Annotated in this window: 43 protein-coding genes (1 of these 43 running past the window's edge); 18 read left to right on the top strand and 25 right to left on the bottom strand. The window is 38.3% G+C overall.

Going from position 1 to position 57,671, the window contains the following annotated elements:
* Positions 1-59: the final stretch of a phosphopentomutase gene (locus H5087_RS16275; RefSeq protein WP_149592761.1), read on the top strand. The gene continues 1,174 nt to the left of window position 1, outside the view; the window shows 59 of its 1,233 coding nt (coding positions 1,175-1,233); its start codon lies off the left edge, out of view; its stop codon occupies positions 57-59.
* Positions 59-763, top strand: a complete 705-nt coding sequence (deoD, locus tag H5087_RS16270; protein WP_024596283.1) for a purine-nucleoside phosphorylase — start codon at positions 59-61, stop codon at positions 761-763. Before H5087_RS16275 ends, deoD begins: the two co-directional genes overlap by 1 nt.
* Positions 764-1,217: 454 nt before the next feature.
* On the opposite strand, the gene H5087_RS16265 is transcribed toward deoD, so the two are convergent.
* Entirely contained in the window at positions 1,218-2,108 is an 891-nt protein-coding gene (locus H5087_RS16265) for a TPR end-of-group domain-containing protein (RefSeq protein ID WP_002959108.1), read from the bottom strand.
* A gap of 901 nt (positions 2,109-3,009) precedes the next feature.
* Here H5087_RS16265 and katG point away from each other — a divergent pair.
* Positions 3,010-5,190, top strand: coding sequence for a catalase/peroxidase HPI (gene katG, locus H5087_RS16260; protein WP_182672721.1), 2,181 nt, complete (start codon positions 3,010-3,012; stop codon positions 5,188-5,190).
* A 103-nt stretch (positions 5,191-5,293) separates the two neighbouring features.
* Here the strand turns inward: katG and H5087_RS16255 are convergent, their stop codons facing one another.
* Positions 5,294-5,866, bottom strand: a complete 573-nt coding sequence (locus H5087_RS16255; protein WP_182672720.1) for a short-chain dehydrogenase — start codon at positions 5,864-5,866, stop codon at positions 5,294-5,296.
* A 191-nt stretch (positions 5,867-6,057) separates the two neighbouring features.
* Here H5087_RS16255 and arfB point away from each other — a divergent pair, with 191 nt between their 5' ends.
* Complete coding sequence (arfB, locus tag H5087_RS16250; RefSeq protein WP_002959105.1) at positions 6,058-6,471, top strand: alternative ribosome rescue aminoacyl-tRNA hydrolase ArfB; 414 nt, start codon at positions 6,058-6,060, stop codon at positions 6,469-6,471.
* A gap of 125 nt (positions 6,472-6,596) precedes the next feature.
* Here arfB and eat read toward each other — a convergent pair whose 3' ends face one another.
* The 3 genes from eat to H5087_RS16235 are packed head-to-tail and all read right to left on the bottom strand — an operon-like array spanning position 6,597 to position 10,350.
* On the bottom strand, positions 6,597-8,000 hold the full coding sequence (gene eat, locus H5087_RS16245) for an ethanolamine permease (protein WP_182672719.1): 1,404 nt from the start codon (positions 7,998-8,000) through the stop codon (positions 6,597-6,599).
* 59 nt (positions 8,001-8,059) lie between these two features.
* The gene (eutC, locus tag H5087_RS16240) at positions 8,060-8,947 is read right to left on the bottom strand and encodes an ethanolamine ammonia-lyase subunit EutC (protein ID WP_182672718.1); all 888 of its coding nucleotides are present in this window, start codon (positions 8,945-8,947) and stop codon (positions 8,060-8,062) included.
* Entirely contained in the window at positions 8,944-10,350 is a 1,407-nt protein-coding gene (locus tag H5087_RS16235; RefSeq protein WP_182672717.1) for an ethanolamine ammonia-lyase subunit EutB, read from the bottom strand. The genes eutC and H5087_RS16235 overlap by 4 nt, the downstream gene beginning before the upstream one ends.
* 220 nt (positions 10,351-10,570) lie before the next feature.
* Here H5087_RS16235 and H5087_RS16230 point away from each other — a divergent pair, with 220 nt between their 5' ends.
* Positions 10,571-11,527: a helix-turn-helix domain-containing protein gene (locus H5087_RS16230; protein WP_024605588.1), complete on the top strand. Its 957-nt coding sequence runs from the start codon at positions 10,571-10,573 to the stop codon at positions 11,525-11,527.
* Between the two features lie 419 nt (positions 11,528-11,946).
* Here the strand turns inward: H5087_RS16230 and arfA are convergent, their stop codons facing one another.
* From arfA to H5087_RS16215, 3 genes are all read right to left on the bottom strand, one after another.
* Entirely contained in the window at positions 11,947-12,147 is a 201-nt protein-coding gene (gene arfA / locus H5087_RS16225; RefSeq protein WP_007583517.1) for a ribosome alternative rescue factor ArfA, read from the bottom strand.
* A 204-nt stretch (positions 12,148-12,351) separates the two neighbouring features.
* Entirely contained in the window at positions 12,352-14,892 is a 2,541-nt protein-coding gene (locus H5087_RS16220) for a TonB-dependent siderophore receptor (protein WP_182672716.1), read from the bottom strand.
* 255 nt (positions 14,893-15,147) lie between these two features.
* Positions 15,148-16,101 (bottom strand): sensor histidine kinase, encoded by a 954-nt coding sequence (locus H5087_RS16215; protein WP_182672715.1) that lies wholly within the window; start codon positions 16,099-16,101, stop codon positions 15,148-15,150.
* 224 nt (positions 16,102-16,325) lie between these two features.
* Here H5087_RS16215 and H5087_RS16210 point away from each other — a divergent pair, with 224 nt between their 5' ends.
* Both H5087_RS16210 and hemH read left to right on the top strand, forming a co-directional pair.
* A complete protein-coding gene (locus H5087_RS16210) occupies positions 16,326-17,654 on the top strand; it encodes an HD domain-containing phosphohydrolase (protein ID WP_024597460.1) in 1,329 nt (442 codons plus the stop codon).
* Positions 17,655-17,728: 74 nt separating this feature from the next.
* A complete protein-coding gene (hemH, locus tag H5087_RS16205) occupies positions 17,729-18,748 on the top strand; it encodes a ferrochelatase (protein ID WP_182672714.1) in 1,020 nt (339 codons plus the stop codon).
* Between the two features lie 536 nt (positions 18,749-19,284).
* On the opposite strand, the gene H5087_RS16200 is transcribed toward hemH, so the two are convergent.
* The 6 genes from H5087_RS16200 to H5087_RS16175 all read right to left on the bottom strand — a co-directional run bounded on the left by H5087_RS16200 (position 19,285) and on the right by H5087_RS16175 (position 25,229).
* On the bottom strand, positions 19,285-19,605 hold the full coding sequence (locus tag H5087_RS16200) for a hypothetical protein (RefSeq protein WP_002962108.1): 321 nt from the start codon (positions 19,603-19,605) through the stop codon (positions 19,285-19,287).
* A 9-nt stretch (positions 19,606-19,614) separates the two neighbouring features.
* The gene (locus tag H5087_RS16195) at positions 19,615-20,343 is read right to left on the bottom strand and encodes a nuclear transport factor 2 family protein (protein WP_182672713.1); all 729 of its coding nucleotides are present in this window, start codon (positions 20,341-20,343) and stop codon (positions 19,615-19,617) included.
* Between the two features lie 250 nt (positions 20,344-20,593).
* A complete protein-coding gene (locus tag H5087_RS16190) occupies positions 20,594-21,337 on the bottom strand; it encodes a ferredoxin--NADP reductase (protein WP_182672712.1) in 744 nt (247 codons plus the stop codon).
* Between the two features lie 513 nt (positions 21,338-21,850).
* Positions 21,851-23,449 carry an ABC-F family ATPase gene (locus H5087_RS16185; RefSeq protein WP_149592749.1) on the bottom strand — a complete coding sequence of 533 codons (1,599 nt, stop codon included), beginning with the start codon at positions 23,447-23,449 and terminating at the stop codon, positions 21,851-21,853.
* A 291-nt stretch (positions 23,450-23,740) separates the two neighbouring features.
* Entirely contained in the window at positions 23,741-24,481 is a 741-nt protein-coding gene (locus tag H5087_RS16180) for an ABC transporter substrate-binding protein (RefSeq protein WP_182672711.1), read from the bottom strand.
* A 10-nt stretch (positions 24,482-24,491) separates the two neighbouring features.
* A complete protein-coding gene (locus tag H5087_RS16175) occupies positions 24,492-25,229 on the bottom strand; it encodes an ABC transporter substrate-binding protein (RefSeq protein ID WP_182672710.1) in 738 nt (245 codons plus the stop codon).
* Between the two features lie 443 nt (positions 25,230-25,672).
* Here H5087_RS16175 and dptF point away from each other — a divergent pair, with 443 nt between their 5' ends.
* From dptF to H5087_RS16145, 6 genes are read left to right on the top strand one after another with little or no spacing between them, the layout of a single operon-like run.
* A complete protein-coding gene (gene dptF / locus H5087_RS16170; protein WP_182672709.1) occupies positions 25,673-27,262 on the top strand; it encodes a DNA phosphorothioation-dependent restriction protein DptF in 1,590 nt (529 codons plus the stop codon).
* Position 27,263: 1 nt separating this feature from the next.
* Positions 27,264-28,574: a DNA phosphorothioation-dependent restriction protein DptG gene (gene dptG / locus H5087_RS16165; RefSeq protein WP_182672708.1), complete on the top strand. Its 1,311-nt coding sequence runs from the start codon at positions 27,264-27,266 to the stop codon at positions 28,572-28,574.
* Positions 28,546-33,618: a DNA phosphorothioation-dependent restriction protein DptH gene (dptH, locus tag H5087_RS16160; RefSeq protein ID WP_182672707.1), complete on the top strand. Its 5,073-nt coding sequence runs from the start codon at positions 28,546-28,548 to the stop codon at positions 33,616-33,618. The genes dptG and dptH overlap by 29 nt, the downstream gene beginning before the upstream one ends.
* Before the next feature lie 11 nt (positions 33,619-33,629).
* Complete coding sequence (locus tag H5087_RS20315) at positions 33,630-34,448, top strand: restriction endonuclease (RefSeq protein ID WP_182672706.1); 819 nt, start codon at positions 33,630-33,632, stop codon at positions 34,446-34,448.
* 8 nt (positions 34,449-34,456) lie between these two features.
* The gene (locus H5087_RS16150) at positions 34,457-36,403 is read left to right on the top strand and encodes a DNA sulfur modification protein DndB (protein WP_182672705.1); all 1,947 of its coding nucleotides are present in this window, start codon (positions 34,457-34,459) and stop codon (positions 36,401-36,403) included.
* The gene (locus H5087_RS16145; RefSeq protein ID WP_182672704.1) at positions 36,393-37,427 is read left to right on the top strand and encodes a hypothetical protein; all 1,035 of its coding nucleotides are present in this window, start codon (positions 36,393-36,395) and stop codon (positions 37,425-37,427) included. The genes H5087_RS16150 and H5087_RS16145 overlap by 11 nt, the downstream gene beginning before the upstream one ends.
* On the opposite strand, the gene dndE is transcribed toward H5087_RS16145, so the two are convergent.
* The 4 genes from dndE to dndB are packed head-to-tail and all read right to left on the bottom strand — an operon-like array spanning position 37,417 to position 42,463.
* Positions 37,417-37,767, bottom strand: coding sequence for a DNA sulfur modification protein DndE (gene dndE, locus H5087_RS16140; protein WP_182672703.1), 351 nt, complete (start codon positions 37,765-37,767; stop codon positions 37,417-37,419). The genes H5087_RS16145 and dndE overlap by 11 nt on opposite strands.
* Complete coding sequence (gene dndD / locus H5087_RS16135; protein WP_182672702.1) at positions 37,767-39,725, bottom strand: DNA sulfur modification protein DndD; 1,959 nt, start codon at positions 39,723-39,725, stop codon at positions 37,767-37,769. The genes dndE and dndD overlap by 1 nt, the downstream gene beginning before the upstream one ends.
* Entirely contained in the window at positions 39,715-41,382 is a 1,668-nt protein-coding gene (gene dndC, locus H5087_RS16130) for a DNA phosphorothioation system sulfurtransferase DndC (RefSeq protein ID WP_182672701.1), read from the bottom strand. Before dndC ends, dndD begins: the two co-directional genes overlap by 11 nt.
* Complete coding sequence (gene dndB / locus H5087_RS16125; RefSeq protein ID WP_182672700.1) at positions 41,372-42,463, bottom strand: DNA sulfur modification protein DndB; 1,092 nt, start codon at positions 42,461-42,463, stop codon at positions 41,372-41,374. The genes dndC and dndB overlap by 11 nt, the downstream gene beginning before the upstream one ends.
* A 135-nt stretch (positions 42,464-42,598) precedes the next feature.
* On the opposite strand from dndB, the gene dndA reads away from it, so the two are divergent.
* On the top strand, positions 42,599-43,726 hold the full coding sequence (gene dndA, locus H5087_RS16120) for a cysteine desulfurase DndA (protein WP_182672699.1): 1,128 nt from the start codon (positions 42,599-42,601) through the stop codon (positions 43,724-43,726).
* Between the two features lie 504 nt (positions 43,727-44,230).
* Positions 44,231-44,926 carry a hypothetical protein gene (locus tag H5087_RS16115; RefSeq protein WP_182672698.1) on the top strand — a complete coding sequence of 232 codons (696 nt, stop codon included), beginning with the start codon at positions 44,231-44,233 and terminating at the stop codon, positions 44,924-44,926.
* A 184-nt stretch (positions 44,927-45,110) separates the two neighbouring features.
* On the opposite strand, the gene H5087_RS16110 is transcribed toward H5087_RS16115, so the two are convergent.
* Positions 45,111-46,115 carry a nuclease-related domain-containing protein gene (locus tag H5087_RS16110; RefSeq protein ID WP_182672697.1) on the bottom strand — a complete coding sequence of 335 codons (1,005 nt, stop codon included), beginning with the start codon at positions 46,113-46,115 and terminating at the stop codon, positions 45,111-45,113.
* Positions 46,116-46,477: 362 nt separating this feature from the next.
* Between H5087_RS16110 and H5087_RS16105 the strand changes: the two genes are divergently transcribed.
* From H5087_RS16105 to H5087_RS16095, 3 genes are all read left to right on the top strand, one after another.
* Complete coding sequence (locus H5087_RS16105) at positions 46,478-46,804, top strand: helix-turn-helix domain-containing protein (protein ID WP_029753647.1); 327 nt, start codon at positions 46,478-46,480, stop codon at positions 46,802-46,804.
* Positions 46,788-48,176: a HipA domain-containing protein gene (locus tag H5087_RS16100; RefSeq protein ID WP_182672696.1), complete on the top strand. Its 1,389-nt coding sequence runs from the start codon at positions 46,788-46,790 to the stop codon at positions 48,174-48,176. The genes H5087_RS16105 and H5087_RS16100 overlap by 17 nt, the downstream gene beginning before the upstream one ends.
* Before the next feature lie 416 nt (positions 48,177-48,592).
* Positions 48,593-49,687 carry a Fic family protein gene (locus H5087_RS16095; protein ID WP_182672695.1) on the top strand — a complete coding sequence of 365 codons (1,095 nt, stop codon included), beginning with the start codon at positions 48,593-48,595 and terminating at the stop codon, positions 49,685-49,687.
* Between the two features lie 173 nt (positions 49,688-49,860).
* Here the strand turns inward: H5087_RS16095 and H5087_RS16090 are convergent, their stop codons facing one another.
* The 6 genes from H5087_RS16090 to H5087_RS16065 form a co-directional block, all read right to left on the bottom strand.
* Positions 49,861-50,286, bottom strand: coding sequence for a type VII toxin-antitoxin system HepT family RNase toxin (locus H5087_RS16090; protein WP_002962076.1), 426 nt, complete (start codon positions 50,284-50,286; stop codon positions 49,861-49,863).
* Entirely contained in the window at positions 50,279-50,668 is a 390-nt protein-coding gene (locus tag H5087_RS16085; RefSeq protein WP_002962075.1) for a type VII toxin-antitoxin system MntA family adenylyltransferase antitoxin, read from the bottom strand. The genes H5087_RS16090 and H5087_RS16085 overlap by 8 nt, the downstream gene beginning before the upstream one ends.
* 330 nt (positions 50,669-50,998) lie before the next feature.
* On the bottom strand, positions 50,999-52,498 hold the full coding sequence (locus H5087_RS16080; protein WP_182672694.1) for a DUF2235 domain-containing protein: 1,500 nt from the start codon (positions 52,496-52,498) through the stop codon (positions 50,999-51,001).
* Between the two features lie 117 nt (positions 52,499-52,615).
* Entirely contained in the window at positions 52,616-54,706 is a 2,091-nt protein-coding gene (locus H5087_RS16075) for a cupric reductase (protein WP_182672693.1), read from the bottom strand.
* A gap of 136 nt (positions 54,707-54,842) precedes the next feature.
* Complete coding sequence (locus tag H5087_RS16070; protein ID WP_002962796.1) at positions 54,843-56,147, bottom strand: NAD(P)/FAD-dependent oxidoreductase; 1,305 nt, start codon at positions 56,145-56,147, stop codon at positions 54,843-54,845.
* A gap of 331 nt (positions 56,148-56,478) precedes the next feature.
* Positions 56,479-57,671 (bottom strand): IS4 family transposase (locus H5087_RS16065; protein WP_220491588.1); only part of this gene is annotated, 1,193 nt, incomplete at its 5' end.

Genomic DNA, 57,671 nt, shown 5'->3' with positions numbered 1-57,671 from the left:
ATTACGGCGACAGCTTTTTAAATGAGCTAACAACGCCAAATAAAAAGGAAAACAATTAATGAGTACTCCGCATATCAGTGCAAACGTTGGTGATTTCGCCGAAACAGTATTAATGCCAGGCGATCCGCTACGTGCGCAATATATTGCTGAAAACTTTTTAGATGATGCAGTACAAGTTACAGGTGTTCGTAACATGTACGGTTTCACTGGTACTTACAAAGGTAAGCCAGTAAGCATCATGGGTTCAGGCATGGGCATTCCATCAATGTCTATTTATGCACGTGAGCTAATTGTAAGCTTTGGCGTTAAAAATATTATACGTATTGGTACGTGTGGCGGTATTGGCACAGATATCAAAATCCGTGACGTAATTTTTGCACAAGGTGCAAGCACAGATTCAAACGTAAACCGTGCACGTGTTCGTGGCTACGATTTTGCTGCTATTGCTAACTTTGACTTACTTTTAAACGGTGTAAACGCCGCTAAAGAGCTAGGAATAGAAGCAAAAGTAGGTAACGTATTTACAACCGACACTTTCTACCAAGCAGACGACTCGTTCTATAAAGACTTAGACAAGTTAGGCATGCTAGCAGTAGATATGGAAACAGCCGGTTTATATGGCGTTGCAGCTGAATACGGCGCAAACGCAATGGCATTATTTACAGTAAGTGACCACGTAATCACCGGTGAAGCAACACCTGCTGATGAGCGTCAAAGCACGTTTAACGAAATGGTTAAAATTGCATTAGAGTCAATAGCTTAAATAATATATAACAGTTCCTTGGTAACGTATTCACTAAGTTTTGGAGACACGCCCAAAGTGAAGTGAGACTAACCTCCAAAGCCGCATTTTATGCGGCTTTTTTTATGCCTGAAGAAATGGGTAGCATTTAATTCAACCATTTAAAAACTTCGTTTTTAAATGCCTGCAAGCAGCGCGTCTACAGGTAAATTAAACTGCTGAGTGTAAGTTTCTCAGGTAGGCACTAAGCTTGCTCGCGCGAGAAGCACTTAAGCTAACTACTCTAAAAGCGCAGCGTCTCTAAACCTCTTTGTGAAGTAATCACTTTTGATCTTAGCTCTACGCTAGAGCTGAGTTTGTAGAGCGCAGTTAAGCTTCTGATTACACAACAAACTTTACCTTTAAAAACATAAAAAAGGGCCAAAGCCCTTTTTTATGGTGTTGCGCCTAATCATACAGGCGAAATTCTGAGTGCTTAAACAACTTCACCAGCCACTATCGTATTAAAGCTGTCGTTGTCATGCAGGCTTGCAAATGCGCTCTCGTGTAATAATTCATTACGTAAGTTTGGAGAGTATTCAAGTGCCATTTTAATATCGGCTAATGCATCGGCATGCTTATGTGTTAGTGCATAAGCACAGGCTCGTTGCCAATAGGCATAACCATAGTCACTATCTATATCAATAGCTTGGTTACACAGCTCAATGGCTTGTGCTGTTTCATTAATTTCTAGTAGTGCATCGGCTTTATAAGCAATGGCTTCCACATCTTCTGGTTTGCGATTGAGTATTTCATCAAAAATTTCAATTTTATTTGCAAAATCACTTTCTAGGTTTGCGCGCATCCACAACGAATGAACTTCGTTAGTCACCGATATGCGTTCTTGGTTGCTGAGTATTTCTTCTGAGCGGACGCGTAGTTTTTCTTCAAGAATTTTTAATCGGTCTTCATACTCGTCTGTAATTACACTCACACGCGTATTTACAATATCTTCTACTTTGTTTTTAACATCGCGCAACGAGTTCCAACCCACTAAAACTAAAATCGACGCCGTAGCGGTAATTATAAAAAACACATTATTAATGGTATCTGTAGTGTACGTTAATGCGCGATCGGCAGTATCAAGCTGCGCATGAGTAACCTGCTTAGTTACATCTTCACGAAGCTTTTGCTGATCTTGCCTAACTGCTTTTAGCTCATCTAATATGTAACGTTCCATTAGCGGCTTATACATAGGCTCTTTGAGTTGTTGAAGAGCTTGTTGCTCTTGTTGTGCTGTAGGTGAAGCTGGTTGCTTTTCAGCAGAGTTCACTATGCCCGAAAACAAAGTTAAACAAACAAAAAGTACAGATAGGTAATAACGCATTGGTACGCCTAATTAAATTAATTACTGTAATAACTTTAACATGCAGGGCTTAATGGCACTAGGGCGTGTTGTTCTTTGTGGATTAAAATTGACCTAATTTAGATAGGAGCAATAGTTGTGAGAATTTTTTAGCCTAGTGAGCTTAGCAATAATAGGGTAAAACGTGAGCATATTACCCATGCTCAGGTAATTTGAGTAAAAATAGGCAAAAAAAACCAGCTCAAGGTGAGCTGGCAAAAACTGCTTAAAACAACAATATGTCGTAGGGATTCACAGGAGAACAACTTCATACTAACTGAATATTTATGAACAAATACTTAATTCAATTCAACTAGTTAAAAATATAAGAATACTCAAAGTATTCGGTTTATAAAGTAAAGGTGCATTGGGCTTAAGTAATGCACCTTTATCATTATAACTATCTAACTACAATTTCATGGTGAAGGGGGGTATTCCAATGTGCGCTTTAGTAAACTAAAGCCACTTTCAAACCCTTCACATACTATTACGCCGAAATTTTTCAATTCGATCACAGGTCTAGTAAAAAGATTAAGGTTAATTCACCGATTTTATATTTTATTTTGCGTAATGCTTTATATGAGCGCCATCTGACTTTTCACTATTATTTTAAACGCCACTTTAAGCTTATTGTTAAATACATCATTAACGTAAGGGCAATCAAAAATATAAATTGGAGCAATCGTTTTAAATAGTATGTTGAGGCTGGCGTAGCATAATTTATACGCCTATATTAAGGATACTTAAGCACTTAGGTAGGCACGCTGAGTAAAAAGTAAGCCTATTAAATAAATATAACCGTTACTTTTTAAAAAGTTATAAACACATAAGCAATAATACTGATTGATTAAGTATTTTACCTTTCTATTATAAGGATTTCACAATGAGCAAGCCAACAGCGGGTAAATGCCCTGTTATGCACGGTAGTAATTCAGTTGTTTCTAAAGTAAACACCGATTGGTGGCCTAACACACTCAACTTAGACATTCTTCATCAACACGATACTAAATCAAATCCATACGGCACTAATTTTAACTACGCAGAAGCATTTAAATCTCTAGATTTAGACGAAGTAAAAGCCGACTTAAAAACCTTTATGACCGACAGCCAAGATTGGTGGCCTGCCGATTGGGGCCATTACGGTGGTTTAATGATTCGTATGGCATGGCACTCAGCGGGTACGTACCGTTTATCTGATGGTCGTGGTGGCGCAAGTACCGGTAACCAACGTTTCTCGCCTTTAAATTCATGGCCAGATAACGCAAGCTTAGATAAAGCACGCAGACTTTTATGGCCACTTAAGAAAAAATACGGTAACAAACTCTCATGGGCCGATTTATTTATTCTTGCTGGTAATATGGCATACGAATCAATGGGTCTTAAAATTTATGGTTTTGCGGGCGGCCGTGAAGACATTTGGCATCCAGAAAAAGATATTTACTGGGGTGCAGAAAAAGAATGGTTAGCACCAAGTGATGAACGCTACGACAATGTAGAAAAACCAGACACCATGGAAAACCCATTAGCCGCAGTACAAATGGGCCTAATTTACGTTAACCCTGAAGGTGTTAATGGTATACCCGATCCACAAAAAACGGCAGATCACGTACGTGAAACATTTGCTCGCATGGCAATGGATGACGAAGAAACCGCAGCGCTAACAGTGGGCGGCCATACAGTAGGTAAAACTCACGGTAATGGTAAAGCAGAGCACTTAGGTCCAGAGCCAGAAGCAGCAGACGTACACGAGCAAGGTTTAGGTTGGAACAGCACCAAAGAAGGCGGCTTTGGTCGTCATACTGTAACTTCTGGCCTTGAAGGTGCATGGACCACACACCCAACTACATGGGATAACGGATACTGCCACTTACTTTTAAATTACGAATGGGAACTTACTAAAAGCCCAGCTGGCGCTCATCAGTGGGAGCCTGTAAATATTAAAGAAGAAGACAAACCAGTAGACGTAGAAGATTCATCAATTCATTTAAACCCAATGATGACCGATGCCGATATGGCCATGAAAGTGGACCCTGCGTACCGTAAAATTATTGAGCGTTTTTATAACGACTTTGAATACTTCTCTGATGTATTTGCACGCGCATGGTTTAAGCTAACTCACCGCGATTTAGGTCCTAAAGCATGTTACTTAGGTAAAGATGTACCAAGCGAAGACCTAATTTGGCAAGATCCTATTCCAGCAGTTGATTACACATTATCAGACGATGAAATCACAAGCTTAAAAGCACAGCTACTTGATTGCGGTGTAAGCGCGAGTGATTTAATAAATACAGCGTGGGATAGTGCGCGTACGTATCGTGGTTCTGATAAACGCGGTGGCGCAAATGGCGCACGTATTCGTCTAGCACCACAAAAAGATTGGCAAGGTAACGAACCTGCGCGTTTAGCAAGTGTACTTAGTGCCCTTGAAAAAGTACAAGCGGGTTTATCTAAGCCAGTAAGTATGGCTGATTTAATCGTATTAGGTGGCACAGCGGCTGTAGAGCAAGCTGCAAAACAAGCCGGTGTTAATGTAACAGTACCATTTGCACCAGGACGAGGGGACGCAACAGACGAAATGACTGATGCAGAATCGTTCGATCCGCTTGAGCCTGTTCATGATGGATTTAGAAACTACCTTAAAAATGACTTTAGCGTATCCTCAGAAGAGCTATTGTTAGAGCGCAGCCAATTAATGGGCTTAACAGCACCAGAAATGACTGCACTTATGGGCGGCATGCGTGTACTAGGCACAAACTACGCAGGCACTAAGCATGGTGTATTTACTGATAATGTAGGCACGCTATCTACCGACTTTTTTGTAAACCTAACCGACATGGCTAACAACTGGAAGCCACTAGAGCCAGGTATATATAATATTGTTGAGCGCAAAACAGGCACCATTAAATGGACTGCCACACGCGTAGATTTAGTGTTTGGTTCAAACTCTATTTTACGTGCCCTCAGTGAGTTTTATGCACAAGACGATAATAAAGAACGTTTTGTACATGACTTTGTAAATGCATGGGTAAAAGTAATGAACGCAGACAGGTTCGATCTTAAATAATCTGTACGCTAAATAAAAACGGGGGAGTATTGAATACTCCCCCGTTTTTTATGCGTTTTAATTTCACGGCTAGATAAGCCCGTTTTTTTTAAAGCAATAAAACTTATAAAAGTGCAAAAAGCTTTTGTAGTTGTGGCATATATTCGCTCACAAGTTCAAGGTTGTTTTCGCTTACTAAAGATTCTGTAGACTCCTCAGCTGCGCTTGATGATTTACCAAACGAACTCATTAATGAGCTTGCGCCTTTATCTTTAGCACTTTTCATACTTTGAAAACCGCCCATTACTTTATTAGCAGTTTCTTGATTATCAGCAGAAAGGCCCGACTTAAGATTTTCGATATAAGCCATTGATACTTCAGAACCTACAGTTACTAGCTGCTCTGGCGTAAAACCGTAACGGTTTGTAACACTCGCAAAGCTTTTGTATAGGTCTTGTTCTTTAATCATGCTTAATGCACTGTTAGCTAAAGAGCTTTGTTCGCCAACACTTTGATCTGCAGAACCACCTAGCATACTTGCTAAATCTAAGTCTTTTAACGACTCTTGGCTGCTTGCCCAGCTAGTCACAGCTGGCAGTGCTTTCATATAGCTTTGAAGTTGACCTTCGTTAATATCCTCTGCAAGGCTTGAGAAACTCATCGCTAATAAGCTAAGTGATACAAGTATTTTTTTCATTGAGCATTTCCTAGTATTAAAGTAGTGCCAATTAGAAACTAATAAGCAACACTTGCCAATACAAAATAAAATATTGGCTGATTTATAGTACAATTTATGAGAATTTATTTAAGTTCTAAGAATTTAGTCGATTCACCACAAGCTAATGTACTGATGATATAATGTATTTTTGACAAATAGAGCTGAACACAATGTTAACAATTTCAAATACTGTCACTATCGATGAATGGGAACTAGAGCTCACAGCTATTCGTTCGCAAGGTGCCGGTGGTCAAAATGTTAATAAAGTAGCAAGTGCAATTCATTTACGTTTTGACATTAACCGCTCTAAACTACCTGACTTCTACAAAGAACGCTTACTTGCATTAAATGATACAAGAATTACCAAAGACGGCGTCTTAATCATTAAAGCGCAAAGCCACCGCACCCAAGAGCTAAATCGAGAAGATGCCCTTAAGCGTTTAAAGGATTTAATTCTTAGTGCTACGGTAGTTAATAAAGCGCGTCGAGCCACCAAGCCCAGCCGTAATTCACAGCGAAAGCGCATGGACAAAAAAACCAAACATGGGCAAAACAAAGCGCTACGCGGCAGCATAAAGTTTTAGCTTTAAATGGTATTAATAAAGTAGAGAAGGGGCTTGATGTTTACATGCAGGCACTATTTTTACACCGTGTTGCTTGTATAAAAATATAAGTGAGGGCTAGCCTCACTTATAATAACTATTAATATTTACTTAGCCATTTCTAAATCAGATTCTGCATCTGCCAACATTGCAAACTCTTCATCAGCGCTTTTAGCAACTAAGTGTTTTGAGCTGTAGCCAAAGTAATATACGGCGCCCACAATAAACAGCATCATAGTGTATAAAAATGCACGAGGGTCGAACGCATACACACCGGTTAATGCTATAAGCGAAAGCACTAAAGCAATACTTGAAGTTACTACACCACCAGGGGTTTTATACGGGCGAGGTAAATCAGGTTGTTTAACGCGTAGCAAAATATGGCTCAGCGCCATCAATGCATACGATACAGTTGCACCTACTACAGCCATTGCAAGTATTAAATCACCCTCGCCACTGAGTGATACTAAAAAACCAAATACGGCAGGTACAATCAACGCACGTGCTGGCACTTTGCGATTAGTTGTAATCGACAACGAACGCGATAAATATCCGGCTCTAGATAAAGCAAACACTAAGCGACTATAACCATAAATAATAGAGAAAAACGAAGCAACTAAACCCGCAAGCCCTAATATATTTACTACAGTTGCTAAGCCCTCACTACCCGATGCATTTAATGCATCAACCAAAGGTACAGCACTTGCGCCCATTGCAGCAGCACCGCCAGCACCAGGCACTAAAACAACAACTAAAAAAGCAGTAAATAACAAAAAGATCATTGCACCAATAATGCCTTTTGGCACATCTTTAGCGGGATCTTTTGCCTCTTCCGCAGCAAGCGGTACACCTTCTACCGCTAAAAATAACCACATGGCAAACGGTAATGCAGCCCAAACCCCGTACCAACCTAAAGGTAAAAACTCACTGGCTCCCACTGCATCAGTTACGGGGACGTCAAATAAGCGTGATGCATCAAAATTTGTAATTAAAACAAAAGCCGTTGCAATAATAGCTAATATTGCTAAACCACTTATTACCATCATTACTTTAAGTGCTTCTCCTACGCCTGCTAAATGAATTCCCACAAATAGTAAGTAAAATAATGCATATACCCATGGTCCATTAAATCCTGTGAGGGCTTCAACTGCAGAGCCTATAAAAATAACAATAGCAGCGGGTGCTAAGGCGTATTCAATTAATACCGCAAGCCCGGTTAAATAGCCTCCCGCAGGCCCCATAGCTTGGCGCGCAAAACTATAACCACCGCCTGCTGCAGGTATTGCAGCTGACATTTCAGCAAGCGACAATACCAGCGCTAAATACATAACTGCCATTAACACTGCAGCAATGGCAAAGCCACCCCAACCCGCTTCGGCAATACCAAAGTTCCAACCTGCAAAGTCACCCGATATTACATACGACACACCCAAACCTGCGAGTAATAACCACCCCGCAGTACCTCGTTTTAACTGTCTTTTAGCAAGGTACTCTGTATTATTAGTAGACATAACCATTCTCCGTTGATGTTTAGTTTTTATTGTTTTATTTCATGTGTTTTTAATTAAAATTACTCAGCAATTAAAAAGTTAGTGGTTGAAACCTGATGCTCAATTACATCGTCTTGTGTACGGTCTTTTAAATTAACCCCAGTTAGTTTTAGTTTTTTAGCTTCACGTAATAAGTACAGCGCACGCCTAGCCGCTTCTGTATAAGGTAGGCCTGCTGGGCGAATATTCGATATGCAATTACGACATGCATCGTTAAGTCCTGTTTTAGGCTCCCATGTTAAATACAAGCCAAGGCTATCTGGCGAACTAAGTCCTGGGCGCTCTCCTATTAACACCATAACTACCTGCGCATTTAGCAACTCACCTATATCGTCGCCAATTGCTACTCGACCTTGTTCAACCAAAGTAATGGGGGCAATTTTAAATTGCTTGTCTGTTGTAAGGTGCGCTAATAGCTCTGTTATAAATGGGCATGCATTTTTTTGTACCGCTAACGAGGAGAGTCCATCAACCACTACAATCGCTAAATCGTATTTAGCCTGTGTAGTGTGCTTTTGTTTATTCATATAGCTGAGAAGTATTTGCCTACCATTTTCATCAAGCTTGCGGCCTAAATCGGGTCGCTGAAGGTAAGTAACCCTGTCAACGGCTTGGCTGTGTAAATGCAGGGGAGGGGCAACCTCTTTTAGAGCGCTAATACTGCCTAGTTGCTCAGCCATTTTGTTAATATCAAGCGGAAAACTCACCGCATCGCGCGCTTGTGCATGAGATAGCTGAAAAGCCAGCATTTCTGAGGTTGGCAAACTTATACCCGCACGCCCAAGCCCAATACGGGCGTCGGTAAAACGGCGTAAATCACTCCAAGGGTTATGCACTACATTACCGTTATTTTTATGCTCGTTTACTGAGTCATCTAAAGGAGTGCTCTGTTTTGAACGTGATTTCATGAGCCACCTCCAGTAATTGCACCCAGAGGTTTAGCAAAAGCAGGAGGCAAGGTATCTGAAAGTGTAATATCGGAAGTGCTTTGCATTATTTTCATTTTGCTTAGCCATGCTTCAAACTCGGGGGCAGGTCTAGAGCCAAGTACACGGCGAATATATAATGCATCATGAAACGACGTAGTTTGGTAATTAAGCATTATATCGTCAGAGCCAGGTATTCCCATTACAAACGAGCAACCAGCAACACCTAATAGCGTAAGCAAGTTATCCATATCGTTTTGATCAGCCTCTGCATGATTGGTGTAACACACATCGCATCCCATCGGTATGCCTAGTAACTTAGCGCAAAAGTGATCCTCAAGTCCTGCTCGGGTAATTTCTTTACCATCAAACAAATATTCAGGGCCAATAAACCCCACCACGGTATTTACCAGTAACGGGTTAAACTTACGAGCAACGGCATAAGCGCGAGCTTCACACGTTTGCTGATCAAGCTCATGATGCGCATTTGCTGAAAGCGAACTGCCTTGCCCAGTTTCAAAATACATTACATTATTGCCAACAGTGCCACGCTTTAAACTCAAAGCGGCATCTTGCGCTTCAGCCAAGGTATTTAAATTAAAACCAAAACTTGAATTAGTAGCCTCTGTGCCACCAATCGACTGAAATACCAAATCAACCGGTGCGCCAGCTTCTATACATTCAATGGTGTTAGTAACATGGGTGAGTACGCAGCTTTGGGTCGGTATGGCGTACTTTTGAATAACATCATCCATTAACGTCATTAACTTAATGGCTTGGGCAACGTTATCGGTTGCAGGGTTTATACCTATTACTGCATCGCCATTACCGTATAGCAAACCATCAAGCATGCATGCAGCAATACCATTAATATCGTCAGTTGGGTGATTTGGTTGTAAACGTGTAGATAAATGCCCGGGGAGGCCAATAGTATTTCTAAAAGCACTCGTAACATGGCACTTTTTAGCAATTAATATAAGATCTTGATTGCGCATTATTTTGCTAACTGCAGCAGCCATTTCCGGCGTAATACCTTGCCTTATACTTGCAAGTACAGCAGGTGTTGCAAAGTCACTTAAAAGCCAATTACGAAAATCGCCTACGGTTAAATGTGCAATAGCCATAAAGGCATTCGCATCGTGCTCGTCAATAATTAAGCGTGTAATTTCGTCATCTTCGTAGGGAATAAGTACCTCATTTAAAAATGTTTTAAGAGGTACATCGGCCAATGTCATTTGTGCCACAGCACGTTCTTGTGCTGATTGTGCAATTACGCCCGCTAAGCGATCACCCGAACGCTGCGGTGTAGCTTTAGCCATTAACTGGGCTAAGTTCTTAAATTTATAAGTGTGTGTACCTAAAGTGTAACTGTACGCTTGCCCCATGATTTACTCCACATAACTAATATGATCAACCTTGGTATAGGTTTTGCTGCATCTTTAGCTATAAATCAATATTGAATAGTTACAAGACAGCTTATTTTGTACCAAGTAACTATCGAATTTCGGCAAAAGATTATTTATTAATCCAATTCAATTGGTTACACACGCAAAGCGGTGTTAACTTAAGCATAATGAAAGTGTAACGAAAAAGAGCATCCCCGATATGGCGCAGCAAAGTAGCTTTAACGCACCACTAAAGAGCAAGGTGCAAACACACGATATAGACGAGCAAGCGCATAGCCTTACTCAATGGCAGCAAAAATACGATCAAATGAGCGACGGCAGCTTTTATGGTTGTATTGAAGAAACGGATTACGCCAATATTCATGTGTTTAAAGAATACACTGAGCGAGCGCTTCGTCAGCAATGTAACATAGCCCCTAATTCGGTTTGGCTTGGCATTCCTTGTCAGTCACAGCAAAGTAAAATTAATGGTTTAAGTGTGGCAAGTAATCAATATATGTGCCGTACAAGTGATAACGACTTTGAGCTGATAACCTCTGAGCAATTTAATATTTACGGTTTGGTAATCGATTGGAACTCAATTGAATATATGGCGCAGCTCCAAGGCGTAACATTGAAAAACCTCGTATCTGCACAATCAGCTCGTTTATCAGTGAGCAACTCATCTTTGCAAACGGCAAGACAAATAATTAATAGCATGGTTGTAGGCAAGGGCTTCGGACTTAGAACCGAATCACAGCAAGATATGCTAAACATGTTGGCACTACACTTATTACAAGCAGACAATCCGCAGCAAAATATTGCGCCAAGTTATAAACACCGAAAAGCCGTAGTAGATAAAGTAAAAGATTACGTGGCCACAAATCCACAAAACCCAATAACAATAACCGAGCTGTGCGAGCTTTCCTTTGTAAGTAGGCGCACACTTCAGTATAGCTTTGAGAGTATTTTAGGAATTAACCCTTTGCGGTTTTTACGTTTAACACGCTTAAATAATGTAAGGCGAGAGCTAAAAAAACCAAACCAAGATAAGCCTATTTCAGTAATAGCAGCCAATTGGGGATTTTGGCACGCGGGACAATTTGCTAAAGATTACACGCAACTATTTGGTGAAAACCCATCACAAACAGTTAAAAATAATAGTTTTAAAGGTTAAAAATGACACTTCTAACTTGAGTATAAGCACCTGTAGACGTGCAGCTTGCTGGCGTTTAAAAGCACCGCTTTTGCATTTAGTCGGATGCATTAGTAAACAAGTAACTTAACCACCACCGAGAAGTGAAGGAGAAAACAAGGAGCAGTGACTAACATTACTCGTGTTTTCTTTGTGTAACGCACAGCGCCTCGATGGTGAAATATCATATAGCTTAAAAAAATGGACTTTGTCTGCTCATTTACTCCTCTTTTTCTTCTCTTTGTGCATTCATATTTTAAGGGCTGTTATTCACAAAGAGGTTTAGAGGCGCTGCGTTTTTAGAGGATTGCTTGGGAGTGAAAATAATAAAGAACTAAAAGTAAAAGCGAGGTATAAAACCTCGCTTACTATATTCAAAAGCCCTATTTGATCGGTGCTAATTAAGCCGCGATTAAATAGGACTCTTGTCCTGAATGTTTGTTGCTACGTTTAAACGAGCCTTTGCCTTTTTTAGCTTTAACCACTTGTGGTTTAAATAATTTAGAGGTGACCATCGCCGCTAGTGCATTGTGGTTTATAACGCCTCGCCCTGTGTCTACCGCGCTGGTGTTTGCGGTTTTTGCTTTAGATTTTTTAGTCATATATTTCCTATAAACTAATGGTTATTTTAAGTTAAATAATAAAGAGGCTTTTATATTAGCCTATTTAAGAGATGGCGATTGTAGGCTTAATTTTCAACCGCGCAAGTATTTTTAACATCCATTTGGTAGTTTTTTAATAATAAAAAAGCATAAAAAAGCGCAGTTAATAACTGCGCTTAATATTACTTTAGTTTACTTTATAAATTAAAAGCTAAAGCTTACTTTTGCGTAATACGTTCTGCCGTCAAAGCCGTATGGCAATGCGCGTACAGGGTATTTAAATGCGCCGTTGGTGATAAAATTAAGTACTTCGTCGTCGCCTAATTCATCTGGTGTTTCGTCAAATACGTTATCGGCACCTACCGAAAGCGCAAACATGTCATTAATTTGGTAACTAACATTTAAATCAACTAACACAGCAGACTCAACCGTACTTGTTGGTTTAAATGACCCCGTAGGCGAAAGCTCACCAGGTAATGAAATATGGTCGTTACCAAAGTATTTTACATCTGTTTCGCCAAAGTAGTTAAAGCGAATGGTTGATGTGTAGGCATCGCGTTCGTAGTCAAACGTAAGCGTTGCACGTTCGCTCGGTTGTCCGTCGGTAAAAAAGCTACGTTGTAAATCGTCAAAAGCAACCGCTTCAGGAATACCGTCTTCTGCGTTTACGCTGTCTATTTTAGTATCGTTTAGGTTACCTGCAAAGGTTACTCCTAAATTACCGCCTTCAACTTCAGTGCGGTACGATGCAATAATATCAACACCTTGCGTAGTAGAATCAACCGAGTTTGAGAAGTAGTTAGCTTGCACTGCACCAGTTGCTTGTAGCGCTGCAACCGCTTCAGAGCTAAACGATACGTCGTCAGCGGTAAGTAAGCTGCCAAGTGTAATACGGTCTTCAATTTCAACACGGTAAAAATCAACCGTTAACGAAAGCTCGCTTGTTACATCGTAAACAAAACCTGCGCTGTAGTTTGTTGATGTTTCAAGCTCTAAGCTATCTACGCCTAACGCACTTGGGAAGGCTGTACCGGTGTTTGCAGTGAACGACTGCGTTAACGTGCCGTCTGAGCCTAAGTTAGTTGTAAACGCTGTATAACCACTTTGTTGAAGTGATGGTGCTCTAAAACCAGTAGATACTGCACCACGTACAGCAAAGTCATCTGAAAATTCATAACGTGTTGCTAATTTACCAATTAAATCATCCCCAGCATCTGAGAAATCTTCATAACGTAGCGCACCACTTACGTTCCATGCGTCGGTGATCATAGTTTCTACGTCTACATAAACTGCGTAGCTGTTACGGTCGCTGTCGTTAGCCGCTTCAGGGCGAAGGCCGTTATAAGCCTGAAAACCACACTGTGCAAATTGATCCGGATCGTTTACTGATGGGTACGAAGTATCCATATTTGCTAACCCACACGCGTATGATGCTTCATCGCCAGGCACTATTTCGTAGTTTTCTTTACGGTATTCGGCGCCTACTGTTACATATAAAGGCTCACTACGGCCAATATCTAAAATACCGTTTACATCAAGGTTAATCGTTGTTTGATCGAATCTAAAACCACCTGAGTAACCGCCAGTAGGCCCTGAGTTTGCTGCAATGTCGGCATCGCTTGCATCTGGGTTATTAAATAAATACTCAGCCGCGTAAGAAGCATTTAATGTATTGCGTGATGTAAAATCGTATTGGTTTTCACCATAAACAGCAGATACATCGTAAGTCCAATCTGTGTTTATATCGCCTTTAAACCCAAGCGCGACTGAAATATCTTGTGCTTCGTTATATATGCGCGGTAAAAAACCATCACTATATACTTGAGTTACGTTTTTAGAGGCTTCGTTAAAGTTACGGTAAAAACCATTACCCAGCGCCGTGCGCTCTGAGTAGCCACCAAACGAGTAAAGCTCGCCGTCGCCCATTGGTAATGCCATGTTGTAAAATAACGACGTAAATTCACTTTCTGAGTTACCTTGGCCCCAGCGTACATCTTCACTTAGCGTACCTGGTTCAACATTAAGCGAACCCCCCGTATCGCGCTCTGCGCGGTTAGTGCCATCGGCATCACGGTACTCAAGCGATAGGTTAATAAAGCCGCCTTCGTTACCTAATTCAAAACCACGGTTTAAACCTGCTGAAATAGTGTCGCCGTCACCTTCACTTGTGCCGCCGTATTGTACAAAACCCGTTGTAATACCGGTTGAGTTATTAAGAGATAAGTTAATTACGCCTGCAATAGCATCAGAGCCATATTGCGCTGCTGCGCCATCGCGTAATACTTCAACGCCTTTAAGGGCCGTTAGCGGAATGGCATTCATATCGGTACCCGCAGCGCCTGCGCCTACTGTACCGTTAAGGCCAAAAATTGATTGGTTATGACGACGTTTACCATTTACTAATACAAGGGTTTGATCTGGTTGTAAGCCACGAAGTGTTGCGGGTCTAAATAAATCTGAACCGTCTGATACTTGTGTACGCGAAAAGTTAAATGAAGGCGCTGTCGCTTGAAGGCTTTGGCCTAATTCGGTAAAACCACCTTTAGTTAAATCATCTGCGTCAATTAAATCAATAGGAGAAGAAGACTCTGTAGAGGTGCGGTTAGATACACGCGATCCTAATACAGATATTTGCTCTATGTTTTTAGCAGCTTGCACTGGTGCTTCTTCAGCGTTAACAATGCTTGGTGCGCTAAACGCGAAAGCAACGGCTACAGCAAGTGTGTTTAAACGGTATATTGACATAGTGGCGACCCTGTTTTTTTGTATTCTTAATAATATGTGTGTGGTTATGATGCTCATAACCTGTTGCAAACATCCTAGCAACATATGCAAACAAAAAGAAATGAAAAAAACTAAATATTTGGTCTAAGTATGCAAATAAACTTCAAGATAAGAAAAAACCACATCAAATTGGTTAAAATACGTGCTAAGAAGGGATTGAACATCAAAAAATAGAGTATTTAACACTTTATTTACAATGTGGTTTTGTTCGTTATTTTACACTTTTAAAGGTAATAGGCAGCGAATGGTCGTACCTGTGCCTAATGTACTGTTAACTTCTATTTTTCCATCGTGATCGCTCACCATAGCGTATACAAGTGTCATACCCATACCGGTGCCTTTTCCGACTTCTTTTGTTGTGTAAAAAGGGTCAAACATATGCGCTATTGTGTCTTCACTCATTCCACAGCCATTATCTTTTACCTCAATACAGATATTTGTGTCTAGTTCAAAAATATTGACTTCAATAATGCAGCCTTTTTCTAAATCAAGCTCGCATGCTTGCCAAGCATTCATTAATAGATTTACAAAAATTTGATTAATTGACGATAAATTGCACCAAATAAGTGGTAGTGGTTCAAACCGCGTTTTTATCTCGCATAGTTTGAGTTTGTTACTTAATAATCTTAAAGCATTATTAGCACCCGTTGTTACATCGGTTAGTTGCTTATCTTGCGAGGAGGATGGGTGGGCAAAGTTTAATAAGTCATGCACAATTTGTTTTATTCGTTTGAGTCCTTCAACGCTGTCGTTAACTTGTCCCTGCAAATTGTTATAAAGCCACGCATACGGATACTGTAAATTGAGTATGTCTATTTCGTGTTTAAAACGGCTCTCTTTAATTTCATTGTTTAAGTATTGCTCGTTAAGTTTTAGCAACGTGATAAGCAAAGGGGTAGAATTTTGTAAGCTTTCTATATTACTCATTGCATAGGCAAGCGGGGTATTTATTTCGTGGGCTACGCCTGCACAAAGCGTTCCTAAGGTTGCCATTTTTTCGGTTTGCACAAACAGCATTTGCTGGTGTTCTAAATCGGCTACTTTTTTTTGTAGTTCATTATTTATGGCAACTAAAACGGTGCTTTTATCTTTGAGTAATTGTTCTGCTGCCAAGCGCAGCTTTTGTTCGTTTAAAAAAGCACGTTCAAAATTACCATCTGATCCATTCATTCCTTTCATCCATATAGATAACTTTATACTTAACGTTTAGTCGTCTGTATGCAAATTTGCAACTTTAGTGCAGCCAAGTCCTAATTTTATGCATGAGTAATTATCCACTTATTGCTAATAACTCCATTATATAAATACCACTTAATATAAAAGGTAGTCACAAACACACCATAGAATATTTTTTTAAGCTATTATTTAACCAGAAGTAATTTAAAGGCGACTCAATGACTCAAGTAACACCAAGCACACCAATAAATCAGGTTGATGTACTTTGCATTGATGATGATGAAATAGTACTACGTACGTTAACACGACTACTTGAAGTAAATGGCTTAACGGTTATTGTTTGCGATAATCCGCAAAACGCATTAACACTTTTTAAAAATCATGAGTTTGGTTTAATTATTAGCGATATGCGTATGCCGGTAATGAACGGTGCCGAGTTTTTAGAAAAAGCGCGTGCGCTGGCACCCGACACCCAACGCATTTTATTAACCGGTTACGCCGACATACAAACCACCTTAGCGGCTGTTAATCAGGGCCAAATAAATGGTTATATTCAAAAGCCTTGGCAAAACGATTTATTACTTCGTAGCATTAGAGATAGCCTAGAAAAATTTGCACTAAAAAAACAAAATCAAAAATTAGAGGCACAAGTTAAAGCGCAAAACCAAGAGTTGCTAGAGCTTAATAATTCGCTTGAACAACGGGTAGAAAAACGCACCTTACAAATCAAACAGGTTTTAAAAAAGCTTGAAGACGCCAACGAGCGCGAAAAACAAGAGCATAAATCGACCGTAGAGCTGCTATATAATTTCGTTAACGCAAACCCTTACCTAGATGGCAACAAAGCACAAAATATTGCTAATACCTGCACACAAATAGCACTTTACTTAAACTTGTCGCAAAAAAGCATTGATCTTGCCCCTATGGCTGGTTACTTGGCGCAAATAGGCTTGCTTGCTATGGATCCTGATCTTTATAAAAAACCAGTTAACCGCTTAAACGAGCAACAACGCAAAACCTTTTATACTCACCCAAGTACTGCACAATTAATGTTAATGCCAGCAATACATTTACATGACTTGTCGGATGCTATTTATTATCAGTTTGAGCGCTTTAACGGAAACGGAATGCCCAAAGGCCTTGCCGGAAACGACATACCAATAGGCGCTATGGTGCTAGGTTTAGCGCGCGACTATTGGGACGCGTTTGAGCAGAGCAATGCAAGTGATGAAAAGCAGCGCCACGATGATGCACTCGAAAGTGTAAAACTTTATAGTGGATCGTTTTATCATCCTAAAATTGTACGTGCACTTGAAGCAAGCCATGCAAAACTACACGAACAAAAAAGTTCAGCAGGATCAGTGCTAATTTGTAACGCCCATGAACTCAAAGATCAAATGGTACTAGGCCATGCTCTACACAGCCATACGGGCATAATGTTGCTGCCCAAAGGTCATGTATTTGGCAGTAAATCGATAGAAAAACTCCAACAGCTAGAATCGAAAAAACCAACTCCGTTCAGAATAATGGTGAAAACTGCTAAATGATTGATCTAAACCGCAGTTTTTTTCGTTACAATGTGCATAAAATAGATTATTGAATTTGCTTGAAGGAGCACTCTGTGTCGCGATTTTCTGCGGTTACTGACAACCCCCATGATGGGCGTTTTAACCAAAAAACGGGAATACTGCTAACTAACCTAGGCAGCCCTGATGCACCAACAGCGGCTGCGCTTCGTACATATTTACGCGAATTTTTATCAGATCCACGCATTGTAGAAATACCACGCTTGGTATGGATGATAATTTTACATGGCATTATTTTACGCGTACGCCCTAAACGTTCGGCTAAATTATACGAGAGTATATGGACCGAAAACGGCTCACCACTGACCCACATTACTCGCCAGCAAAGTGTAAAGTTAAATACCTTATTAAAAGAGCAAGGTTATACCAATACTGAAGTCGTAATGGCAATGCGTTATGGCAACCCTTCAATAGAGGCAGGCCTTGAAGAGCTTCGTAATAAAGGCTTAACGCGTATAATTATTTTACCAATGTACCCGCAATATTCTAGCCCAACTACGGGTTCTACGTTTGATGCTGTATCGAGCGTACTGCGTAAATGGCGCTGGGTGCCAGAACTACATTTTATAAATGGCTATCATAAAAACACCCGTTATATTGAGTCGCTTGCTAATAGTATTAGTGAGGATTTAGAAGCGAATGGTATGCCACAAAAAATTGTTTTTTCGTATCACGGTATGCCTAAATTGTTTTTAGATCGCGGCGATCCGTACCATTGCCTATGTTTACAAACCACGCGTTTAGTTGTCGAAAAACTAGGCCTTGATAAAGACAAAGTAATTAGTACTTTTCAAAGTCGATTTGGTAAAGCAGAGTGGTTAAAGCCTTATACCGACGCAACTCTTGCAGCCTTACCTGATGAAGGTATTACCGATGTAGCTATTATAAGTCCTGCTTTTAGCGCCGACTGCCTAGAAACACTTGAAGAGCTAGAAGGTGAAAACCGTGAAATATTCGAAAACGCAGGCGGCGAAAAATACCGTTACATAGCGGCACTAAACGACAGAGACGACCATATAGAAGCTGTGTTTGATGTTATAAAACCTATGTTGTAACCCAAGCTTACTAAAGCTAAATATATTACGCATTAAGCGGTGTTAAAATTAACACCGCTTTTTTGTTTTTAATGCTTTTAAAATATTTAGTTAATTAATTCACAAAGAGGTTAAGAGGCGATGTGCTTTTAGAGTAGTGATAAAACATAAAAATACTGGTTTTGGCTTTTTCATTTACTTCTCTTTTACTTCTCATTGTGCAAATAAAAGCTTTTAAAGGGCTAATTATTCACAAAGAGGTTAAGAGGCGATGTGCTTTTAGAGTAGTGATAAAACATAAAAATACTGGTTTTGGCTTTTCTCATTTACTTCTCATTGTTCAAATAAAAGCTTTTAAAGGGCGAATTATTCACAAAGAGGTTAAGAGGCGCTGCGCTTTTAGAGTAAATGATACATATTGGCTGATCTGGTTTTTCTCAGTTATTACTGATTACCTTATCTTTGTGAAAGAAATTATTTATATTTTTAATAGTAATTAAAATAAATAAAAATGTACGTTTGAGGGGAGGCAATAACTAAGCAACAGCAATTAAACGCTATCGCTTAAAGTATAAATCAATCGCTTTTGTGAGGAGCTCGTCGAGTTGTTCTTCAAATTCTTCAATATTAATATCAAAGTGCTTTAAGTAAGCCCGAGCTTGAGCAAGTGATAAATTGCGGCTGTTAACGCTGTATTGTCGCTCGTCTATGGTTTTATCGTAACGTGGTAAAAATACAAATTGGCCATAAAAGGGGGATTTAATATGCTTGTTTGCAAAACGACAAAAATCTTCAATATGCTCAGCACCCTTAGGTCCAAGGCAACCTGGCTCAATGCGATACATTAAGCGAATTTTTTTGTCGTCATTTATTTGCATTTAAAGCCTTTATCTAAAAAACAGTACGCGTACTATTTTCCCATCTTTAATTTGATAACTCGAAATAAGTTCTGAGCGTTTATCAACTACGTTTTCGTCAGTTGAACAGGTTTCTGAAAGTTCGTGATCAATCACTATATCACCGTGCACTATGCGCTTAATTGGTGATGAGTGAATACACTTTAACTTTTTAAACATTAGCCCGTAACGTTCTATTAGTTTTTCTTTACCTTTAAATAATAGCTCATTAGGGAAAATATAAAACTCAACATCTTCGGCATATACACGAAGAAACTCTTCAATGTTACGTGCGTTATATGCTTTAACTAGCTGCTCTACCACAGCAAGTGATTCGCGCGATTGTTTAGCTTTAGTCTGCTGCTTAACTGTAAGTGCTTCTTTTGCTTGCGTTACTGCTTTTTCAGCTTCCGCTACAGCCACTGCTTTTTCTATTTTATTTTTAGGCTTTTCAGCAGGTTTAATTTGCTCGTCACCTAATACTTTTGAATCGTCTGGTTTAGTCGCATCAATTGTTGGCTTTTTAAGCTCTGGCGCTTTGTATTCAAGCGTATTTACTTTGTCGTCAGTGTTGGTTTGAGTTACTGATTGCTCATTTTCAACTTTTGGCTTTTCAACGCTTGCTTGAGCTTCAACTTGCGGCTCTTTTTGCTCTGCAGCATAAGTAATTAGCGCAACGGTAGTGACTAATGAGGCTAAAATAATAGATAACGGTTTCATAACTTTCCTAAAATGAACACTAAATACGTGTAATACCAATTACATTAAATAGGCGATCTATTATAGCGTTAAAAAATAGCGCAATAACAACGCAAAAATTGTGACATATAGTTGTTCTATATGAATAATTTTTAACGCAGTTAGTGAGTTACTTAATGCAATAGAATGATCATATTTTTGATAAAATTAGTATAAGGGTGCAACATAGCAAATTTTAACGTTATCGGGTAGTTAATACCACTACTGAAGCTTACCAGTACTGCTCTACCGTAATATTGCCGGGGTTTTTACGGCGGTTACGCGTAAAGTTTTTATCGAGAAGTAGCGCGGTTGTGTCTTTTACCATTTGTGGATTTCCGCAAATCATAAATTGCGCGTTACTAGGCTCAGGGTTTAATTTTACATATTCAAACAAGCGGTTGCTCTCAATTGCGTTAGTAATTCGCCCACTTAAGCCTTGTAATGGCTCCTCTCTACTTACAACAGGAATATAGTTGAGTTGTGCTGGGTACACTCTTAATAGCTCGTTAATAAGTGCCTGATAGCTTAAGTCGTTATTAAAACGTACGCCATGCACTAAATTTATAGTTTTGTATTTTTTCCATACATCGGGCTGTTGTAAAATCGATAAAAAAGGGCCTATGGCAGTGCCAGTCCCTAACATCCAAAGCTGATCACTTTGTGGTATTTCATCAAGGGTAAAAAAGCCGGTTGCATGTTGTTCTATTAATACGGTGTCGCCAGGTTGTAATGTAGCTAAACGAGGAGAGAGCAAACCGTCAATTACGTTAATAAGATAAAATTCGAGATCGGGGTTTTCAGGGGCATTCACATATGAATAAGCCCGAGCAATGCGTTTGTCGCCATCCATTATTGAAAGCTTTGTAAATTGACCAGCTTTAAACGGCTCTACGTTTGCATTAACGGTTAAGCTAAAGAGTGTATCGCTCCACCACGTGACATTTTTTACTGTTGCTTCAACCCAATTAGACATAGTTACCTCTTGGTTTAGCTATTAAAGTTTTAAATAATTCACTCCATCAACATTAGCATTAAGTGACAAAGACTTACAGGAGAATATGACTAGATTTAAAGCAGTGAGGTATGCAGAATTTACCAATAAAATAATGTGAATAATTAGCTTTGCGATAAGAGTCATTAATTGCATAAGAGAAAGCGATGCTGCAGTAACTAAGAAAAATTAAGTCAAAAAACAGTGTTTTTTATTTTATCACTTACTTTAAAAGCGCTGCGTCTTATATCACCATTAGTGAATTATTTACTTGAAAAACTATTGCACTAGGAGAAGCCAAAGAGGAGCAAATGAGAAGAGCCAAGCCAGAAAACGAGTATTTTATCACTGACTCTAAAAGCGTAGCGTCTCTTAACCTCTTAGTGAATTATTTATTTAAGCCTTTATTAATTAATTTTATAGTTAAACTCAAATTCCACACATAAAAAAACGGCGCTAAATTTAGCACCGTTTTTATAAGCAATAAGAAAAAGTTTACGCTTTTTTCTCTTCACAACTTGCTAGGTATTCGTCAAACGTACCTTGGAAGTCGATTACTTTTTTATCTTTAATATCAATGATACGTGTAGCTAATGACGAAACAAACTCACGGTCATGGCTTACAAAAATAAGCGTACCTTCAAAGTCTTTCAACGCGTTATTAAGCGCTTCAATGGCTTCCATATCCATGTGGTTAGTTGGTTCGTCCATAACAAGTACGTTAACGTCTTGCATCATTAACTTACCAAATAACAGGCGGTTTTTTTCACCACCAGAACAGTTACGCGCTTTTTTGTTTGAATCGTCAGCTGTAAACAACAAACGGCCTAACATGCCACGAACCATTAAATCGTTGTGCTTAGCTGTACGCCATTGCGACATCCAATCAAACAAGGTTAAATCGTTATCAAAATCTTTAGTGCTGTCTTGCGGGCAATAACCAAAGCTCGCATTTTCAGACCATTTAATTTCGCCTTCATTACTTTTAAGCTCGTCTACTAAACAGCGTAAAAATGTAGTTTTACCCACACCATTTTCGCCAATTACAGCAAGCTTAGCGCCAGCTTCAAGTAAAAAGTCGCCGCCGCTAAATAACGTTTCGCCATCAAAACCATGGCCAAGCTTATTAACTTCAAGCGCCTGACGATACATTTTTTTACCTTCGTCAAACGAAAGCGATGGACTCATACGGCTTGAAGATTTAACTTCATCAAGCTTAATTTTATCCATTTTTTTAGCGCGCGAACTTGCTTGTTTAGCTTTTGAAGCGTTAGCACCAAAACGGTTAACAAAGTCTTGTAGCTCGTCAATTTCAGCGCTCTTTTTAGCGTTTTCAGCTAAAAGTTGCTCGCGTTGTAAGCCCGCAGCTTCTAAAAATTTCTCATAGTTACCAGGGTAAATACGCAGCTCACCGTAATCAATATCGGCCATGTGTGTACATACCGAGTTTAAAAAGTGACGGTCATGCGAAATAATAATCATCGTACATTTACGTTTGTTAAGCTCGTTAGCAAGCCACGTAATTGTATGAATATCCAAGTTATTGGTAGGCTCATCAAGTAGCAAAATGTCAGGGTTTGCAAATAACGCCTGTGCTAAAAGCACACGTAGTTTCCAACCTGGGGCAACGTTTGCCATTAAACCGTAATGAAATTCTTTATCGATACCTGCTTCAAGCAAAATTTCTTCAGCGCGGCTTTCAGCTGTGTAACCGTCCATTTCAGCAAATACACTTTCAAGATCGGCAACTTTCATACCGTCTTCTTCGCTCATTTCTGGTAACGAGTAAATACGTTCGCGTTCTTGCTTTACTTTCCAAAGCTCTACGTCACCCATAATTACGGCATCAACTACGCTAAACTCTTCAAAAGCAAACTGGTCTTGGCTTAGGTTACCTACTTTTAACCCTGGAGTAATAGATACATTACCCGCACTTGGAACAAGCGCACCGCTTAAAATTTTCATGAAAGTCGACTTGCCGCAGCCGTTAGCGCCAATTAAACCGTAACGGTTACCGTTACCAAATTTAGCTGAAATGTTTTCAAACAACGGCTCTGCGCCAAACTGCATCGTAATATTTGCGGTGGAGATCAAAAAAGGTAATCCTAGATTAGTACTGACAGGAGTACGCTGCAGCAAAACGCCACAAACAAGAACCAGACAATAGGGTAAATTAGCTGGCGAATTATACAGATCAGCCACAACGAATGAAAGATAAAAGGCAGCTAATTTATAACCAAGTAAAAATAACGGCAATTCTCGGTTTTAAGTCACTATTTTTAACGTATGTAGCGTTGAATGTGCTTACAGCCACAATGTAAATAATTACTAATGCCAAGCAATATTAAAGAGGGGGCGCCAAATAGCTAAGTTATTAGCCATGCTTTAATGCACAGGTTGATAAATTGACTTTATAGCCGCCTTATTTTTGGTAATTAACTGATTAACAGTCGCCACGTCATCGAGTGTTAGCGACTCCTTGCTTAGCATAAAGTGCACATTGTTAACGTTAATCGGTGTAATAGTTTTTACCTGCGAAATTGAGGAGTGTTTTTTCACAAAGTACTGCGCAACCACAGAGTCTTCAATAACATAGTCGATTCGTTTTTTATCTAACATGCTAAATCGATTATTTGCTTGAGCAGTAAGCACGACCTGTTTAGAATACTTGGTTGTGAGTTGTTCAAGCTCATCACCAAAAAAGCTTCCTCGGTTAATACCTGCTGTAAAATCTTGACTAAAAAGATCAGCCAAGCTGGTTACATCAGCCGAATCTTTATGTTTATAAAGCAGCATTATTTCTTCGCGATAAGGCAAACTAAAGTGCGCATATTGAGCGCGTTGCTCTGTATAACTTGCCGCGTAGGTTATATCTACTCGACCATTTTTAAGCTCAGCTTGAACACGCGAAAAACTCGGAAAATAAGTCCATTTAATACAAAATTTTGAATCTTTAAAAATAGCCCTAACAGCATCCACTTCTGTGCCTAAAAATGTATCACCTTGTTTTACAAGGTAAGGCGGCCAATTAGTTTCGTTAGTGCCCATTACCAATGTTTTAGTGCACGCAAGGGCGTTAAACTGAGTAAATAGCAGCGTTGTAAACGCTAAAAATAAAGTTTTCATTACGCTCCTACTATTCAAACAGCGCTTTTAGTGCTGTTTTGTTTTTATTTATGTGCTCATTAATTGTTGCAAGCTCAGTAACCGACACCGTTTGTTTGCTAAACATTAAATAAATATCGTCTTTATTTACATGTTCAATATTGGTTACTAATTTGATATTTGAGCCTTTTTTGCCAAAATAAGCCCCCACTAACTCGTCTTCAATAGCAAAATCAATACGTTGTTTATTAAGCATTTCAAAGCGTTTACTGGTTGCACTGGTGTATTCAATCTGCTTTTTATATTTAGTTTTATATTGCTCAAACTCCTCGCCGTAATAGCTTCCAAAGTTAGCGCCAACAATAAAGCCTTGTTTAAAAATGTCTTCGAGGTTTTTAACGCTATGCTGATTATTTTTGTTTTCGTATAAGCGCATAACCTCAGTTCGGTAGTTATCACTAAAGTGCACATATTTAGCGCGTTCATCTGTATAACTTGCAGCCCACTCCAAATCAATACGGCCGTATTTAAGCTCAATAAAAGCCCGCTTAGAATTTGGCAGTAACTTAACTTCAAAACAAAAAGGGGAGTCAGCAAATATAATGTTGAGTGCATCAACCTCCGAGCCTTGCAGCTTACCGTTAATGCCCATTACATAAGGCGGCCAAAAAGCATCGTGCGATGCCACGCTAAAGGTTCTTTCACAAGCAAATACATTAAATGGAGCCGTAAACAGCAAACATAAAAATACGGTAATTAATTTATTCATTACGCCTCATAGTTATTATTTTGCTCATTATTACAACAGTATAAACCAGCTTTTGTATTTTAGCGGCACGGGTTTGAGTGAATATGTAAAAACCATCCGTAATTATGAGAATGCCTAGTATGCAGGTATTTATAGAGGGGGGTATTACATTCGCGTTTACTGCTCAAGTGAGGTTGCCGAAGTTTGAACTTATGTTTTTAAATATATATTAAGAGCTTGTACTTAGCATTTGAAAATTAAAGTAAAATTTACATAATTGTTAAAGTAGGCATACATTGATGCTAACTGCATCGTTTTTGTTAGCTATATAACTAATAAGCCTATATTTATTTTTAACAATCATGTAGATTGTTTCTATATGAATACTAACTTAACGAAAGTTGGTTATAAACAAATAAACCAAGGATCGGTATTATTGAGCCGTTCCATATGGAAATACTATTATGCGGTTGAAAGAAGCCCTCAGCGTTTTATCAAAGTCATCTCCTTATGCTGTTTCAACAGAACGCGACAGTAAAAATAAAAGTCAGCTGGATGATGTAAAAGAATATTTGTACATCAAAATGCCAATAGCGGTTGATGTAGAAAAGAAAATATCGAGCTTTTCGTCAAGCAAGCCGGAAGTATTATTTTTATGTGGTAGTAGTGGTGATGGTAAATCCGAGATACTGACCGATTGTAAAAAACGATTTAGCAATCGCGCTCACTTTCACTTAGATGCAACTCACAGCTTCGATCCTCGCGAAAATGCAATTCAAACTCTAGACAAGGTTTTTGATCAATTCGAATCTGACACGATGCCGCTTGTTGTTGGTATTAACACCGGTATGCTAGGAAATTATGCTGAAGAAGGCTCAAACGAAAAATTTAAACGTGTAATAAATAATTACCTCTCAAATAATACCTCAACTGAAGATATAACCTTTATAAACTTTGAAGATTACCCTAAATTTCTTATAGATAAAGAGGGTTATACTTCTGAATTTGCGCAGAAATTACTTCAAAAACTAACAGTAAATGATAATAATATTATTCGTCAGATTTTCGACAAAGAAAAATTAGAACAAACGAGTCAAGCTAGTAAAAGGCTTCAAGCTAATTACGCACTCTTGAGCATCCCCGAAGTACAAAAGACAATAATTGAATTACTGTTTAAAGCTCGCTTAATGCGAGATCAATTCTTAACTGCTCGAGCATTACTCGATTTTATTTTCATGCTGTTAGCTGGACCTGGTTATCTTTTCGATAACCTTTTTTCAGGTGGCGATAATGAGCTGGCAAATAAAATAATTGAGTTCGACCCTGCCCATTCAAGAACAAAAAAAATAGATCGTTTTATATTAGCTAACGATCTACATCTACCAGATCAAGAGTTTACTGAATTCAAAGAGTCTTTAAAAAGCTTAGGAATAGAGATGCTAGAAAGCAGTCTTTCTTACTTGCGTTTATTTTACATTCTTAAAGGAGGTCATTTCTCTAATAATTATCATGTCAAATTCGAACAAGATTTCAATGAAGCCCTTATAGAACAATACATAAACGTGTACCAACTACACAGAGATTTTGACAATAGCCCAGAGCATAAAAAACAGATTAAAGATTTTTACAATAATACGCTTCGCACCGCTATACGAAAATACAATAACCGCAACGCGCCTAATTTAGATAAAAGTCATTATTTAATATCTGAGCTAAACGGCTTCCAACTAGTCTCAGAGCTAGAAATCAAGGCAGATTTAAAGAGTATTGCAAACTTCTTACCAAAGTCATCTGCAAGTTTTACTGCTTTTATTAAAGTGCAGGAACAATCTTTAACAATCCCAGTAAACATTAACTTATTACGGTTGATGAAAAGAATCGCCGATGGTTACCGACCTAATAAGCACGATAAAAATACAGTTGTACTCCTCGATGAACTAAACGATGAAATTGCAAAAGTAGCAAATCAAGCTCAGAAGTTACACATCATTAAAGGAAGTAAGCATTTTTCTGTTAAAAATGCAGGTGATGAATTTGCAGTTGGAGGGCTATGAGATGCTTAAAGAAAAATTAAATGTACCTAATAACAACGCATTCAGCTCATTCTTACCATTAAGAACAAAGCTTGCACATTATAATTTTTGCTGGGACAGTACGTTAAGTTATTTCGTACATGCTTTGTATGGAAAGCAATTAACTTCAGACAGTGACAAAAGTTTTAAAGATGCATGTGAAGATCGCTTTTCAGCCAAATTAGATGAGCCTGATTTTTGGCTAGTTCTCGAAAAAATGTATTTTGATAATGAACAGTTGTTCAAAATATCCCCTGAGCTACTTGTTCTTAAAGTATTAAAAGGCAAAGTAGATACTAATAGTAAAAAATTGGGTGACATGTTTGTCGGTCTGTTAAATGGTTTAACACTCGATAGCTCTTCAGTTAATGACTTAAATTTTTTAGAAAAAGAAATCAAGGAAGAATTTGATAGCTTTTACGTTTCAGGAAAGTCAAAAACAATGCTCAAAACAGAGTCTGCCTATTTGCCGTTTCTAAGTGAATTATTTAAAAAAGACTTAGAGTTTTTAAATAAAAGGCCTCACTACTTACTCAATAACTTTAACTCTGTTATTCGCTTATATGGATTTTTATATATATCGCAAATGGCGTTGAATATAAAAAATTGGACTCATGGTGCCCCTTCAAGTAAGCCCTGCTTTTTTATCATTGATAATGAAAAGGCTGGTGACGAGCGTTCACAAGTTAAAAGCTTTGGTTATAACCAGCTACATGAATATCTAGAATACCTGTTTCCATATTTATTTATGAATGAGGCTATACAACCAAAAGGTGAGGTTAAACCCCTTTGGCAACTATTTGAATCTATTAGCGAAAACGATGTTACTCAGTTGAATCAATTTGGTCGTGATTTTGTAGAGGACCGAATGCAACGCAAATGGTACAACATCGAGCAAAACTGGTTAGACTCAAGCGATAAAAAAGAAGTATTACAGCAATTACTTAGTTTATCTCATGCTCAGTTCGATAAAAAAAAGGGAGACTTAACTGAATATAACGACAACGTCGTCAAGGGAACGCTGGGTAACATTTTAGATCCATTTATTCAGCGACGAGGTCGTGCAGGTCAAGTGCTAACGTTTAACCAAGATTACATAGTACTACTTACAAACCTTGCCATTGGCGAGCGCGACAAATTACGTTTTCACGAAATTATTAAAGAATTTGAAGCAAGGGGCGTGTTTTTTGATAAACAAAGCCAGCAATCTTTAATCGATTTTTATGAGCGAATGGGTAACGTAGAGCGAATGAGTGATAGCGGAGATGCAGTATATGTTAGAAAAACAGTTTGAAGACTTTTTAGTTAGCCACTTCAATGTTTGGGCTGCTGAAGAATTAAAAGTTGGTTTCCGTTATCAGTTCACAAGCCCTGATAGTGATAAAGGATATGCTCTTTATCAAGCCTTTATGAAAATTGCAGATAATAGCGTAACTGTAAAAGGTATTGAGCTAAAAACAGTGCAGTACGGTGATGTTGAATTAATACCGGTATACGAAGGTGAAAACTTTACAGAAAACTACATAGCGCATTTACGTGATGTTGTTTCAGCTATGGAAGGTGAAACAAAAGGCACTGCCTTGTTAATCATCCATAACTCTATGCTCGATACATTAAAAAACTCTACTGAAGATGTTGCTCAGCCTGGCGTTGTTTGGGACCCAAAAAATATCAAGCTACTGCTACATAAAGAAATAGATCAAACTGATGAAAAAGCTAAAGTTTCTGAATGTTTACTCGATTATCACTTTGATGAAATAGTTGAAGACGAAGCCACTATGTTTGGCTTTGAAAAGCTCTACTATGCAATTGCTGATGGTGACTTACAGTTTCATGAACTTGGCTTGTTAAAAGATGACCAGCTTTCACAAGAGGGTTGGGAAGGTGATCAAATCAGCTTGCGTTTAAAAGAAAATAAAGAGCTAAGCGATAAACTCGATTTTATCACTCATCATTTTCCAAACGAACTACAAGACAAACTAGCTACCTTAGACTTTAGCGAAAAGTTTATAAAAGAGCATTTTCCTGAGGGGAATGTAGAAAAGTATAAAGAAAGCCTCGATATAGGTGAATGCTTTACAGAACAGCAAAAAAATAGAACTAATTTGTTAGAGCTTGAAAGCGAAAAAGCGCCTTACATTGAACTACTTGCAAAAGCAAAGTCAGAAAAAGGAGCTGGCGTCAGAGAGCGTCACCTAATATTAGTTTTAGAGCCAGAGCAGCACACATTTGAATTAGAGCTTTGCTTTATCAACCAAAAGTTAAAAGATAGCTTTTGTAAAATTCAACAAAGCAAAGAGCTGCCAAATGTTGATATAACAATTAAAAACCCCGGCGGAATAAGAAGCAGAGCAGTACTTACAAGTAGTTTTGACGGACAAGCTCGCTATTTTAACTTTCGTGTTAAAACCGACAAACCAAAAGAAACTCACAATTTTAAAGTATTAGTTATTAGTAAAAATGACTTTTACATTGACGGTTTTAAGCACACTTACTTAGTTGATCCTGCAAAACAATGGTTGACGCTGCAAACCGATGAGCAGTCATTACAAATAAGTGATTTAACAAACACCAATGTTCTGGCAGAAAACAACCAAGTATTTGATTCAAATGCAGTAGGCATTGTTGATTTTAAAAAGCTAGCAACTGAATCTGATGAAATAAACTTTACAGTGCAAGGCGCGATTAGCCAATTAACATTTAATGTTGAAGGAGAAGTATCAACCGATACTTTGTCATTACCTTTATTGTTAGACCAAGGGCGCTTTAATCATTTATTTAATGATGAATACTTCGGGCAATTCAATCGTAGTAAAAATAAAGTACTTATTGACGGAAAAGAAGTCGCACCTAAAGCTAAGCGACTCACGTTATTGCAAAATGAAGCTGAGTTACTCGATAGCTTAACCTTAGCTAAGCTTGCTAATAGCAATGATATTAAACTACGAGACTTAGAATCACATTATGCTGATTTGTACTTTACTTACCGTGATTTATTTGATTATTTAGCACATACAAAATCGTTGTTGAGCTTATCGGGCTGGGGCAAAAAGCTTAGAGCGCTTGCCACACAAGTTGTTGAAATTTATCAAACTGCTATTGATGAAATACCCTACCACGCACCACTTTTAGAGCAGCATAAGTTACTTGTGAATATTGGCTTTGCAGATTTTGATGAGCAAACCTATATTACGCCATATCACCCACTGGTACTTGCTTATAATTGCAACTTGGCAGACGTATTAAGTAAAGATAAGGATGCAACTGGCAGTTTTAAAAAATTGCCTCCAGTTACTATTCAGCGCTTAACCGCACAAGGGCTTTTACCATTTGTTTATGATCCTGTTCATGATTTTTCGTATAACCACGCAGAAAAAGAAAATGTATTCTGGTCAAAACTTGTTCCACAACAAGAAAGTAGTTATGACTTTGTACGTACGCTTGTTAAAGATAAAGTAGGCAAATTTACCACCGCCTTTAAACATTTATTTGTAGCCGCTAGTAAAACAACGCTGATTATTAACTCTGTCAACAATCAGCAAAATAAAGAGCTATTTTTAGGTCTGATTGACTACATCAAGCTTAAAAAAAATAAAGTTACCAATATTCATGTAAATTTATACGACGAAGCGCAGTGTTATACCTGGTTTGACAGGTTTGCAGACATGGCAAGCTATGATGACTTAAAAGAGCTCTGTGAGTTAAACAAAGGCGCTGCCCGCGAGCAAGCCGATAGCATTATTGATTTACTAAGAACGCGTTTAACGTACAGTAAATTTGAGCACGAAAAAGGCCAAAAAGAGCAGCACTATGCACATATGTCGTTTTTTAAAAATAACGAACGTGTGCAAGCAACTGACGTTGATTTATTAAAACAAGAAACCGGTGTTGTTTGTCATGGCTTAATGCCAGGTGAGTCTGCATCAAATAAAAATGGCAGCTATTACACATCGTTTGGCCTAAAAGGCATTGATGTTGATAGTGCACCACAATTAAAGCTAGTTGCTAAATATAGTGGATTAATAAAGCCTGCAAAACGCCACCATGAAGAGTATAGCGAGTCTAAATCTCAAGCACTTGTAGTAACAGAAAACTTTAAAACGTTATTAGAGCGCTCTTACGAGAACTCAATTTGGACCACAATAATCGATCCTAAAGTAACCTTAGAGTTTTTTGAAAATCAAAAGAACATGGTGCTTATTCACTATTCCGATAATTACACAAACTCAGTTAATTACGATGCAATAACCGTAACTAAACAAACCGATCTATACCACAAAGTGCTCGAAAACGACGAGGGCGGTATTATCGAAGAGTTTAATGCGTTTAATGGTGAATGGTTGTTAAACCTAGTCACGGCAAACGACAACGAGCGAAAAGAAAAACGCGGCATTATCTGCGCCTATAAATACGTTAACTGTTTAGTCGCAGACTCAGATATTACCTGGGTACCACTTTCTATTGCTGAAGTGATTCGTGTGGCAGGTAACTTAGGTCTAAATATGGCTGATAGCGATTTATCGCGCCACGCACAGGGCTTTAAAAAAGGTGTTATCTCAGACGATATTTTATTTGTAGGCTTTAAAGGCCAACAAATGATTTTACTGCCTGTTGAAGTTAAAACAGGTAAGCGCCAAACCCACAGCAAAGGTGTAGAGCAAGCCAAAGAGCTAAAGCAATACTTTGAAGCACTTCTTGGGCAGCAAACACTCGCAGGGCATTTATATCGTGGCTTATTTATGCGCCAAGTATTAATGCAAATTGATAAGTACAAACTTTATAAAGTATATAAAGAGGGTTACTTCAATAGCATTGAGCAACGCAGTGCGCAGTGGCTACAAGGCGATTATGAACTTGCAGAACTTTTAGATTACCCAGCAGGGTTCTTATTTGTAAATGTAGAAGATGATAACTTTACAAAAGCATCATTCTTAAAAGTGCACAACATACTCAAAGTAGAGCTACCAGCGGGCAATTTATCTCACTGGGTTAAAACCCCAATGCAGAATTTATTAGCCGACTTAACTCCTGCTAAATTGCACCATATTGATGCGCAATATATTTTAACTAAGAGCGCAACAACGCAAAAAGTAGTACTTGAACAAAACGTTAAAGCTGATGAGCAAACTGAGCTTACAAAAACGCAAGGCACAAAAATTACTGCGTTAGATGATGTATCAGCAAGTAACAACGATAGTAAAAGAGCAGAGCAAGCAAACCCTACAGAGGTTAAAGAGGCAAATACAAACAACTTAGTCGTGGCTGCACTATCGTCACGTAAAAAAATGAGTGAAAGCGATTTAAGCGATATCTATCAGCAAATTATTGATTGTTACTACAGCCATAACATTACGTTACTCAAACCAGATAATGTTGAACCTTACATTGAAGGCCCAGCCTCTATTTTATTTAGAGTCGGGTTAAACTTAGGTGACAAGCCTGAAAGCGTATTTGCCAAATCGCAATCACTTAAGCTCGCGTTAAAACTTGAGCAAGAACAAGACGTAGGCTTTGGCATAGATAAAGGCTGTATTACGATTGATGTACCAAAAAGCCAAGAGCAACGTTACTTTGTAGACCAAAACGACATTTGGCCAAATTGGCAGCGCCCACAAAATGCACTTGAAGTACCGCTAGGTGAAGACCGTTTTGGCGAGGTTATTAAACTTAATTTTTCATCCTCAAACTGCCCGCATTTACTTATTGGTGGGACGACCGGCAGTGGTAAGTCTGAAGCCCTAAACACCATTTTATATGGCATGGTTGAGCATTACACGCCAAGTGAATTAAAGTTGATGTTAATTGACCCTAAAGGTACAGAGCTTAACGACTTTGAACGTTACTCACACTTAATAGGGCGTATTGGATTTGATGATGAAGACGCACTAGAGCTGTTAACTCAAGCAGTGGCTGAGATGCAATCGCGCTATGCGCAATTTAAAGCGCAAGGTGTACGCTCACTGCCAGACTACAACGCTAAAGTAACGGCAGAAGATCGTATACCTTGGTGGGTATTGGTGCTTGATGAATACGCCGATTTAACATCAGACAAAGACATGAAAAAGGATATTGAAGCTCAGCTCAAGCGCTTAGCGCAAAAAGCCCGTGCTGCAGGTATCCATTTAATTATTGCCACACAAAAACCAAGTGGTGATGTAATCAGCACAAATTTACGTTCTAATCTCCCCGCACAGCTCGCACTGCGAGTTAAAAATGGTACTGAAAGCCGTGTAATACTCGATGAGCAAGGCGCAGAAGTACTCAACGGTAAAGGGGATGCTTATCTTAAATCAGAAGGTAAGTTGGTTAGAATACAGTGTGCAAGAGTTAATTTCTAAGGGGGTGTTTTGTGACAATAGTAGAAGCAATAAAGCAAGTTTTGTATCTTTATAAAGATGGGTTGACATATCCTGAAATTTATAAAAAAGTTATAGAGCAAAAGTTGTATACATTTGGAGCAAAAGATCCTAAAGCAATAGTCCGTAGTAAGCTGAGGCAGCATTGTTACGGAGTCGATTATCCATCAGCGAGTCCATCGAAACATTTTGTATCAGATGGCGCAAAAGGTAATAAAGCTTTATATAAAATATGGGATGGTAAGAGTCTACCAAAGCAAAAATCATCAAGGCCAATCGATCATGAGGCACCAGAAGAAGTAATTGATGACTACTATAAATCACATATAAAAAATATAGAAAATCAAATCATGGACGGAATATACAACTCAGATCCAGGCTTTTTTGAAAAGCTACTATTGAAGCTGCTAATTGAACTAGGCTACGGCTGGGATAAGGAAAGAGCAGGATTTCATACCGGAGGACCAAATGACAGAGGTGTTGATGGGGTTATTTTTGAAGATCAGTTAGGGTTAGAACGAGTTTATCTTCAGGCTAAAAGGTATGGTAAAAGCAAAAGCATAGGACCATCAGATATTCAGCAGTTTATAGGGGCAATGAATACAAAAAATGCTAATAAAGGTGTTTTTATTACGTCATCCTATTTTACTAAAGCAGCTAAAGAAGAAGCTAATGATGCTAGGAATATTAGTTTAGTGCTCATAGATGGCGAAAAACTAAGTGAATTATTAAGAAAAAACGGATTGGGCGTTTCAGTTTCAGAGACGTACAAAACTTATACAATAGATAGCGATGCATTCAAAGATAACTAGGATAAATAATGACTTTTAATGATATTTTCTTGGACCATGGACCACAGTTTGACTCTGCGATTTCTGGTACTTTTGGGTCTTTTCATACAGAAAATAGTTATGAGGTTAACTATTTACTTACTAGTATGAATTATCAGGAACTAAATAAGCTTCAAGTTGCAGCTGAAGCTTTCGATTTTTCACAAGTGAACTTTGATGAAATGATTCAGCGTGAAATAGATACGAAAAGAGTTAATGAAGAGATAGTAGGAGACTATCTTGAAAAAGACTCAAATAGGGCTTTATTTTTCCCCCCAATAATCGTATCAATAGTTGCTTTCGATGATGATGATAAACCACTTCATAAATACGATAGCTTTGATGAAACGATTGTCGACAAAGGAAAGTATAAGCAGTTTACCAAAATTTGGGATAAACACTTCCAAATAGAGGTTCCAATAAATGATAATAGTTTTGATTTCTATAAACCTGAAAATACACCTGAGATTAAAATTCATAAAAACGCTGTAACGCTCAGATTTGATTCGAAACTTGTAAAATTCGTTATCATTGATGGTCAGCATAGATTTAAAGCTTTAGTTACATATATGGAACGGTATAAAGAGCAAAGGAAATTTTTAAACCTCCCTATTTGCGTTTGTTTTTCGCCAAAGGCCATAGCAAGCAATGGTGCTGAAGATATACTGGATACATTGAGGAGTATGTTTGTAACAATTAACAATAAAGGTAAGCAAGTAAGTGGACACTATTTAGATCTTCTAAATGACGCCAGTTTAGCTTCACAAACAGTACGAATTCTAGCTAATTCTTGGAAGAAAAGTTCAGATGACCCGACAAAATCCTATTTACAGTTTATAGAGTGGAATCAAAGAAGTGAATCAAAAGCTCGTAGAGTAAATAGACCTCAATCGATTACCACGGTATCGATGCTATGTGAGTCTTTAAAACAGTCGGTATTTTCAGAAAATAAAGAGCGATCCAATCTTCATGAAATACTTAGGTTAGCAGAAAATAAAGCTGAATTAGAAAAACATAATGGAACTCATATCTATTCAATAACAGAGAGCAGCTTTGATATTGAGCAAAAAGAATGTCTCTATAATCTTATAGAGAAAAATGTAGTTCCATCACTTGAGCTACTTTTAACAAAACCATCAGTTTTTAAGGCTAAAATTGATAGCTATATGGGGGCAATTGATGAATATAATGATAAATCAAAAGCTTCAGAGTCTGGCTACAAAAGGTTTATTACCCAGTTATCAAAGTTTTCAGATGTCGACAAGAGTATACATACCGAGGAAAGCAAAAAAGTCAGCGATCGTTTTAACTTAGAAATCGCAAATAATGAGCACTTAGAAAACTATACTAGATTGGTTTTTAATCAGGCTTACTTAAGGCTTTGGTCGGATATTTTGAGCTCAAATACACTTTTCAGAGACAACATTGAATCTTTTACAGGAACATATATATCTGCATTAGAAGTAGTTGGTTTTAATGAAAAAAGAAAGTTATTTTCAAAGTCTAGAAGGTTTAATAATTTATTGCTTTATAAAGCTCGCAAGCCTAATACAACAAAGGCGGGTAAAGAGTCATGGTATAACTTACTGGCCATTTCCTTAAATAATGATGAAGCTAAGGATGTTATAAAAAAATGGCTTCTACCATTTGAAAAAAGTGATGATGCTTTAGATAATTTAAACAATATAATAAAGTTAGCAACGGAAAGTTTTATCGATAAAACAAATGAAGAGTTACTTAAAGATCTTTCTGCCAATTGGAGAATTAAAGATATCCCTATACCACTTAGAAATGAAATTGAGGAAATAGATAAGTCAAATGATATACAGAAATTCAAGATGAAGATGGTTGATATATCTCAAGCTGAATTCCGAGATAGAATGGATCAATTATCAAGTGTAGTTGGATTTGATGTAGAAAAAGTAAATGATTTATAGTGAAAATCTAGAGGGTGAATACGAACTTTTAATTGTTCCTTTTGAGCACTTAGAAACATTCAAAGTTGCTAAAGAATTAAAAATGATAAACTCTAATAGTGTTTATACGCTCAATTTTAATGCTACTTGTGAATGCAGTATTGAGTTCATTGGAAATACTATTCTTAAAAAGCATGATAGTATTGTTAGTATCGAAAGTTTTGATTTAATTGAAAAATATTTAGAGTCATTTCGATATGAAGAAGCTATTGAATTAATCAAAAGTATAAGTAAAAGGACTCACTCTCAGGTTGCGAGAAGGTTTTATACTAATTTAGAAGAGCTAATAAAAACGATTAGCTTTTTTATGAATACGGTGTTACTTGGTTCACCCTTTATCCATGGGGCTAGTTGGGTGAACTCACCCTTTGAATCTAACAAAGTCATTCATGAATCTTTTAAGAAGGGAGCGTATATTAACTGTAGTATAAAGAAGATTGCGGTTGAAAAATGTGAAGTGTTAAAGAAAGTATTTGATAATTACGAAAATGATAAACCGAATAGGAAACTTGAATTCTTGTCAGCTTTCTTTCTGTTTCATTCTTTTATTGCTAAAAAAAATAATGACAATACATACAGTTTATTACTGCTGCATCGAGCGACTGAAACTTATATACTTTCAATTTTGATAGATGAAAAAGAAATATCTTTAAATGCAGATGGAAGTGTAAAAGGCGACAAGTATCACTATTTGTCTGACTATTACCAAATGTTAAAAACAATACGCGCATATGGTGCAGAAGAAGACTCTATAATTAAACTTATTAACGAATATCGAAACCATTCTAAATTGGCTCACGGGTATAGTTACATTACAGAAGACGATTTATCAATTGTTTTTGACTATTTACAAAGCATGATTTTAGGAGAGCCCAGTATTAAGCAAAGCTATTGCTTACTAAGAAAAGGGCTCTCTTTTAATCACTCTATCAGTGATATGGGCTATGAATTTATAATGAGTGAAAGCTTCGTGTTTAACGCTTAGTTATGTAAAAACTAATCCCTCGATTCAAATGCAACTTAACAAAATCCCCAAAATGCACACCATCAAGGTGTGCACTTTGTTTTTGATACGCTTCACGCAGTACGGCTAAATATATATCAGCATATTCACCGGCAAACACTTTCCAGCTCATTTCCACGTTGCTGTCTGATGGAATTTCTTCAACTGGTGGTATTGAATCTTCAGCGAGTGACATACACAGCGCCCAGCGGCATAGTACGTTCCAGTTTTCGATGCCTGTTTTACTTTTAAGGCGAACGAGTTGCTGTTTTTGCTTTTCAGAGAGCTTTATAGAGTCAATTGTATGGAGTGTGGTATTCATTAAAAGTACCCCTCAGTAAAGGTTGAGGTTTGTTCTTGCTCGTTGTAACTAATGTGGTATTCACGGCAAATAGCATATTTTAATTGCGTATAGTATTGCCCTGTTATTTCTTCATCAGTCGATAGTAAAATTACTTGGCTTGACGCTTTAGGAAAGTAGTTATTAATAAGCTTAGTGCGGTGTTTACCATCTAAGCGCCCAAGTGGTGTATCGATAACGGTGGGGATTTCTTTGCCTGATGCTTCAGCTAAGCCCCATAATATAGCGATAGCAAGTAACTGCCTTTCACCTGCCGATAAGCGGCTTGGTGACATTGGGTTATTATTGGTATCAAGCAATGTAAGTTTGAATGAATCAGGGCAAATTTTAACGCCGGTAATTAAGTTGTTTTTACGAGAGAGGTCAAAAAACTTAGCAGCAATGTGCTCTTCAAGCCCTGTTACATTTTCACGTATTAGCTCATCAGCAAATGACTTCATGGTATTTTTAAGCTTACCAATATGATCCGCGACTTGAATTGAGCGTTTTTGTTCAAACGTGTCTTTACTTTGTTGGGTGAGCAAGTTTGCGTAGCGAGTGTTTAATACTTCATCGCGTGCTTGCGCTTGCTGTAACAACTGCTGTTTTTGTTTTATTAAAACAAAGCTGTTTTTTAGCTCGACTTCAAGCCCGGCTAGTTCGCTAAGTAAATGCTGAACAGTTTCGTAATCAGGTATTGATTCAAGCTTTTTATTAAATAGCGCTTGTTGCTCAAACAATTCTTCGCGAGCTTTTAGTAAGTTTGAACGCTCTAACTTATCTAGTTCAATTTTTTCATCAAGACCATTAAAAATAGCTATGTTACTAGCAATATAACACTCTGTGCTTGCTAGTTCTTCGCGTTCTTTGGCAAGGGTGGCCATTTTATTACTGAGTGCTTTAAGCGCGCTTTCTGGTACGTTTTCATTAACTAGCGTTTGTGTAATTGTGGCTTCGTACTTTGTAATAGCACTTTGAATAACATCCGCTTGTACTGCCTGTTCTTCTTTTTTAATTTGGGCTTTTGTGCTTGATATTAAATTGGATATTAAACCAAGTGGTCCGCATCCGGCATCTAGCTTTACACGTTCGGCTAAATTTGCTTTGAGTTTTTCTTCAATCGCGCCGAGTTCAAATTTTATAGTGTCGCGCTCTTCAATTAAATGAGCGCCTGCACTTCTTACTTTTTGTCGGGCTTTATTAATACTCAAGTTAGTATCACTGGCACGTTTTTCTAAATTAGCAATATCAGTTTTAAAGCCTGTTACAATAGTTGTTTGCTCAGTTATTTCTGTTTCAAGAGCTTCTACTTTAGCTACTACGGTTGTATCTAGGTTTTCACTTTTACGTTTACGCTCTACATTATTTAAATCAATTTGCAGCTGAGAGAGTAGGTCAAGCCCTAATAGATTTTCTATACCCGTTTTAATTAAATCAGCACTTCTGTCTGGGTGTGCTAAGTTTTCTATTTTTTCGCCATCAAAAAAGAATAAATCAGATAAGCTAAGTGGAATAAATTCGTTTACAAACTCATCCCAGTATTGGCTCAAATGAGAATCTTCTTGCTGATTACAGTAAACTACAACTTTATCCTTTACGTCTTTTGTATTTGTTTTCCAACTTCGAACAATAACAAACTCGTTAGTTGTTGTATCAGTTGTGTGAGTAAACGTTAGTGAAATTTCAACTGTATCGTCGTTACCCACATAACGATTTTTGGTACTTATTAAATAGTTACCGTATGACTGATGACCTCGGTTAGAGCATTTGGCATGCTTACCGTAAAGCACAAGTTGCAACGCATCTAAAAAGGTTGTTTTACCACCACCATTTAAGCCACCAAAAAGAATAATTGGTTTATCTGCTGATGTACTTAAATTGACTTCGTGACGACCCTGATAAATACCAAAGTTTTCAAGGGTTAGTTGTTTAATTATCATCTTGTACCTCTTCAAAATCGATAAGCAGTGAGCTGTAGCCTTGTTCTTTAATCGATTTAGTTACCATGATGATTTTTTCTTGAATTGCAGCTTTATCATCTTCTGTTAAATTAGGAGAATTACTCAGTTGTATTTGCAAGCGATTACGTTCACGTTCAAGTGCAAACTGTTTTGCTTCAAATAAATTGTTAAATGCGCCTTTATCTAAACTCTGTGTGAGCTCGTCAGATAGTTTTGCTCTACGGAGTTGGTTTTTATGTTTGTTAGCAATACTCATAACCGCACGCATTTGTTGATATAACAAACCATCTTCGTCGCCTTGTTCTTGGCAGTGTGACTTTAGTTTGTTTAGCACATCAAGGTTTAGAATTGGGTGATGCGCTCGCTGCTTGCCAGGATAAGGCTTTTTGAATACATTTTGGTAAATTTTAGGCACGCTATCTTCAGCTTCGTGCTTTTCTTCAAGCCAAATTCGGCGTATTTCTTCAAGATCTTCTAATGGTAAAAGCTCTAAGTTTTTAACTTCATCAGGCCCAAGTTGTTGCACTGCTAGCTGTGCTTCTAAAACTTTGCCAAGTAAGTGTTCTCTAAATTTTTGTATGTAAGGGCCTGGTACTAAATCGGCGCCATGTTTAGATATATGCACAGTTAAATTGCCATTCATACGTCTGAAGTCGCGATTAGCTTTATCTCGTGTTAGTTTTTCAATTTTTTTAGCGCGGTTAGAGTCGTTAACTTCAATTTCATTACGAAGCGCTACAAGTGGATACATCCACTCTTTTTCATCGTCGTTGGCAATCATGGCATTCATTGATTTATCTTCAGATACCATTGTACAAACGTAGCAACCAAAACGGCTATCACCACAGCTCTGCGTCGATTTATCCACTACAAGCGGGCATTCACCGCCTTCAGTTGCGCCCTGATACATTCCCATTAAATCATGATTCGGGAAATTCCACGGGTTATCTACACTATTTAAGTACACCCACACATCATCGTTACTCCAGCTAGCAATTGGTGTATAAACCCAAACTCGCTCAAGTGAACCGTTTTCGGTCAAACCAAGCGCTTTTCGTGTATTGGTGGTCGAGCTTTCAAAGCGCTCCATACTTGCAGCACGTGCTGTACTTTCGGCTTTACGCGTACCAAGTACTAAAATGGCTTCGCCATTTTTATCAGCCATGTTTTGAATAAATGTATTTGATGGCGATATTTTTAGGCGGTCTGTACACCATCTAAATTTATAACGAGGAGCAGGGTAACCCTTACCGATTAAGTTAACCCAAAAACGGTCTTTTACTGCAGGGGTAAGGCGATGAGGCACTATAGGCAAGCCTTGTGCATCGGCTTGTTCTTTCATTCGCTCTAGCGACTTTCCTACCCACATAGCAACTATTGGATTTTCTACTAGAGTATCGGTGCTTATTACATGTACTTTTTTTTCGCATTTACCTTCTTGAGCTAGCTCTTGTAGGGCATACCAAATCAACTGCAATATAGCAGTTGAATCTTTGCCGCCACTGTAGCCAATTACCCATGGAATAGAATCACTTTGATAAAGCATTTTTATATGTTTAATGCTTTGCTCTATAGTGTTTTTTAATCCATCTTGGTTAAATGCAGAATGGAACTGTACTACGCTATCAGTAGCCATTTCGTGCCTCTTTAAATGTTTTTTCTACCAATTGTTCTTTATCGGTAAGTGGAATGTTTAAATGCGATTTAATCTGTATACAGGTTAGCTCAGCTGCTTTTCGATTATTTGTCATGGAATTATTTATGACGCAGCGACCAGACCAATTTATGCTGTTACGGCTCCAATTTATTTTTTGGAGCCCTTTTAATTTACTTTGCCATTTTGGCTCATTGTTGAGTAGGTAAAACCCTAACAAACCCAGGGCATGAAATGTTACTGCGTGTGCGTGAATTGATTCGTCACGTAATTCACCACCAGACGCTTTATCGTCGCAAATTAATTGCCAAGCAGGCATGTTTTTTAGCACTTCGTGCCAAAACTCAAAAGCTATTGGAATTAAAGACTCATAATTGTTTTTTGTTATTGTACCTAGTAAGTACTTGCTAGCTTTGTTTACAGCGCTATGGCTTATTAATTTTCTAGAACGTGGACCTAAATTACTTTTTTCCATGTGTACAAGCTTTGTGAATTGCTCACTTCTAAATATTATAGTTTTAGAAAGAATTGCATCTGGCTTATCGTCGTAGGTAATACTCAAAGAGCTATCAGTTTTTACTGGGTATAGATTTAGATCTTTAAAAATACGTTGTCGTTCTTCTAGTGATTTATTTGTAAAAAACACGACTGAAATAGTTTCATCGGCAAGAGTTGGGTCTGCTTTCAAGGCTTCTAAGATTGCAGCATTACGGTGTTGACCATCGGTAATATAAATTTCGGCATCTTCATCGATAACTAGAGTACCAATTTTTTGTTCATGCTTTGATTCGCCAATACCTACAAATTCACTTAAACCGTCGATACATGCTGTAAGTGCTGAAAAAACATAATTATCTCTACTATCTAAAATATAATTTGCGATATCAGGAATGCGCTCTTCGTTTATTATTCGTTGAGCACGCTGATTTACAGGTAATTGACCTTCATCTAAAGTAAATATTTTACTAAGTCTTTTTAGTGGACACATTACAATGTAATATTCTGTTTTTGCTTGCATTCCTTTAATAGCTGGGAATGAAGTTCCTGACACGATTTGGTTCATAGTATTTTACAAATAAGTTATAGTTAAATTTGTTCGTGAATTTATTGCTTTGTTCGTACGAACTTTAGGGCGGAGATTTTACATGAAAATGTCAGGCCTGTCTTGCTTAGTGTAAGAGTTTATTTTGAGGATAAAATGACAACTTATTTAGATATGAATGCCACGGCACCGGTGCTTAATGAGGTTGCTGATTTAGTTAGAAAAATGTTTTTAGATGAATACGGAAATGCGGGTAGTCGTACTCATGAGTTTGGTGCTAATGCTAAAAAATCTGTAGAAAAGGCACGTAAACAAGTAGCTGAAGTTGTGGATGCTGATAAATCGGAAGTTATTTTTACCAGTGGCGCAACCGAGAGTAACAACATTGCGATTCTTGGGTTACGTGAATTTGGTCAACAAGAATCTAGAAAGCATATAATTACTACTCGAATTGAACATAAAGCTGTATTGGAGCCTATTGAGTATTTAGTTAAAAATGGCTTTGAAGTTAGCTTTTTAGAAGTTGATGAAAGTGGTGTTGTTGACTCCGATAACCTCAAACAGTTATTGCGAGAAGATACGCTACTTGTTTCGATTATGCATGTGAATAACGAAACAGGCTCTATACAGCCTATTACTGATATTTGCGATGTACTTGAGTTACATTCAGCATTTTTACATATCGATGCAGCTCAAAGTTTTGGAAAGTTGAGCGACGATTTAAAAAATAAACGCATTGATTTAATTAGCGCAAGCGGACATAAAGTGTATGCTCCTAAAGGTGTTGGTGCATTAGTTATGCGTAAGCGCGGCTTTATAAAGCCACCCTTAAAACCAATTATGTTTGGTGGTGGGCAAGAAAAAGGGCTACGACCAGGCACCTTAGCGGTACCATTAATTGCAGGTTTTGGCTTGGCTTGTGAAATAGCACAAAAAAATGCTTTAACATGGCAAAAGCATGCACAAAAATTAAAAGATGAATTGATTGCAGCTTTAAATACCCTTGATTCGCAATACAACGGTGAGAATACATCACCCTTTGTGCTTAACTTTTCCGTTCCAGGTATTAACTCTGAGGCGGCAATGGTTATGTTAAAAGGGATCGCAGCTGTATCTAACGGCTCTGCGTGTACATCATCAAGTTACACACCTTCACATGTTTTAACTGCAATGCAATTGGATGAAAAACGTATTGCCGGTGCAATAAGAGTTTCATGGGGTCATATGACAGAGTCATTACCTATTACTGAAATAGTTGAAAAGTTGGAACAGTTAAAGTTGTGATGTTGATTTAGTTAATTGTTAGCATTGTAGCTAAGACAATTCTCCCCTTCAACTTCACCTGCAAACACATAATTAATGAGTAATTACCTCGCATGTATTCGAGGAAAGCGATGCTTGCAAATGGGTGAAAAACGTAGTTTGAACGAGAGGGTAGGGATACCCGAACTGGGCAGCGTACAGGGATGTGAAAGTTGTGCGTTCATCGCGTTTACGTTCATATTAATTTAGTGTTTAAAGATAAATGAAATTGAGGGGCGCCGAGAGATTCCAAAGAGAAGTCGGCGGTTACTTCTCTTTGGTTGCCATCGCCAACGCGATATAAGTAAATTATTTTAAAAGCTACGCTTTTCGCGCGAGCAAGCTGAGCGCCTACAGTAAATTTTAAGGCCGCTGCTAAGAAAATTTCATTGTGAGTACCCTCGACATTTAATTAGTTTATTACAATTTTTTAATGTATAAATCATATTCTGCAATAAGGCCTTAATAGGAAAAAAAGGAATAAATATGGATATAGGGATTAAGAAGGAACAGCTGCTAGGCATAGCTACACAACAATTTGGTCATTTATATAACCGCTTTGGTGAGGGGATTTATAGCTCGCATGAAACGCTAAGAGAAGGTGATGTATATCTTTTAGGTTTGAATCCGGGTGGTGAGGGTCATACACTTTTGGGGGACTTTATGAGTAAAACTCTTACCCGGACAGATAACTCATATCTTGATGAGATCTGGGTTAATGGCCAGAGTAGTAAATATAAAAAAGGCTCGGCACCTCTTCAAAAGCGAATTCAAGGTTTACTTGAAGGACTTAATCAAAATGTAGCTGATGTATGTGCTAGCAACTTGATTTTTACAACATCAAAATCTTCGCAAGATAGCAATTTTAATTTTGGTTTCGCTGGTACTTTTTGGCCTTTTCATCAAGCAGTTATAGAGATAGTCAAACCGAAAGTTATTATAACGTTTGGTAATGCGAAGCATTTATCACCTTTTGGTTTTTTAAAGTCAATGTATTTAGATGAGTGTAATCTAGACTCTTTTCAAGCTATTCCAGCAGAGCATGGAACTTGGGAATGTTATGGTTTTAAAACCATGTTTAATGGTAGGGAAACTGCAATAATAGGTTTACCTCACTTGAGTTATTTCAATCCTAACAAAGAAGCTATTCTAGAGTGGATTAAGAAGTTTTCTGGATTGTAAATCATTAAATAATAAGCACTGTCGTTTTCAAGCGGTGCTTCTTCCTGAATAAACCCATAAAGCTTCGCTTTTCGCGCGAGCAAGTTGGGCGCCTACAGGTGTTTAGGTGAGCTTTGTAGCGTTGATTGGAATAATGAGCTAGTTACTAAAGAGAAAGCGCGATGTAAAATCGCACCTACAAATGCTAAAGCTTAATAGGCGTACTTATCTCACAATCTTTGCATACTAAAGAGTAATTTTCTTTACGTTTGCTTGTTTTAGTATTGGTGCTTGAGCACTCAGGGCATGGTGATTTCATTGGTGTATTTGCACTGCAATTACCGCATTTCACAAAGTAACCATAGCGTCCAGAAAGAGGCTGTAAGTTAGTCGAGCTATAACATTGCTTACAAGATAATGTTATCTCTTTGATTAGATCAGTTTTAGGTTTTACTTGTTCAGTAATGGTTTGCTTAGTCGCTATTAAAGTATCATCGTAAACAGATTCTGATTCGCTTATCTTTGCAGATACATATGAAGGCTCTTGTAAGTTAGGTGATATGTTTTGCTCTAAAATAAACTGGCAAATTCTATCTAGTGTTTCTTCACTGAACCAAGGTCGAACGTTTGTTGTAAAAAGATGAAGCGCATTAGGTTTATATGCAGGAAGCTTCATTATTTCGAGTAATTTATCAGTTATAAATTCTGATTTAACTAATCGATCTTCAATTGCTTTTGGTGTGTTTTCTCGATTGATAATGGCGTTGCTCGATATGGCACAAATACTATGCCACTCTCTGCCACCAAAACCCTGTTGCAGTTTGCCAAATAATTTAGTGAGTAGGTTTGGTGCATTGTCGCGCATTAGGCTTTTTAATAGCTCTAGTTGTAATTCAACCTGTTTTATTGGCGATGGCATACCTTGCCAGTTGCCGCGATAACTGCGACTCCATTCTTGATGTTCATTAATCGTTACTTCGCCTGTAATGCTTTTAGATTCGATGAGAATAAAGCCATAGGTGTATGCGATTAGGTGGTCTATTTGTGCGGCTTCGCCATTGTGTTTAAATTTCACATCGTTAAACACAAATACCTGACTATGATTTTTAAAGGCGCGGCGTAAATAAAAAGCAACGTCGAGTTCTTGCTTTTGACCTGCTTGTATTTTAGCTGAGTTGCTGTTGATGAGGGTTTTATCTTTTAGAATCATGAGGCGTCCTTTCAATCATGTATTTGCTTAGAATATCATTGAAGTACCGAATAAGAATACTGCTTAAGTTCAAAACACGCGAGATAAACTCCCGCCTACAATTTAAAAGCTTCGCTTTTCGCGCGAGCAAGCTGGGCGCCTACAGGTGTTTAGCTTGGCTATTAAGCTCAAAATGTCATTAACTTCCCATAAGTGATTTATGTTTTACTTATGGGGTTGTGTTTTTATTTTACTTTCTATAAGTAAAGTAAGGCTTACTTATAGGAAGTAAATATACGTTCAAACTTAAAAGTAAGTTATATTTGACTTTTGGGTGGGCTACCCTAAAATAAATTGTATAAGTAAACTATAGTTGACCTTTAATGAGTGAATTACCAGCAAAAAAAACACTTGGAAGAGTTGTTAAGCGCACTGAAATGCCTGATCTATCAAAGCCGTTTTCGTCGGTGCGACTCGCTAAAGCGATTACTTCAAAGCGAACAGGCATGAAGCTTACATTGGTTGATGTATCGCAAGCACTTAATATTTCAAAGCCTACGCTGATAAAAATAGAAAAAGGTGATGTGAATGTGCAGTTTTTTAATGTACTCAAAGTGATGGAATACTTGGGGCTGTCGTTTAGCCTTGTCAGTGATGACGAGTCGCACCACAATAACAAGGATGAGGTGAGCGATGAGCAGTGGTATTAAAAAAAATAGCTTAGATGTATTTATTGGGCATACGCAGAAGATAGGTGCGATAACTCTTGATATAGGCTCTGAAAATGAAATTGCATTTACCTATGAGCCTGAGTGGATTAATAAGGGTTTTGCTATTTCACCACACTTACCGCTCAATGGTGATTTTGACTCACGTGATGTGCGTAATTATTTACAAAACTTATTACCCGAGGGCAAAGGTCTTGATGAAATTATAAGTAGTACTACTATCTCTAAAAATAATACGTTTGGTTTGATTAAAGTAATTGGCGAGGAAACGTCAGGCGCTTTGTCGTTTAGAGCAAGTAACAGTACTTTAAAGCAAACATCTTTTCGTGAAGTAACTAATGATGAGCTAAGCCAAAAACTTAAACGCTTTGTACAAGTTGGAGAGCCAATTACTCATTGGGATGGCCGAACTCGGCTCTCTGTTGCTGGCGTTCAAGACAAACTAAACCTATTCGAAATCAATAATAAATTAGGATTTGGTGAAGGGGAGCTATGTTCTAATAAAATTTTTAAATTCGAAACAGGTACCGCGCCTTTCATTGCAGTAAATGAACTTTTTACCATGCTTTTGGCAAAAGAGTCGGGGCTCAATGTTCCCCATGTTGAGTTGCGTACTTACGCAGATGTAAGAGTATTTGTAATAGATCGTTTTGATAGGCGCGTTACACAAGATCAAAGCCGTGTATTACGTCGTCATATTATTGATGGTTGCCAAGCCACTAATTTACCTCCTTCTTATAAATATGAGCGTCAGCATGGTGATGATGGGGATGGTATTTATATTCGAGATGGCGTTTCTTTTGCAAAACTCTTTAGTGTTAAAACAACGAATGTACAAGCGTATGAGGCTCAGCTTATTCGTTGGATGACATTTAATATTTTAGTACGTAATTACGATGCTCATGGCAAAAACATTAGTTTTTTTGTTGGTAAAAATGGTTTAGAGCTTACGCCGTTTTACGACTTGGTAAATATAGAGGCTATTATTGAGCAGGGAAGCATTGACCGTGATATGGGCTATTTACAGCCCAAAATATCAAGGTGTTATGCTATGTCAGTGGGTGAGCATAATTCGCAAAGTGCGGGCAATTTTACTAATGAGATTACAGCTTACATGTTAGCTGATTTTGCTGATGAATTTGCTATTTCACTACCACGGATGCAACTACTTATGAGTCAAACCGTTGACTCTGTATTAGCCGCAATTGATACTGCTAAAGTTTCTGCTGTTAAAAATAACTTGTCTACTGCTGAATTAGCACACATTGATTTGTGCATAAAAATAATTAATAAAGCTGCAAATAAGCTGAGTGAGCAAATAATACAACTACCAAATATGGATGCATTTATTTAAATATTAGAAAATAAATACATGCATTTTGAGTAAGTAATTCATATTTTGGTTGTCAGCATCAACGCGATATTTGCAAATTAAAATTAAAAGCGAGAGATAAATTCCGGCTTACAATTTAAAAGCTACGCTTTTCGCGCGAGCAAGCTTCGCGCCTACAGGTGTTGAGCTTGGCCTTATTTAAAAGCCAAAGCACGATATGAAATCGCACCTACGCTTTTGTTAAGAGTGGTGTTTACATTAATGTAGGTGAGGTTTTATACCTCGCTTATAAATGGATTGTTTTTACCATTGAAAAATGAATTATTGTTCTGTTTAACGCTTAAAAGTAATGAGGCAATTAACTATTATATTCGCCTCATTGCATAAGGCAAATAAATAACATAGACTGAAGCTAATTACCTTTAGGACTAATGATTATGGGGATATGGCAACAGCAAAACTGGCCAAACTTTACGTGGGATGCTGCAGCGCTTGCTCCTTTACTAAGGGAGCTTTCATATAATCAAGGTTTATTAGTAGGGCGTATGGGCGTGCAAAGTGCTCAACAAAAGCAGCAGGCCCTTGATACCTTACTTGCAAATATTATTCACTCCAGTGCGATTGAGGGTGAAAAGCTTAATGCATTTTCGGTTCGCTCTTCTCTTGCTAAAAAGCTCAATATTAATGAGCAACCTTACCCAACAACAGTGCAAAGCGATAATCTTGCAGAGATTATGCTTGATGCAATAAATAACACAGACTCACCGCTTAATTTAGAGCGAGTGCTTAATTGGCATCGCTTATTGTTTGCAGGTGAGCAAAGCTTATTTACTAAAATTGAGGGCGGGCAATTGCGTGGTGACGAGCCAATGCAAGTGGTATCGGGGCGTTTAGATAAACCGGTCTTACATTTTACAGCGCCTCCAAAAGAGTTAGTAAATAAAGAGCTTTCGCTATTTTTTAACTGGTTTAACAAAACGCAAAACGAACCTCAAATAGATCCTTTTATTCGGGCAGCTATCGCACACTTATGGTTTGTAACAATACATCCACTTGAGGATGGTAATGGGCGTATTACACGCCTTATAACCGACCTGGCATTAGCGCAAGAACATGCTGAGTCAATTCGGTTTTACGCTATGTCGGTGGCTATTTTAGAAGACAGAAAAAGCTACTACGAGGTGCTTGAAGCCACTCAACGTGGAGAGGTTTGTATTACAAAGTGGATTAATTGGTTTTTATGTACGCTTAATAATGCGATACACCATACGCTTAATAATATTGAGCAAACAATTTTTAAAACCAATTACTGGGCAAGTAAAGATCAAACAAAGCTAGGTGAGCAGCAAGTAAAAGTGCTTAATAAGTTACTTGATGGCCAATTTGAACAGGGTATTAGTGCGAGTCAGTATCAAAAGGTAGCTAAGGTTAGCCGTGCAACCGCAACACGCCATTTGTCGGACTTGCAAACGCTTGGATTTTTAACGAAAACCGCCGCAGGTGGGCGTAGTACACGTTACAAAATTGCCTAATGAGGCAATTACACATATTATTCGCCTCATTTCGTGAGGCGAATAGGTATTTGAATTGTTGTAGGGGAGGTTTTATACCTCGCGGGTGTTTTTATAAGAACAAAGCGCGATGTAAAATCGCACCTACGGTTTTGTTCAGTGCAGTGGTTTAATTATTGTAGGTGAGGTTTTATCTATGAATCTTTGTTTAGCTCTGTAATCGCTTTAATACTAAATGCGTGCATAGTTGTGTAGTGTTGCTTTTTAATGATTGTTTTAACGATACTTTGGTCAATATTTAAGTAATCGTGAACAAGAGCATTTCGTAAGCCTATAATTTTACGCCATGACAGTAGTTCTGCCTCGCTCAAAAAGCCCAAATTAGTAAGTTCGCTAAATGTTTGATAGGCGTTGCTACTGGTACTACTTTTGTGCTGCTTTAGCCAATGCTTTGATAAACCAATACACACCTCGGTCATTAACTGTAGTAATCGCTCTGCAGCTCGGTAGTCTCTACTATTAAGTGAATCGATTTGACTGAGTTCGTCGAGTTCTTGCATATATTCGTCAATATGGCGTGTTACTTCACTTAAATAAAGTGTAATTCCGGTATCAGTCATGTTTACTCGCTATGGTTTCAAATTCGAACTGGCTATATATACGCTGCTGCTCTTTCATCGCTCTAACACTATTATTGCTTATAATTATTTTTCCATATTCAATAACGTTGAAAGCTAAATAACTTGGAATAATATTTATATCAACAATCGAAATAAGTTGTTCGTTAAGATTAAGTGCATTACTTATTTCAAGCTCAAGCTCTTTTGGCCTAAGGCGCTTATCGAACGATTCCAGATCAAAGTTTTTAAATGCTATGGCTAAGTCAATGTCACTATGAGGCTGAGCTGTCCCTTTTGCATGGGAGCCATATAGCCAAACTACATCAATGTCGGTGTTTTGATGTAAATACTCAATTATTTTTTGTATAACTTCATTTGCCACGAAAAAGTAACCATTGATAAAAACAGTAATAATAACCTATCAGTTTTATAGTGAACATTAAAACTGATATTTGTTTTATTTAATTTAAAAGCTTCGCTTTTCGCGCGAGCAAGCTTTGCGCCTACAGGAGTTTAGGCGGGCTTTGTAGCGTTGATTGGGAGTTATGATCCGTTACTAAAGAGCTAAGCGCGATGTAAAATCGCACCTACGGGTTTGTTGAGTGTGGTGTTTGAGTTGTTGTAGGTGAGGTTTTATACCTCGCATGGTGTTTTTATAAAGCCAAAGCGCGATGTAAATTCCAGCCTACAATTTAAAAGCTTCGGTTTCCTCTTATTCCAACCGCGTTACTTTCACTTTTATTTTACCGGCATTAGCGCCGTAAAAGCGGCTTAAGTCGTTTGCAAATGGGCAAAACTCGCCTGATTTATCTATTTTAATGTCGGCGCCGTTGGCTATTTCAAAAAGGTGGTCGTCGTTTTTATTAATAGCACCAATGAGTGAAAACCATTGTGCACGAGGAAATCGTCTAAATGGTTCAAGCACAGCCATGGGAATTTCTTTTACGCCAAGTTGTACGTTATCGCGGTTCCAGCCTAATGGAGTGCACTTTATGCCATCGTCAAACCAGTATTGATTTGGGTATGGGGTAAAGCGGTACGTAGCGCCTTGCTCTAGCATAAGGCCGGTTGCGTTGTATTGCTCAGAGGCAAATACCATTACATCTTGGCTTTGGTTAATGCTCAGCACATTCATGTTTTGATTAGCCAGTTCTATATGTTGGCTTAAACCAATAAAGCTAAGTGTGGTGTTGTCGTTATAGCTAATTTTGTAATGCAGTTTTTTTAGCGATTCTGGGCGGTAACTGGTTAGCTTATTAATGCGTTCGGCTACGCTGAAGTGCACTAAGGGCTCAAGGTCGCTGGCTTCGTCATCAATTAATACATAGCACTGCCTATCTACTAATTTAAAAAATGGGTTAAACCAAAAGTAATTCTGTTGATGGCTTAATGCGAGCGGATCGGGCGTTACGGTTACGTCATCTTGTGCTACCAAGTTGCTATCGGGGAGCAGGGTTTCGTAATCTATATCGTGGCTAGTGAGTAACGAAATATTAAGCGGTTGCTCTATTAACCACTCAAGTGCGTAGCGCAAGCAAATATCGGCTAGGCCATCGCGGTAGTAACCGCCGCCAATATCTGAATGCGCACCTGCAAACCATAGCTCGGTAATATTGCTTTGATGGTTCATGAGTGTGGGTTCAAACGCACGGCGTTTTTCATCAAGGGCGACGCAGTGCAGCGCGTGAGTAATGTTGTTGGCAATGGTGTGGTTTTCAAAAATAACGTGCTCTGCGCCGCGTGTAGCTTTACTTACTTTTGATAAGCCAATAGAGGCGACAGTATCAAACACACATACGTAAACATTATCAGCAATTAAAGGCTCTAGGATTTTGGCAAAACGCCTAGCAAGTGCACCGCCTCGGCTAAAACCCGTTAGCAGTATGGCATCGCCTATTAGGTAGTGAGCTTTAAAGTCGCTTAATGCTTGATTTAAAATACTGGCTACGTCGTCGCCACGAGGTGCAAGAGTTTGGTTTAAAATGCGTTTAAGGCGGCTGCCTTTAGTGCCAATACCTTGATAATAAAAACTGAGTTGGTTAGCAAAAGGAGTAATGGGGGAGTCTTCTAATTTACCGCCAAGCAGTAAATGCAGTTTTAGAATGTTGGTAATATTAGAGTCTTCTTTAAAATGATCTGAGCTAAATTGTTCTGCGTCACGGGGCTCGTTTCCTGTGCCGTCAAAGTTAAAAATTAGCGTTTTACCCGTCATAACCCAATTCCCTTAGTTGTTTTAAATACTCTACACAGACAATGTTAAAAATTAAAGACAATATTTGGGTTAGTAACAAATACGCCAACTAATTTGTTGGCGTATTAAAAGTGCGGGTTATAGGTTATTAAAAGTATAGTGATTTAGCTGCGTGCCCTCTGCGGGTTTTAATGCGGGGTTTAACTTAATTAATTGCTCGTAAACCTCAGGATAAAACGTTTTTAAACGTGCTGCGCGAGAAAGGTGATTCGGTTCAATTTTTTCAACAAGCTGCAGGGCTAAAGGAATCATTGGGCTTAACTCCCCTTTGGTGTAGCTTTGCTCAAGCGCTAGGTCGAGTATATCTACGCCTAATTTTTCTGAATCAGCGGGTATTTTATTATCAATTAGAAATTGTACTACCTCGACAGAAGACGATGCAGCTTGTACATAAACGTCGCGCCCATACGTATCGGTAATCGAAAAATCAAAACCAGCTTGTTTAAGCTTTTGCCATTGACTAAGAGGAAAACGACTTAATCTTGCTAAATCACTCGGTGGCTTAGGTTCAACTCGGCTTTGCCAGATCGCTATAAAGTCATGAGGCTCTAATAGTAGGAATGAAAAAAGTGTATCGGTTTCTGTTTGAGTTAATGGTGTACTAAGGCTGTACTCATAAGCTTTTTGGTAATCTTTTTTAGACAAATATTCGCTGAACGCGTTATGACTTCTATCGTTTGAAAGCTGATTACTTAGTATACTCCACCAGTAATTAACTAATACGGGGTCTTGTTCTTGTAAAACATATTCGAAGTTATTACCGTGCTCTTTTTTTACCTCTAGCACCGTATTATATGCTCGCATAGTAGAGTGTAATTGTTCAGTAGCGCTTAACTGCTGCTGTAATAGTTCACAGTTTTGTCTTTTATTATCTAGATCTTTCTTTTGTTGCTTCAAATCTACTAAAAAACGTGCAACATCAGAACTATCTGGCTCAGTTACTTGTGGCAATGTGGCGTTGTCTATTTTACCAATAGGGCTAAAGTAAGCATATTGCTCAGGGTTTTCCTGCCCATTAATATAGGCGCCTTGCTGGTAAATAAAATCACTTACAAAAGAAACGCCTTTGCTATTTAGGTCGTCATTAGCATTGCCGCTATGTGCTTTATAGCCCTGCTCTGTGAGGTAGTCCAACATTTGAGTATGCTTTGCATCTAAAGGGGCTGGCGTTAAGTTACCACTTCTAGGCAGGTTTACTATTGCAACATCTAAACCAGTAAATAAGCCAGGCCGATTGGTTGGTGTTACGCCTAGTTGTTGTAGTGCTTTTACAAGCGGTAAATTAAACTGGCTTACGGCAATATCAGCCAAGTTATATAAAACAGAATTTTCTTCGTACAGCGGCATAGCATCCAGTGCCGGCACCTGCTTCATAAGCGCAAAAATATACTCATTAGGAATGTTGTTTTTAATTGCAGTAGCTAACTCATTAACTGTAAATTGGTTAGTTGAAATTGCCTGCTCAAACTCTTTTGGCGTAAATTTATTTGCATTAAGCACAAACAATGTCGCCGGGGAAATAACTTCACTGCCCTCAAGTTTAATAAACGTTTTAGAGTAAGTGGTAAATGTATCAGTGTTGTTTAATAAAGCATAAAGGGTTTCTTTTTGTACATTTTCATCAAGGGGTACACTCAGAGTCAGTCCTGAAGGGCTATGTTTATTATCTCCAAGCTGTTGAATCATTTCTTTTACTTTTTCATTGGTGAAGCCTTTAATTGCCTCAATGCCTTGCCAATTAGCTAATTCGTCTAAAGAGCTAGTAATACTAAGCTGCTGCTTTTGCTCAGCAACTATGGCATCTCTTAAAAAGGCAATATATTGACGCTTATAGATTCCTGATAGGGTTGCATACTTTAAAAGCGTGGGGACCGACGTACCTTTTTTAAGCTCACTCACAAAAAATGAAACAAGCGATTGGTTTAAATTATTTATTTTTATATGTTGTTGCTGTGATTGATCTCTACAAAGGCGAATATCTTTTTTTAGATCTGTGACTATTCTTAGCGGTGTGCCTTCTACGGGCTGCTTTTTATTAACTAAATTAGGCTCAGTGGCATTTGGTGCAGCCACGTTGGTCTGCTCTACAGCGGCTGTGTTAGGCTGGGTTTTAAATAGATATACTGCCAAAGCCGCTATAATTATAAGTCCGAGAAGTCGCTTTTTCATAACCGCCAATCCTTTGATGTTATTAAAATATTCTCACATCGTACTACTTTAGGTACGCAAAGTGCAAAAAGCCTTAAGAGATAATACTTATTAACTCTTGAAGCTTTTTAGTGGTTTGCTGAGCGTACTTAATTTATTAGTGCAACTTCATTTTAGGGCGCACTACACGCAGCACTTTTTCGCTTATCCATAATGCAAAGGTTTTTGCGCTACCGTGTATGGCGCGTTGGTGCATACGGTATAAAGATATATACATAAAGCGGGCAATTTTACCTTCAATAAAAAAGGTATTGCTGGTTAGGTTGCCCATTAAGTTACCCACAGTGCTGTAGCTTGATAAGTTAACGAGTGAGCCATGGTCGCTGTATTTAAAGCCGCGTAGTGGTTGCTGCTTTAGCGTTGCGATTAGATTTTTTTCGACGCACTGCGCCATTTGATGCGCCGATTGTGCACGAGGTGGTACTTGCTTACCGTCGGCTTGGGTAAATGCGCAGCAATCGCCTAATACAAAAATGCTTTCGTCAACGGTGCTTTGTAAAAACTCGTTTACTTGAATTTGGTTGCTACGTGTCAGCTCAAAAATACCTAAGTCTTTAATAAAATCTGGTGCTTTTACGCCTGCTGCCCACACCATAATATCGGCATCAATGTGTTCTTCGTCTTTGGTGATAAAGCCTTGTGCGGTGCCTTCTTTTACTTGTGTTTGCTCGCGCACGTTTACGCCAAGCTTTAATAGCTCGCGTTTGGCACTTACGGCAATACGCTCTGGTAATGCTGGTAAAATACGTGGTCCGGCTTCTATTAAATGAATATGCAAACGCTTAGACGACATATTTGTTAAGCCATACAGCTTTAATAGTTCAGACACATGATAAAGCTCAGCTGAGAGTTCAACACCGGTAGCACCGCCGCCTACAATGGCAATATTAAGTGATTGCTGTTGGTTGTCGTCTTGGTGAAGGCGTGTAAAGCTGTCGAGTAATGAATGCTGAAAGCGCTCTGCTTGTTGGTTTGAGTCTAAAAAGTAGCAGTGATCTTTTATACCTGGGGTATTAAAGTCGTTACTTACGCTGCCAATGGCAATTACTAGGTGGTCGTAGCGCACGGTGCGCTCGGGTAAAATTGTGTGGCCTAGCTCATCTAAAAGTGGTGCAAGGGTAACTGTTTTATTGCTTTGATCTATATTGCAAAAAGTACCAAGTTGAAAGTTATAGTGGTGTTTTGCAGCATGGGCTGAATACACAACGCCATCTAAATCGGGGTCAATAGAGCCTGTCGCTACTTCGTGCAGTAACGGCTTCCATATGTGGGTACGGTTTTTGTCTATTAGTAGAATTTCAGCTTGTTTTTTCTTTCCTAATTTATGACCTAATTGCGTTGCGAGTTCTAATCCGCCAGCACCACCGCCAATAACGACGATTTTAGGTGTAGTAATATTCATAACGTTGCCCTCAAAAATAATATACCCAAGTGATCTGTATTTTTATTAGTTTTTTAAGATGACTTGGGTATCAATAAATTATTTTGGCAACAAGCAGTTACTACTCATTTTATAGTGCTCTAGTTTGCGCTTAAATAAAGGTGATGTCAGCAATAAATAATGTTATTTGTTGTATACTTATACCCAAACCGTCTCAATATGCAGAATTCAGCGTTTCACAGGGGCTTAATATCAAGGCGTTACTTTGCAAGAATGGCAGCCCCCTTTTAAGAAGTAACAACGATGAGAGTAAGTGCCTGTGAAACGCCCAATGGGCTGAGGGATCCCCATTTTATCCAGCGGCCTCTTTTTCGTAATTCAAAATAAAGTTTTTTAAACTTTTTTCTATATAGCTTTGTGTAATACGTCTCTTACATAGCTTTATGACTTGCTTGGCTAAGGTTAAAAATGAAAGAACTCGGCGATTCTTAACGCTATTTGCTTGAAATTTTATATGCCACTTTCTTTTTTCTGCTTCACACCCTATAAACCATAACGCAGTGCTCGCTATTGTGGCTATCAAGCATAATATTCCTATTCTATTTATGCCGGTGCTTTTACTAAAACGCCACGAAAAACCATATCTCAAACTTTTGTCATCGCGGAAATTTTGCTCTATTTGCATTCTTTTACTATATAAACCAACTACTCGCTTACTCGTCATTGTATTGTCTGATGTCGCGAGTAACCATGGCTCTTTAGCTAAGTTTTGATACATTTTTGTATCTTTCGTAAATCTGCTTTTTCCTTTTCTTCCTTTATTTTTTCCATGATATACGTGTAAAAATGCATCGCATGCTGTCGGGCTGGACTGAGTTAGTCGTGCTTGACCTAACGCCTTAGGTATATCGCTGGCACCAGCCCTAAGTTGTTGTAATGTATGCCATTGTGATTGCATGGCTAGTTTACACTTCATTGAGCCTCTTAATCGACCTATCATATGCCAACCAAGTTCGCGTACTTTACTATACCAAGGCGTAAGAAAGCCGCCGTCTGTTACAATATAGACACTAGGATGTCGTCCAAGCACTTCATAAAGTTCATCTAAAAACAGGCTGTTGGTTGCTGGGCTATCAAAATCCTTCTGCTCAACAATCATGTTATAAATCACGATAGAGCGCCCATCCACAAGTAAGCTTGCTCGCAGTAAGTGATAGTCGTGACCACAGGCACCGCTCCAGTCAACGGCAATTGCAAGCATGGGTAAAGAGTCAATAATAGGATGAGCTAATGCTTCATAGATAGCGACCCTTTCATTGTAGAGGTGAGTATTTTTTAAGAAGCGATCAACGCGTTTTATTTTATGTTTTACATCCACAGCGCCAGACAAATTTCTGCCGATTTCAGTTAAGGTAAGTTTATTGCCCGAAATTAATGCATTACTGCAGCTTAGTAATGTTTTTACTCTGGCATTATTGAATGGCGCTAATGCATGTTTAAAGTACTTATGGCAAACTGATGTCTCAGGCATAGCAGTTGTGACTT

The sequence above is a fragment of the Pseudoalteromonas sp. SR43-7 genome (assembly GCF_014163785.1).
GTDB lineage: Bacteria > Pseudomonadota > Gammaproteobacteria > Enterobacterales > Alteromonadaceae > Pseudoalteromonas > Pseudoalteromonas distincta.
The sequence above is the reverse complement of the archived record's forward strand: the minus strand, read 5'-3'. Positions and strand labels throughout refer to the sequence as shown.

Excerpts from the sequence above, each read along its gene's own strand:
- H5087_RS16255 (WP_182672720.1), bottom strand. The coding sequence starts at position 5,866 with ATGAAAAAAATACTTGTATCACTTAGCTTATTAGCGATGAGTTTCTCA.
- H5087_RS16230 (WP_024605588.1), top strand. The coding sequence starts at position 10,571 with ATGGCGCAGCAAAGTAGCTTTAACGCACCACTAAAGAGCAAGGTGCAA.
- eutC (WP_182672718.1), bottom strand. The coding sequence starts at position 8,947 with ATGAAATCACGTTCAAAACAGAGCACTCCTTTAGATGACTCAGTAAAC.
- H5087_RS16100 (WP_182672696.1), top strand. The coding sequence starts at position 46,788 with ATGAGCAGTGGTATTAAAAAAAATAGCTTAGATGTATTTATTGGGCAT.
- H5087_RS16215 (WP_182672715.1), bottom strand. The coding sequence starts at position 16,101 with ATGAATGGATCAGATGGTAATTTTGAACGTGCTTTTTTAAACGAACAA.
- dndA (WP_182672699.1), top strand. The coding sequence starts at position 42,599 with ATGACAACTTATTTAGATATGAATGCCACGGCACCGGTGCTTAATGAG.
- H5087_RS16070 (WP_002962796.1), bottom strand. The coding sequence starts at position 56,147 with ATGAATATTACTACACCTAAAATCGTCGTTATTGGCGGTGGTGCTGGC.
- katG (WP_182672721.1), top strand. The coding sequence starts at position 3,010 with ATGAGCAAGCCAACAGCGGGTAAATGCCCTGTTATGCACGGTAGTAAT.
- dndC (WP_182672701.1), bottom strand. The coding sequence starts at position 41,382 with ATGGCTACTGATAGCGTAGTACAGTTCCATTCTGCATTTAACCAAGAT.
- H5087_RS16265 (WP_002959108.1), bottom strand. The coding sequence starts at position 2,108 with ATGCGTTATTACCTATCTGTACTTTTTGTTTGTTTAACTTTGTTTTCG.
- H5087_RS16200 (WP_002962108.1), bottom strand. The coding sequence starts at position 19,605 with ATGCAAATAAATGACGACAAAAAAATTCGCTTAATGTATCGCATTGAG.
- H5087_RS16115 (WP_182672698.1), top strand. The coding sequence starts at position 44,231 with ATGGATATAGGGATTAAGAAGGAACAGCTGCTAGGCATAGCTACACAA.
- H5087_RS16150 (WP_182672705.1), top strand. The coding sequence starts at position 34,457 with ATGACTTTTAATGATATTTTCTTGGACCATGGACCACAGTTTGACTCT.
- H5087_RS16095 (WP_182672695.1), top strand. The coding sequence starts at position 48,593 with ATGGGGATATGGCAACAGCAAAACTGGCCAAACTTTACGTGGGATGCT.
- dptH (WP_182672707.1), top strand. The coding sequence starts at position 28,546 with ATGCAGTATATGTTAGAAAAACAGTTTGAAGACTTTTTAGTTAGCCAC.
- H5087_RS16080 (WP_182672694.1), bottom strand. The coding sequence starts at position 52,498 with ATGACGGGTAAAACGCTAATTTTTAACTTTGACGGCACAGGAAACGAG.
- H5087_RS16180 (WP_182672711.1), bottom strand. The coding sequence starts at position 24,481 with ATGAAAACTTTATTTTTAGCGTTTACAACGCTGCTATTTACTCAGTTT.
- arfA (WP_007583517.1), bottom strand. The coding sequence starts at position 12,147 with ATGACTAAAAAATCTAAAGCAAAAACCGCAAACACCAGCGCGGTAGAC.
- H5087_RS16090 (WP_002962076.1), bottom strand. The coding sequence starts at position 50,286 with ATGACTGATACCGGAATTACACTTTATTTAAGTGAAGTAACACGCCAT.
- dndE (WP_182672703.1), bottom strand. The coding sequence starts at position 37,767 with ATGAATACCACACTCCATACAATTGACTCTATAAAGCTCTCTGAAAAG.
- deoD (WP_024596283.1), top strand. The coding sequence starts at position 59 with ATGAGTACTCCGCATATCAGTGCAAACGTTGGTGATTTCGCCGAAACA.
- H5087_RS16190 (WP_182672712.1), bottom strand. The coding sequence starts at position 21,337 with ATGTCTAATTGGGTTGAAGCAACAGTAAAAAATGTCACGTGGTGGAGC.
- H5087_RS16195 (WP_182672713.1), bottom strand. The coding sequence starts at position 20,343 with ATGAAACCGTTATCTATTATTTTAGCCTCATTAGTCACTACCGTTGCG.
- H5087_RS16110 (WP_182672697.1), bottom strand. The coding sequence starts at position 46,115 with ATGATTCTAAAAGATAAAACCCTCATCAACAGCAACTCAGCTAAAATA.
- H5087_RS16105 (WP_029753647.1), top strand. The coding sequence starts at position 46,478 with ATGAGTGAATTACCAGCAAAAAAAACACTTGGAAGAGTTGTTAAGCGC.
- eat (WP_182672719.1), bottom strand. The coding sequence starts at position 8,000 with ATGTCTACTAATAATACAGAGTACCTTGCTAAAAGACAGTTAAAACGA.
- H5087_RS16175 (WP_182672710.1), bottom strand. The coding sequence starts at position 25,229 with ATGAATAAATTAATTACCGTATTTTTATGTTTGCTGTTTACGGCTCCA.
- dptF (WP_182672709.1), top strand. The coding sequence starts at position 25,673 with ATGCGGTTGAAAGAAGCCCTCAGCGTTTTATCAAAGTCATCTCCTTAT.
- dndB (WP_182672700.1), bottom strand. The coding sequence starts at position 42,463 with ATGAACCAAATCGTGTCAGGAACTTCATTCCCAGCTATTAAAGGAATG.
- H5087_RS16220 (WP_182672716.1), bottom strand. The coding sequence starts at position 14,892 with ATGTCAATATACCGTTTAAACACACTTGCTGTAGCCGTTGCTTTCGCG.
- H5087_RS16210 (WP_024597460.1), top strand. The coding sequence starts at position 16,326 with ATGACTCAAGTAACACCAAGCACACCAATAAATCAGGTTGATGTACTT.
- dptG (WP_182672708.1), top strand. The coding sequence starts at position 27,264 with ATGCTTAAAGAAAAATTAAATGTACCTAATAACAACGCATTCAGCTCA.
- H5087_RS16235 (WP_182672717.1), bottom strand. The coding sequence starts at position 10,350 with ATGGGGCAAGCGTACAGTTACACTTTAGGTACACACACTTATAAATTT.
- H5087_RS16145 (WP_182672704.1), top strand. The coding sequence starts at position 36,393 with ATGATTTATAGTGAAAATCTAGAGGGTGAATACGAACTTTTAATTGTT.
- H5087_RS16075 (WP_182672693.1), bottom strand. The coding sequence starts at position 54,706 with ATGAAAAAGCGACTTCTCGGACTTATAATTATAGCGGCTTTGGCAGTA.
- dndD (WP_182672702.1), bottom strand. The coding sequence starts at position 39,725 with ATGATAATTAAACAACTAACCCTTGAAAACTTTGGTATTTATCAGGGT.
- arfB (WP_002959105.1), top strand. The coding sequence starts at position 6,058 with ATGTTAACAATTTCAAATACTGTCACTATCGATGAATGGGAACTAGAG.